This is a genomic window from Gordonia sp. C13 (genome assembly GCF_023218005.1).
Classification (GTDB): Bacteria; Actinomycetota; Actinomycetes; order Mycobacteriales; family Mycobacteriaceae; genus Gordonia; species Gordonia namibiensis.
Window position 1 is genome coordinate 1 of sequence record NZ_JALPSY010000010.1, and the last position, 57,321, is coordinate 57,321.

Here is a 57,321-nt window from a genome sequence, read left to right on the forward strand (position 1 = left end):
TCGCGGAGCAGGCCCCGACGTCAGCCGCCGATGACATCCCGGTTCATGTCCGGGATGTCATCGCGGTTCATGTCGGCGTCACGCGCTTGACGGGCATCCCAGCGCAACAGCATCGCGGCAAGTGCCGCCGAGATGACCGAACCGGCGAGGATGGCCGCCTTCGCGGCTGCGGCGTGGTCGTCGGAACCGCCCTCGAAGCTGAGCTCGGCGATGAGGAGGGCCACAGTGAATCCGACGCCGGTGAGCATGCCGATCGGCAACAGGTCCCGGATACCGATGGCATCGGGAAGCCGCAGCGGCGTGAACCTCGTCATCAGCCAGGTCGATCCGAGAACGCCGACGAGCTTGCCGACGACGAGTCCGAGGACGATACCGATCGACACGGGCTGCACGATCGATCCCTCGCCGCCGATCACGGTGACGCCGGCGGCAGCGAACGCGAAGACCGGGAGCGCGATCGCCGCCGAGTACGGGCGCACCGCCTCGTCGAGCCGTTCCGTGCGCGGCATCTCCTCCCCGCGGATCGCGACGGCGGGCACGACGAATCCGAGCAGGACGCCTGCGACGGTGGCGTGCACGCCTGATGCGTGCATCAGGGCCCAGGCGACGACGCCGACCGGGATGAACAGCGGCCAGAGCCGCCACGACCCGCGCACCAGGACGGCGAAGAGCGCGACCATGACGAGTGCGCCGCCGAGCATGACGAAGTCGATCTCGTCGGTATAGAAGGTCGCGATCACGACGATGCCGAGCAGATCGTCGACGACGGCCAGCGTGAGCAGGAACGTCCGCAACGGCATCGGGAGACCGCGACCGAAAATCGCAAGGACGGCGAGCGCGAAGGCGATGTCGGTGGCGGTCGGGATCGCCCAACCGCGGAGACCTTCGGGATCGCCGAGTGCGACCACGACCACGTAGAAGAGTGCAGGGGTGACCATGCCGCCCACTGCTGCTGCGATCGGCACCCCGGCGAGCTTGAGGTCGCGGAGGCTCCCGGCCACGAACTCATGTTTGAGTTCCACACCGACGACGAAGAAGAAGATCGCCAGCAGTCCGTCCGACGCCCAGTGCGCCAGCGACAGATCCAGATGCATGAAGTCGGGGCCGACCTCGGTGTGCAGCAGCGACGAATAGCTCTCTCGCCAGGGCGAATTGGCCCAGACGACGGCGATGGCTGCCGCGATGAGCAAGAGCACACCGCTGGTGGTGTCAAGTGCGGCCCACTGCCTGATCCGGTCGCGCCGTCCTGCGGCGTGCGATTCGGCGTGGCTCGTCGGTGACTGATCAGTCGGCTGATCGGTTGGTGGCAGGTCCGTCATGACGCTCCTCTGTTCGCAGGGCACACATGCCCACATCACGCCACCCGGGACCGGGCAACGGCCGACCAGACTTCCCGGCACACCACGATTCGTTCCTCGGTAACCCTATCCGAGGACCCTCACGGCGGCGGACTGTGGACAGGGCACACCCGATCGCCAGACGGTCCACAGCGCGACCTCGAATCGGCGTTCGGAGTGGTCAGCGCCCTACAGTCCACCCATGCCCCTCACTCGGATGTCGATGCCGCTCGACCGACTCGGCCCACGTCTCCGCGACCGGCTCGCCTCCGCAGTCCGACCCGGGTGGACGCGCACGATGGCGGTCCGGCGCATCGTCGCGGCTGCCCTGCTCGTCGCGGCCGCGGTGATCGCCCTGGCCGGGACCCGGGCGAACGGCGAGTTCGAAGTGCTCGTCGCGGCTCACGATCTGCTACCGGGGCAGGTGGTTGCCGCGGGTGATCTGACAACTCGGCTCGTCGCGGGAAGCACGGTCCCCACGGGAGCCATCTCCGACACCGCGCTCGCAACCGGGCGGACCGTCACCGGCCGGGTACGAACCGGCGAGATGCTGACCGACACCAGGCTGTTGTCCTCGCGACTGCCGGCCGACCTGACCGGGGTCGACGACGCGCGGCTCGTACCGGTCCGGTTGTCCGACGAGGCGGTCACGTCACTGCTTCGGCCCGGCGATGTGGTCGACGTTCTGACCGACTCCGCAGACGTCCTCGCTCGACGCGCCGTCGTGGCAATGCACACGGGCCAGAACTCGCCGACCGGGATCTCCGCCGGTCGCAGCACGGTGGCACCGGTTCTTCTCGCGATGGATGTCGCTGCGGCGCATCGAGTAGCGGCTGCCGGCTTGGACTCCTCGCTGGCGGTGGTCCTGCACTGAAGTCCTACACAGAAGTCCTGCACGTGAGGAATGCACCGAAGGAATGCCGAATCGGACATAACGGCAGCCCTCAGCCACGACACTCCGGACGATTCAAGGCAAATGGATCGGATCGTTCACGATCGTGGATAGGGTAGTACGAGTTCGCACAGCAAATGTCGGATTTGCACCGACTGAGACCGAATCACCGAAACAAGAGCGGAAGACCAAGGAGAGGCCGCACACCGTGCTCAAGGGATTCAAGGACTTCATACTCAAGGGCAATGTCGTCGAACTGGCTACCGCAGTCATCGTCGGTGCGGCCTTCACCGCGATCGTGACCGCGTTCACCGACGGCATCGTCCAGCCGATCATCAACGCGATCCCGGTCGGCTCGGATGCCGCTCAGGGACTCGGCTTCCAGATCACCGACAACAGCTCGACATTCGTCGACATCGGCAGCGTGATCACCGCGGTCATCAACTTCCTGATCATCGCGGCGGTCGTGTACTTCATCATCATCCTGCCGTACAACAAGCTCGCAGAGCTGGGCGGCTTCGGCAAGAAGGCCGAGGTCACCGAGGTCGCGCTGCTAACCGAGATCCGCGATCTGCTCGACCCCGAGGGGACATCGAAGGCCAAGGCCGAGGCGGAGAGCGATCTCCCGCCACACCTGTCCGAGCCGGCTGCGCCGGCCGGCGAGGCATACGCACCCCAGTCGGGTCCGCTCGCGCCGTACGAGTCGCCGTCGGGTGCCGGTACCACGCAGCGCATCTCGGCTCCCCCACAGTCGGGCCAGCCGTCCCAGCAGGGCTCGTCGCATCAGGGCCCCTCGCAGTCGGGACCGCAGGCGTCGCCGCTGTACGGCTCCCCGCAGGGCCAGCCCGGCGGCCCGGGAGGCCAGCCGTACCCGACACCGCAGCCGGCTCCGGGCAACTACCCGCCGCCCGGTAACTACCCGCCCCCGGGCAACTACCCTCCCCCCGGCTCCCAGTACCCGGGCGAGCAGTACCCGGGCGAGCAGTACCCGGGCGAGCAGTACCCGGGCGAGCAGTTCCCGGGTGACGGTCCGGACGCTCCCGGACGCCACTCTCGCTGAGTATCTCGATCACGGTTTCGGCCCTCGCCACATCGGCGGGGGCCGAAACCATTTTGTCGGGTCCGTCGACTCCCAGGAGGCTGACAGCGCGCACCATCCGTATCCCAAGATTGCGCTCCTACTTTGGGATTCGTCGCACAGAGAGGTTGCGGCCCGCCCGGGATGACACCCGGTGCGGAACTCGACACAAGGATGGACGAATGCCGAACAAGCCCCAGAACCGCAAGCCGCAGCAGCGCAACGGTCGGCCGGGTCCGCAGCAGCGCAAGCAGCCGCCGCGCCCCAAGGCCCGTCCCCAGAAGCTCCCCTGGTTCTTCGGTAGCTGACACATCGACGACGAGCCCCTGCCGCCTCACGCGGCAGGGGCTCGTGTCGTTGCCCAGGTAGCGCTGTCGGCGAAGCCTGGCTCAGGCGGACCTGTCGGCAGGCCGGCTCAGGCGGCCGGGGCCATGGTGTGAAATCGTCCGTCGCGCAACTCGATCCGCCGGTCCGCGATCGCCAGGACCCGAGGATCGTGGGTGATCATCACCGTCGTGCGGGACGACGCCAACCGCGCGAGCGGTTCCAGCACCTCGTCGACGGTTTCGGCGTCGAGTCCGGTGGTCGGCTCGTCGAGGATCAGCAGGGGTGCGTCCCGTAAGAACGCTCGGGCCAACGCGATTCGCTGTTGCTGTCCGCCGGAGAGGTTGTCCCCGCGTTCGACGACCGCGGCGTCGAACCCGCCGGGGAGGCTCAGGATGAACGACGACGCGCCCGCCAGGTCCGCGGCGGCGACGATCTGTTCACGCGTGACATCCGTGCGCCCGAACGCGATGTTCTCGGCGATCGAACCGCTCATCAGAGCGGGACGCTGGTGTAATACCGCCATGTGCGCACGTAGTGTCTGGGCGTCCATGGTCCGGATGTCGTTGCCGTTGAGGAGGATCACTCCCGAATCGGGGTCGTAGAAGCGCAGCAGCAGGTAGGTCAACGTGCTCTTGCCGGCCCCGCTGGGTCCGGTGATGGCCACGAGGTCGCCGGCGTCGATGTTCAGGTGCACGTCGTCGAGCACCGTCGAGTCCGCCTCCGGGTACGCGAACGACACGCCATCCAGGGTGAGGCTGACCGCCGGGGCGACGACTCCCGGCTGCACGTCATCGCCGTCGAGCGTCTCCGCGACCCCGACCGGCGCGTCGAGCACCTGGGCGACCCGCTCGGCGCTTGCAGTGGCCGCCGTGACGTCGACGACGAGTCCGCCCAGTGTCTGGATCTGCGGATACAGGTAGCCGAGATAACCGGTCAGCGCGATCAGCGTGCCCAGTTCTGCTGTGCCGGCCGATATCTGCCAGGCCCCGAGGACGACCACCGCGATCATGCACAGCACCTCGACGACGGTGACGGCCTCGGAGAATGCCGCGTCGGCACGGATCTCCGACATCCGGGCATCGCGCCATAGTCGACTCTGCCGCCCCACCCTGCGCCGGTCTCGATCGAGCTGACCGGCGGCCTGGATGGCGGGCGCATTGGCGACGCCCTCGGCGACCAGGGAACTGATCCGACCGGCCGCTGATCGTTCTCTGCGTGACGCTCGTTTGACGATGACGCCGAATCGTCGGGCGATGAGCCACAATACGGGCGCGAGGATCGCAGCGGTCAGCGCGAGTTGCCACTGCGTCACGAATGCCGCAACGGCGTAGACGATCAGGCTCACCACGGTGACGGCGGCGGTGACCACTCCGGAGGACAGCAGACTGTCGACCGCTTCCACGTCGGAGGTGTTGCGGGACACGAGATCTCCCGTGCCGAACCGGTGGCGCGCATGCGGCGCGAGTCGTTGCGTGTGCAGATACAAGCGGTCGCGCAGCCGGAGGAGGAGTTTCTCGGTGACCCCACCGGTCAGCACCGCTCCCCCGTACGAGGCCGCCGCACCGATGAGCGACGCGGCGATCCAGACGATCATCGGCTCGAGCAGGGCCGAGAGGTCGCCGGTGACGAGGACGTCGTCGACGATGTGCGCGAACACGGCGACGGTCACCACTGTCGTCGCGACGTGGACCAAGTAGCAGAGAATCGCGACGACGAGTCGCCACCTCAGCCCCGACAGCAACGGACCGAAGCGCCGCGTGGCCGCGCCCAGTGACAACGAGTCCGGTTGTTCCATCAACGCCTCTCCCAGCGACGGCATCCTCACCGCCGAGCCCGAGGCTAGCGCGCGTTACTTGGGAAACCCCTTGCGCGAGGGCCGATCACAGGACCCTCACAGAACATCGGCAGCCGCCGGACAGCGGAGGACGGCCCACACAAAACACCGCGGGGTGGGAATCCGAGTCGGATTCCCACCCCGCGGTGGTGATGCTGAGTGTCAGCTAGACGATCAGCCGATGCTGAACGGCTTGCCGTACAGAGTGATGACACCCTTCACGGCGTCGGTGCTGACGGTCACCTTGATCTTGGCCTTCGCCGAGGCGTAGCCCGCGCAGCCGTCCATGCCGAACTTCTCCTGGCTGTAGACGACGCCGCCGGACTTGCCCTTGAACGAGTACGAGTTGACCTTGTAGTCGCTGTACGCGGTGTCAGTGCCCGAGGTGGTCTCGATGATCGGGAAGTAGCTGGCCTGGCCCGGTCCGAGAGTGAAGCCTGCGCCCACCTCGGCGGAACTCAGCGCACCACCGGCCGAATCGGCAGTGACGCCGGCGCCGCCCTCGGCGCTGGCGCCGAAGTTGACCTGGCAGCCGACCAGGTAGCCGGCGTTGACCGAGCCGCCCTCGGCCTTGCCGCCGACGGTCACCTTGACCTTGCCCGAGACCCAGACCTCACGGCTGGTCTGGACGTTGGTGACGGCGCGCTGGACGTTGACGTACTCGTCGAAGAGCTGGACGGTGACGGGGGTGCCGTCGACCAGGGTCCGGGTGACGGTGCCGCCCGGCAGCGGACCTGCGGTGGCGCCACCAGCAGCCAAGCTGGTCAGCCCCATCGCGACGGCGCCGGTGAGACCGGCAGCCGCAACCACGCCACGCGTGATGTTCTTCTTCATGATTCCCCTTCGTGGAATATCAATCTGCGCTGGGCAGATAAGTCAGGAAGTGCTAGTTATCTGCGCCAGAGTCAGTTGAGGCTGAAGGGCTGGCCGTACAGGGTCGACTGGATGAGGGAGCCTTCACCGCTGACCTTGCCGTCGTCGGTGCTGTAGCCCTTGGCGCCGATCACCTTGGTGATGGTGCGCGCCGAGGCGAAGCCACCGCACTGCTGGATCGAGACCTCGAACTGCGACAGCTGGATCGCGGCCTGACCGTTGTCGGCGAGGTCCTTGTCGGTGATGTCGACGATTGCGACCTGGCCCGGGGACAGCGGGATGCTGATGGCGCCGGTTGCGTTCGCGAGGCCGCCGATGATGTCGATGCCGGCACCGAATCCACCCGAAAGTCCGGTGATGTCGACCTGGCAGCCGACGAGCAGCTTGACGGCGAGGTTGCCGGAGACACCCTTGCTGGCCTTGGCCTGGTACACACCGGAAACGACTGCGGAGCGGCCCGCACCGTTGTTGGCGACCGACGGGGCCGGGAGTGCGAACTCACCGGTGCGCCACGTCTGGATCGACTCGCCGTCGATGCCCGAGGCCTTCTTGTACCCGTTGGCCAGCTTTCCTGCTGCCGCATCACCGGCGCCCATGCCGGCCAGGCCCACGACCGCGGCCGAGGCGATCGCGACGGCGCCCGCGGCGCGGCGCAGCCCAAGCTTGCTGAACTTGCTCATTCGTTCCCTCTCACAGGATTCGGCTGTTACCCCGCGGAATGTATTCACACCCGCAAGTCATGACCCTCGACGTCGATGGGCTTCCACACAGTAACCACTAAGCATGCTTTAACGCATGTCTCAGCGGACGTTAAGAATCCATCGAATTCCTGGTCACTGCTGCGTTGTCAGTCGCGACAGATCGCAGGACTCCCCTCAGCCCCCGACACTGGGGCGCCGAGCGTTGTCGTCGCGAACGTTATCGGAGCGGTCTCAGAACGGGCAACAGCTGGACTCAGCCGTGTCACAAAGGAGACTCGCAGCATCACAAATGCCGAATACGCGATCTATCGCCGGAGCAAAGTTAACGACAGATAAACACCCTGATGTGGCCATGTGCGGGTTCTCGCATCTCACTCGTAATGAGGCGGTCGCTGGGCCTCGAACCAATCCTGAGAGTGGCCTTTGTGATCTTCGCCACACTCATCCTTGGTGATCTCCGGCAGGTCGTCCCCGAATACGGAATCGAGCTTCGCGCGCCGGGCAGCACGACGAGCAGCGGCGTCATCGCTGCTGCTCATCGAAGGTTTTCCGGCGTCGCCTCGGTCACCCGTCATCGAAGATGAACGTCCTATTTCCAGTCGGTCGATCGTCCTTGTCGGCGCCGAGATGTCCAGCGCTGCTCTCGTTTCCCGTCGGCGAAGCGGCAGGTTCTCAGAACTCGCTGATCGACTCGATCACGTACTTCGCGAGCGGGGCGGCCGTCGCCATTCCGTCGCGCACCGCGGCGCGGGAATTGGCCAGATTGACGACCAGGGTCTGCCCGGAGATTCCGGCCAGCCCGCGCGAAAGTCCACCGTCGGTCGCCCCGGCGGCGAGCCCGGAGCTACGGATCGCTTCCTCGATGCCGCGCAGCCGGCGGTCGAGCAGCGGCTCGGTGGCCTCCGGGGTCACGTCGCGGGCGCCGACGCCCACACCGCCCACCGACACCACCAGGTCGACGCCACCGATCACCGCGGTGTTCAGAGCGTTCCTAATCTCCACCTCGTCGCCGGATACGACGACGGCGGCGTCGACGTGGAATCCCGCCTCGGCGAGCAGTTCGCCGACGAGCGGCCCGAGCAGGCGCTGGTCTTCACCGTGCGCGGCCTCGTCGTCGACGACGACGACCAGTGCCCGGCCGATCTCCTCGCCCTGCGGGCGGTGCGCGGCCTGCTCGTGGCGCGCGACGAACTCGCGCGCCGCGGCGTCGGCGGCGACCACATCGGCCGGATCGACCTGACCCGGATCACCTGCGAGACGGACGTCCAGTGACTGCCCTTCCTCGACGGTGTCGCCGGAGATGGCGGTGCTTCCGGGAACGGTGGATCCGGCGTCAGACATGGCAGGCCCTTTCTCTCTCGTCTCGGACCGTCCGATGGACGGTCGTGCGGGGCTGTGTGGTTGTGCTTGGTCGCGGCGGTGGCGCCGCGTGTCACTTCACCTCGAGTGTGCCCAGCTTGACCTGTGCGGTCTTGCTGTTCCCGCCGTCGGTGTAGGTCACCGTGACCGTGTCCCCCGGTGCATGTGACCGGATGGCCGCCACCAGCGCGTCTCCCGACGCGATCGGACGGTCGTCGACCTTGGTGATGACCGCGTTCCTCGGGATACCCGCGCCCGCCGCAGGTCCGCCCGGCGTCACATCGGTGACGACGGCGCCGGGCGCGTCGGAGTCACCACTCGGGCGAACGGAGACACCGATGTTGGCGTGCCTGGCCTTGCCCGTGGACTCGAGCTCCTTGGCCACGCGGATCGCCTGGTCGATGGGAATCGCGAACCCGAGTCCGATGCTGCCACCGGCCTGTTGCTCGCCTCCACCGAGGGTGGCGATGGCGGTGTTGATGCCGATCAGCGCTCCCCTGGCGTTCACCAACGCACCGCCCGAGTTACCGGGGTTGATCGCGGCGTCGGTCTGGATGGCGTCGATCACCGAGGTGGTGTTGGTGCCGGGATCACGGGAGGTCAGGACCGGTCGGTTGAGGGCGCTGATGATGCCCGTGGTGACCGTTCCGGCGAGTCCGAGGGGCGAGCCGATGGCGATGACGTCCTGCCCGACCGCCAGGTTGTTCGAGTTGCCGACCGTGACCGGGGTCAGATCGTTCCGGTCGACCTTGATGACGGCGATGTCGGAGATCGGGTCGGCGCCCAGCACTCGAGCCGATGCGCGCGAACCGTCGGAGAAGTTGACCGCGACCTTGGCGGCGGGGCCGTTGCCGCCGGCGCTCACGACGTGGTTGTTGGTCATGATGACGCCGTCTTCGCTGAGGACGACACCCGATCCCGAGCCCATGGCGCCGGCCGAGGCGACCTCGATGGAGACGACCGACGGGAGCACCCGGGAGGCCACCTCCTGGACCGAACCGGCCGGGGCCTCGACGGGCTTGTTGTTGCCGTTCGCGTTGGGGTCGCCGCCGAGGGGACCACTGCTCGTGCTGATCGACGACCCGTCGGAACCGTCGGCCAGCGTGTAGCCGATCGCGCCACCCGCACCGCCGGCGACCAGAGCCACCACCAGGGCGCCCGCGCCGAGTGCGGCCAGACGTCCGCCGCCACCCTTCTTCGGGCTCTGCGGCGGCAGTTCGCCGCCGGGGCCGCCGAACGCGGGCCGCGCACCCGACTGCGGTCCGAACGCGGCCGGACCGGGCTGCGAGTAGGCGCCCGCGCCGGGACCGCCATAGGGGCCCTGCGACGGAAGAGGGCTGGTTCCCGGGTTGCCGTACACCGACGTGGGTGCGTTGTTGCCGCCGTAACCGGGCTGGCCGCCCTGCGCGGGGAACGCTCCCGAGGCCGGGCCCTGGTGGGCCTGCTGGCCCGCCTCGTGTTGCCCCGGCCGGCCACCTCCGTACGGACCGCCACCTTGCGAACCGCCAGTCGTCATCTGCGTCTCTTCCTCGTCGTCTGACCGGCACCGTGCCGGCACGCTTCGTTTCCGTGCAGCGCCTTCGGTCAACCCTAGGGGATCGATCAGCAGGTCACATCGGGTAACCACACAGCTGTCGGCGATGTGGCCGACGGCCGTCAGTGACCCGCCGATGTACGGCGCTTCACCCTTACTGACGAATCACTTGCGGAGATGGTTCCGCGGGAGTTGCCCGACCCGGCAAAGTCATCCGGATGAGTGCACCGCCACGCGGCGACGTGTCGGCGACGACCGTCCCGCCGTGACGTTCGACGACCTGCCGCACGATCGCGAGTCCGAGACCGGAACCCGGCATCGACCGCGACTGCGTCGAACGATAGAAGCGTTCGAAGACGAGACCGCGGTCCTCCTCGGGGATTCCGGGGCCGGAGTCGGCGACGGTCAGCTGCGCGGTGGACATCCCCGTCTGTGTCAGCGCGACGGCCACCGAGGTGCCCGGCGGACTCCACTTCGCCGCGTTGTCCAGCACATTCAGCACCGCGCGGGACAGTCCGTGCTGTTCGCCGAAGATGTACCAGGGCGCCACGTCGAGTTCGAACTCGACGTCGTTGCGGCGGCGTCGAACACGCTCGAGGGCCTGCTCGACGATCTCGGCGAGGTCGACCTCCTCGTAGACCACCTCGGGGGCGTCCTCCCGGGCCAGGTCGACGAGATCGCCCACCAACGTCGACAATTCCTCGATCTGGGCCATCACGTCGGCACGCAGGTCGACCATGTCCTGTTCGGGCACGGCCGGTGCGCCCGGCCGGCTCGCCGCGATCAGCAGTTCGAGGTTGGTACGCAAGGAGGTCAACGGGGTTCGCAGTTCGTGCCCGGCGTCGGCGACGAGCCGCGCCTGCCGGTCCCGGGATTCGGCGAGCGCCCTGAGCATCGCGTTGAAACTCGCGGTGAGGTTGGCCAATTCGTCGTTGCCGGTCACCGGGATGGGGGTCAGGTCGTTCGTTCGCGCGACCCGTTCGACGGCCCGGTTGAGCCGGGCCACCGGTCTCAGCCCCGCCCGTCCGACCGTCGTACCGGCCAGAGCCGCCAAAGCCACTCCGCCGCAACCGACCACGAGCAGCACCCAGGCCAGGCGTTTGAGCACGCGGTCGGTCTGGATCAGACTCTGCGCCAGGACGAGGGTGTTGCCGTCGTCGAGTTTGCGCGTCAGCACCCGTTGGTTGCGGGTGGTGCGCAAACTCTGCGGATTGGTTCCGGGAACCAGTGGCGCGCGGATGATCTCACGTTCAGGGTCCTCGAACGGGACCTGCCCGATGAGATATGTCTGGCCACTCGGGGTCACCAAGGCGACCGAGATGTTGGTGGAGAACACGGTTCCCGCGACCAGCTGCTCGGGCTGGCTGCGGAGAACACCCGCACGCGCAAGGGCGGCCATGCCGTCGGCACGACTCTCCAACTGCTGGTCGACCTCGTTGTACATCGCCCGGTACACGACGAAGTAGGCAGCTGCGGCCATCAGACTGACCGACACCAGCACGACCGTCGCCGACAAGATGGTGACGCGTGAACGCAGGGACACCGCCCGCGTCAGCGGCATCGGCGCCCGCATCTCCTTCTCCCCGGAAGCTCCGGAGCCGCCGGTGAGGACGCGCGTGAGCTGACCGCGCAAGCGCGAGAACGACGCCACTAGGGTGGGGTCTCCCGGAGCACGTATCCGACGCCGCGCACGGTGTGGATGAGTCGCGACTCCCCGTCGGCCTCGGTCTTCCGACGCAGGTAACCGACGTAGACCTCGAGGGCGTTGCCCGAGGTCGGGAAGTCGTATCCCCACACCTCTTCGAGGATGCGGCTGCGGGACAGCACGCGGCGCGGATTGGCCATCAGCATCTCGAGCAGCGCGAACTCGGTACGGGTGAGGCTGATCGACCGCTCGCCACGGGTGACGTCGCGCGTCACCGGATCGAGGGAGAGGTCGGCGAAGGTGAGCGTCTCCGAGTCCGCGTCGTCGTCGGGTGCGGCCCGCCGCAACAGCGCCCGCAGCCGTGCCAGCAACTCTTCGAGCGCGAACGGCTTGGGCAGGTAGTCGTCGGCGCCGGCGTCGAGTCCCGAGACCCGCTCGGAGACGGAGTCACGGGCGGTCAGGACCAGGATCGGCAGGTCGTCACCGGCGGAACGGAGTCGGCGGCACACCTCGAGACCGTCGAGGCGCGGCATCATCACGTCGAGGATGACGACGTCGGGACGATCGGCGAGGATCTTCTCGAGTGCCTCGATGCCGTCGCCCGCGGTCTCGACGCTGTATCCGTTGAAGGTGAGCGACCGTCGCAACGACTCCCGGACCGCCCGGTCGTCGTCTACCACGAGGATGCGCATGGCATACAGTCTTATCCACCTCGGCTGAGATCCGCCTGAGCAACGCCGCAAACGGAACCATCCGGTCTCGGAATTGCTTGCGACCTGCTGTTTTCTCTCCCTTCACACCACCGGCAATCGACTGTGAGATCAAGTTGATAGCCGCGTAACGCCGGCCTTCGGGTTGCGAAACATCCGACTTCGACGCTGGAGAACGTGACCGCCTCCCCCACCACGCACCCCGTCATGTCCCCATCGGCCATGTCGCGGTCGGTGATGTCGCTGTGCGCCTACTGCGGCGTCGGCTGTGGCATGGAGATGCGGCTCGACGAGTCCGGCGGCCTCACCAAGACCGTCGGGCGCGCCGATCACCCCACGAATTTCGGACGGCTGTGCACCAAGGGGTCGACCACCGCCGACATGCTCACCTCCGGCGGCCGGCTCGACGCCCCCCTCGTCCGTGACGACCGGGGCGGTCGGCTGCACCGCAGCGACCTCGACACCGTCATCACCGAAACCGCGCGAAGGCTGCGGGTCATCGTCGACGAACACGGCCCCGATGCCGTGGCGCTGTACGTCTCCGGCCAGATGTCCCTCGAGGCGCAGTACCTGTCGAACAAATTGGCCAAGGGTTTCATCGGCACCAACCAGATCGAGTCGAACTCGCGGTTGTGCATGGCCAGCGCCGGCACCGGATACAAGCTGTCGCTGGGTTCCGACGGTCCGCCGGGGTCGTACCAGGACTTCGACCACGCCGACGTCTTCCTGGTCATCGGATCGAACATGGCCGACTGCCACCCCATCCTCTTCCTGCGGATGATGGACCGGGTCAAGGCGGGCGCCAAGCTGATCGTCGTCGACCCGCGACGCACCGCGACCGCAGACAAGGCCGACCTGTTCCTGCAGATCGAGTCCGGCACCGACCTCGCCTTTCTGAACGGTCTGCTGCACCTGCTGATCACCGGCGGGCACACCGACGACGAGTTCGTCGCGTCGTTCACCGACGGTTTCGAGCAGATGCCGGAGTTCGCGGCACAGTATCCGCCGGAGGTCGTCGAATCCATCACCGGCATCGCCGCCGACGACCTGCGCGCCGCCGCGACGATGATCGGCGAGGCCGGCAACTGGATGAGCTGCTGGACAATGGGTCTCAACCAGTCGACGCACGGTACCTGGAACACCAACGCACTCGTGAACCTGCACCTCGCCACGGGTGCGATCTGCCGCCTCGGCAGCGGGCCGTTCTCCCTGACCGGTCAGCCGAATGCGATGGGCGGCCGCGAGATGGGTTACATGGGACCGGGATTGCCGGGTCAGCGGTCAGTGCTGTCCGAGGCGGACCGCACGTTCGTGGAGACCGCGTGGGGTATCCCGCCCGGCACGCTGCGCACCGACGTCGGCGGCGGCACCATCGACATGTTCCGCAAGATGGCCGACGGCGACATCAAGGCCTGCTGGATCATCTGCACCAATCCCGTTGCCTCGGTGGGCAATCGCAAGACTGTCATCGAGGGGCTCGAACGCGCCGATCTCGTCATCACCCAGGACGCCTTCGCCGAGACGGAGACCAACCAGTACGCCGACGTCGTGCTACCGGCCGCGCTGTGGTCGGAATCGACCGGCATCATGGTGAATTCGGAACGCAACCTCACCCTGTTCGAGCCCGCCCTCGGTGCCCCCGGACAGGCGATCCCGGATTGGGAGATCATCGCGCGCATCGCATCCGAGATGGGGTACGCGGACGCGTTCGCCTATTCGAGTGCCGAGGAGATCTTCGACGAGATCAAGCAGTTCGCCAATCCGAACACCGGCTACGACCTGCGGGGCATCACGTACGACGGACTGCGCCGAACCCCGATGCAGTGGCCGTGCCCGCCGTCGTCCGACGGGGCCGACCTTCTCGCCGACGGTGCTCGTAACCCGATCCGGTACCTGAACGACGGCCGGAGTCAGACGTTGCACCGCCTCGAGGACGGAACCGTGCCTCGGCTGGCGTTCCCCACACCCACGCGCCGCGCCCAGTTCTTCGCGCGGCCCCACCTCGACGCCGATGAGCTGCCGGATGACGACTATCCGTTCCTGCTCAACACCGGCCGGTTACCCCACCAGTGGCACACGATGACCAAGACCGGCCGGGTCGCCAAGCTGAACAAACTCAATCCCGAGCCGTTCGTCGAACTCCATCCCGAGGATGCCGAGCGGTTGGGCATCGGGACGAAGGACAAGGTCGAGGTGGCCTCGCGTCGCGGGCGAGCGGTGTTGCCCGCCAGGATCTCCGACCGGGTACGCCCCGGCAACTGCTTCGTGCCCTTCCACTGGAACGACGTCTTCGGCGAGCACCTCTCCATCAACGCCGTGACGTCGGACGCGGTGGACCCGCTCTCGCAGCAGCCCGAGCTGAAGGTGTGTGCCGTGACGCTGACCAAGGTCCCCGGGTCGACGTCGGCGAGCCCACCGGTCGATGGATCGACCGGGTTGGCTGCCGCACTGGGCGTTTCGGAGGTCCCCGTTCCGGAGTTGTCGCCGGCGGAACAGATGTACCTCGCCGGCCTGGCCGCGGGCGTTTCCGCTGGACCGTCAGGTGTTCCGACGGTGCCTGCCGACGCGCCGCTGCGAGCCAACGTCCGACTGTGGGCGTCAGGTCTGCTGGCCGGCATGTTCTCGCGCACCGATGCCGCAACGCCGTCGGTGTCTCCATCGGATACGAATGACTCGACCAGCACCATCACCGTGCTGTGGGCGTCGCAGACGGGCAACGCCGAGGAGCTGGCCACCGAGACCGCCGAGCGGATGAAGGCGAACGGTCTTCGGGTCGACGCGAAGTCGATGGACGAGGTCGAGGTCGGCGACCTGCGGGGTACCGCACTGTTCGTCACGTCCACCACCGGCGACGGCGATCCGCCGGACAACGGTTCGGCGTTCTGGGATGCCCTGAACGGTGCCGAGGCACCGGACCTCTCCGGCGTCGACTATGCGGTGCTCGCCCTCGGCGACTCGAACTACGACGACTTCTGCGGCCACGGACGCAAACTCGACGAACGGATCGGGGAGCTCGGCGGTCGGCGGATCGTCGACCGCGTCGACTGCGAACCCGACTTCGAGGAGACGGCCGGCGGTTGGCTCAACGACGTGATCCGGGCGATCAGCATCGGCAACCGAGCGCCGGTCTCGGGCGTGACCGACGATCGGGTCACCGTTGTCAGCGAACCCGCGGACTCCGCGGCTGCCCCGTCGGTGCGGACCGCGCCGGCCTACTCGCGGAAGAAGCCGCTCGTCACCTCGCTCGTGCGCAACGTGAAGTTGAACACCGAGGGGTCGCAGAAGGATGTGCGCAACTTCGGGTTCCGGCTGCCCGCGCACACGTTGACCTATCAGGCGGGCGACGCGCTCGGCGTGTGGCCGCTCAACAATCCGACCCTGATCGAGGAGTTCCTCGACCGGTCCGGCCTCGACGGCGGACACTCGGTGACGGTGGGGGGCGACGAGATGCCCTTGCACCAGGCACTGCGCGAACGACTCGAGTTCGCCCGAGTCACTCCCGATCTGGTCCGATTCGTCGGTGAGCGTTCGGGTTCCGACGACCTGAAATCCCTGGTGACGGCGGGCAACAAGTCTGCGTTCAACGACTGGTCCTGGGGTCGGCAATCGGTGGATGTCCTCGCCGAACACCCGATCCACGCCGACGTCGACGAATGGCTCCAGGTCCTCAAACCGCTGGCCCCGCGGTCGTATTCGATCTCATCGAGCCCGCTGGAGAGCCCCGACGAGGTGCAGCTGACCGTGAACGCGGTGCGCTACAACCGATGCGGCGTCCAGCGCGGCGGCGTGTGCTCGACCTTCCTCGCAGACCACGCCGAGGACACCGAGGTCGGGGTCTTCGTCACCTCGACCACGCACTTCCGCCCGCCCGCCGATCCCGACACCCCGATGATCATGATCGGCCCCGGCACCGGCATCGCCCCGTTCCGCGGTTTCCTCCGCGAACGGGAAGCGTTGGGCCACAACGGCAAGAACTGGCTGTTCTTCGGCGAACAGTATTCGGCCACCGACTTCTACTATCGCGACGAGCTGACGACGATGCTCGGTGACGGGCTCCTGACCCGCCTCGACGTCGCCTTCTCCCGCGACCAGGACCGCAAGATCTACGTCCAGGACCGCATGGTCGAACACGGCGAAGAGCTGTACCAGTGGCTGCACGACGGCGCCCACGTCTACGTCTGCGGCGACGCGACCCGGATGGCCAAGGACGTCGACGCGACACTGAAAGGCATTGTCGCGCAGTACGGTCGTCGCTCCCCCGCGAGCGCCGAGGCCTACGTCAAGGCACTCGCCGCCGACAAGCGGTACGTGCGGGACGTCTACTGAGACCATCGCCAACAGACCCCTCGCTCCCTGAGGCGCGAGGAGCGAAGCGACAGACCCCTCTGCTCCCTGAGGTGCGAGGAGCGAAGCGACGAGCCACGAAGGGCTGGCGAGACGACGTCGTCAGCAGCCAACGCTCGCAGTGGGTTGAAAGCACGCATTTCCCTCGCTCCCTGAGGTGCGAGGAACGTAAGCGACAGACCCCTCGCTCCCTGAGGTGCGAGGAGCGAAGCGACGAGCCACGAAGGGCTCGCAACCAAAGATGCACAGCGACATCACCGTCGCGACAACCATCCACAGCGTCCGGTTAGCGTGCCGATCGGAACAGTGCGGTACCGCATGATCGCCCTATGGCTTGGGTCTATCTCCTCGAGTGCTCCGACGGCTCGTACTACGTGGGCAGCACCCGCGATCTCGCGAAGCGACTCCGCGAACACAACATCACGCAGACCGGGTACACGTCGCAACGACGACCTTTTCGCCTGGCCTGGTCCGCGGAACTCGATCTCGCCGACGCCTACCGAATCGAGCGACGGATTCACGGCTGGTCCCGCGCGAAGAAAAGGGCGCTGATCGACGGCGAGATCGACCATCTGAAGGTGCTGGCGAAGCGACCGGGTGTGCAGAAACGTCGCGCCTCTGGTGGTGCCACCTTATCCTGGGGTGACGTCGCGGAGTCGAGGTCGCCACCCCTTCGTGGCTCGTCGCTAACGCTCCTCACACCTCAGGGAGCAAGGCCGGCTCGTCGCTTGCGCTCCTCGCACCTGAAGTACCCGCGGCCGGTGAACCGGCCGTCGTGAGGGTCGAAAGGGTCCGCTCCCTGAGAAGCGCCCGGATCCCGACTGCCGAACCTCAACTCGACCGGCAGACGTCGATCGAAGTCTGCCGGTCGGGTTGACGTCGACCGGTAGTCAGGTGAGCGACGGTGTCTCACCAGGCCTTCGTGGCTCGTCGACTTCGATACGCTCCTCCGTCGCTACTCAGCCCGGCGGCTTGCGCTCCTCGCACCTCAGGCATCGGACCTGGGTGCGTCACGCTCTTTCGGATCAGGGAGCAAGGTCGGCTCATCGCCCACGCTCCGCCCAAGCCGCCAAAAACTCAGAGCCAGACGACGATATCGCCGCCGCGTGCCTCGACGCGGTACACCGTCACCGACCCGATGCCCTCCGACGTGCACGCGCCGTCGGCGAAGTCGAAGGCGTACTGGTGGAGCGGGCAGACGATCTTGGAGGCGTCGAACTGACCGTCGGCCAACGGCCCTCCCCGATGCGGGCAGACGGCTCCCGTGGCACGCAACGTGCCGTCGGTCATGCGAAACACGGCGATCTGCCTGCCGTCGACGGCGTAGGCGCGGCTCTCGCCCAGCGCGAGGTCGGCGACGGCCCCGATGACAACTCCGGGTTCGGCGATGCTGGTCATCGCACCGGCACCTGCGGCAACGGGAGCAAGGGCAGAGCAGGAGTGAACTGCGCCGGCGACTTCGGTTCAGCGCGGTCGAGCCAGGGGTCGACGTAGGCGGCGACCGCCTCGTCGATGCGCTCCTGCAACCCCGCGACCAGACCGTCACGGTCGTCGACGATGATTGCGCGCAGTTCCTCGATCCCGACGCGCGGTACGAACGCGTACGTCCGCTCGAGCCATTTGCCCTGTTCGCGGTAGTACTGGATGAAGATGCCGCACAGCCGGATCACCTCGTCGGGCGAATCCACGGTCGCGAGCAGATCGCCCTTGCGGATGTGCGCTCCGGCGGCACCGCCGACGTAGATCTCCCACTTGCCGTCGCCGATCGCGACCACACCGAAATCCTTGCACAGCGCCTCGGCACAGTTGCGCGGGCAACCGGTCACGGCGAGTTTGAGTTTCGCCGGCGACTCCAAACCCTGGTAACGGGTCTCTATGTCGATGCCGAGCTGCGTCGAGTCGCCGAGACCGAAACGGCAGTAATCGGTTCCGACGCAGGTCTTCACGGTGCGGAAGGACTTGCCGTAGGCATACCCCGACGGCATGCCGAGGTCCTCCCACACCTTGGGAAGGTCTTCCTTCTTGACGCCGAGGAGGTCGAGTCGCTGGCCGCCGGTCGCCTTGATCATCGGGATCGAGTACTTCTCCGCGACGTCGGCGATCTTGCGCAACTGCTCCGGTGAGGTCACCCCGCCCTTCATCTGCGGCACCACCGAGAACGTGCCGTCGCGCTGGATGTTAGCGTGCACACGGTCGTTGACGAACAACGCACCGGGCTCACGCTTCCAGTCCGATCCCCAGATGATCCGCAACAGCGAGGCCAGCGGCATCTTCGCGGTCGCGTCCTCCCCTTCTGGGGCCAGCTTCTCGAAGACCTCGCTGACCGACCGCAGGTTCTGCCGGCGGATCGCGTCGATGAGTTCGGGTTTGGTGAGCGGTATCGCGGGGACATACCAGTCTGCCGAGGCGTCGGCGGTCAGGGCGTCGCCGGCCGCATACTCGACGATGTCGGCGACGAGCCCCTTGCACGACCCACATCCCTTGCCCGCCCGGGTCTTCGCGCACACCTCGCCGACGCTCGTGCAGCCCGACGCCACGCAACTCACGATGTCGCCCTTGGTGACCCCGTTGCAATTGCAGACCTGGACGTCGTCGGCGAGTTCGGCCGCACCGGTCTCCGCGCTCGGCGTACCCATGTCGAACAGCATCGAGATGCGTTCGTCGGGCAGCGGCACCTTCTCGTCGAAGGCCTGGGTGAGGAAGTTGGCCTTGGAAATGTCACCGAGCAGCATCGCGCCGATCAGCTTGTTGTCGCGGACCACCACGCTCTTGTAGACACCGCTGCGCGGCTCGTAGAACTGGACGAACTCGTCGTCGTCGCGCTCCGGGCCCTTGACGCCCATCGCCGCGACGTCGACCCCGGCGACCTTGAGCTTCGTGGTCAACCGCGAACCGTGGTACTCGGCTTGGGGATTCGCGCCGGTCAGCACATCGGCCAGCACGACGGCCTGCTCCCACAGCGGCGCGACGAGTCCGTACACCTCACTACGGTGCTGGGCGCACTCCCCCACCGCGTAGATGAACGCCTCGTCCTCGCAACGCATCTGATCGTCGACGACGATCCCGCGTTCGACGACCAGCCCGGCCCCGCGCGCGATCTCGACGTTCGGCCGGATACCGGCGGTGACCACGATCATGTCGGCCGGCAGCGAATCCCCGTCGGTGAAGCCGACGCCCGCGACCGTCCCGTCGTCGTTGCGCAGTACCGACGTCGTGCGTTTGCCGGTGTGCACGCCGACGCCGAGAGACTCGATCTTGTTGCGCAACACGCGACCACCGCGCTCGTCGAGCTGCTGGTTCATCAGATGCCCGGGTGAATGCACGACGTCGACGGCCACGCCCTGCGTCTGCAGTCCGTACGCGGCTTCGAGTCCGAGCAGGCCACCGCCGATCACGACGGCTCGCATATGGTCGCGCGAGGTCGCCATCTGCAGCATCCCGTTGGTGTCCTCGATGGTCCGAAAACCGAACACACCCCGGGCGAGCTTGCCGTCGGGTTCGCGGAGACCATCCATGTTCGGGAAGAACGTGTGGGAACCGGTCGCGATGATGAGGACGTCGAAGTCGATGGCCCGTCCCGACGCGCACGTCACCGTCTTGGCGAAACGGTCGATGGATTCGGCGCGGTCGCCGGCGTAGAGGGTGACACCGTGCTCGCGGTACCAGGCCATCGGGTTGAGCATCAGATCGTCGTCGTCGACGGTGGCCTCACCGGCCAGGACGTGGCTGAGCATGATGCGGTTGTAATTGCCGTACGGTTCGTCGCCGATCATCGTGATGTCGAACAGATCGCCGCCGCCGCGCGTGAGGATCTCCTCGACCGTGCGTGCCCCGGCCATACCGTTCCCGACGACCACCAGGCGTCGTCGTTGCTGCTGGGTGTCCGCCATCAGAAGACGACCATCCCGAAGTCGACCACGACCTCACCGCTCGTGCCCTCGGGGGCCGCGATCACGAGTTCGAGGGTCGCGTCGGGGTCGACGTCCTCGACCACCCGCAGCGGCACGTTGACCGACGACCGCGCCCCCATCGGGAACATGCGCATCGGTTGCCCGTCGCGCATCAACGTCACGACGATCAGCTCGTCGGAGCTGTTGCCGCCGCGAAAGTACAACGGCTGGGCCGTCATTCCCGACGGCACCACGAACGTCAACGCCGGGTCGATGGGCCCGGACTTGGCCAGGCCTGATCCCGCGAACGGAAAGACACCCTGCAGGAAGTGCGGAGTACTCGACATGCCGCCACTATCCGCGCGCCGCGTGAAATGCGACTTGCCCCGGTGTTACGGCAGCGTTGTCTGGTTCTCACGGCCGCTCCGCAACCCCGAGAGCAGCGACGATGTCCGATTCAGTGCCGCATCGCGCGTTCCCGGGCCAGGAAGAAGAACGGAATGGCCGTCGCGATGCCCACCCCGAACGTGAGGACCACCGACGCGAACCACCACGGCATGATCCGCAGCCGTTTGGCCTCGCCGAACGCCCACAGATGGAAGGCGATCACCACGAACAGCAGGTCGACCATCGCGAAACGGCCCGGCGTCGTCTTCATGATGTCGCCGACGAAGAAGTCCTTCACCGACTCCGGCCCGTTGCGCGCGACGTACGGGATCGCGATCGCGTTCTGTGTGACCAGTGCGGTCACGAACACGGCGAACAGCGAACGCTCGCGCCACTTCTGGTTCATACCCTCGTACGTCATCGCGCCTCCTCCGAGGATGGATCGTGTGTCCCGATGGTGGCACGACGAGGGAATGGCGCTCAGGCCTTTCGCCACCCCGCGGCACCGACCATCTCGGCGACCTGGGTGAACTTCACGCGGGGACGGCCCTGTTCGAGGCCGCGCCGGCGTTCGCGCCGGTCGATGGCGCGCATGCCGCGATAGCCGATGACGGTCCGCACCCGCTTGCGCACCAGGGCGGTGAACTCACCCTGGTCGCGCTGGGTACGCCGCAGACGGCCCGACGCGGCGTCGGCGATGAAGTCCTCAACGGTTTCGGTGGCGCACTTCTTGTTCGCGCCGATCCCGCCGCTCGGTCCGCGTTTGGCCCAACCCAGCACATAACCGCCGGGCACGATCTCACCCGACTCATCGACGAGCCTGCCGTCGACGTTGCGGAAGATGCCGCGCTCGTCGTCGAAGGCCAGCCCGGGGATCGGGGTCGAGCGGTATCCGATGGAACGCACGACGAGGTCGGCGGCGACGTGGTGCCGGCCCTCGCCGGTCCGGACGGTCACTGCCTGCACCTGCGGATCGCCGACGATCTCTTCCGGGGTGCTGTGGAACAGGAACACGATTCGACGCCGCGACGGGTCGGCGGGTGCGTTCAGCGACGGCACCTGCCCATCAGACCCGTCGAACACCTCGACCTCGACGCCCGGGATCTCCGCCAGCGCACGGTATTCCGCTGCCGTGTAGGCAGCCGACGCCTGATCGCGACGACCCAACAGGACCACTTCGTGGACGTTCTGTTCGCGGAGGATCTCGAGGGCACGGTCGGCGATGTCGGTGGTGGCCAACAACTCCGGCGGCGACACGAGGATGCGTGCGACGTCGAGCGCGACGTTGCCCGTGCCGACGACGACCGCGCGACCCGTCGCCGGATCGTCGGCGGTTCCCCGACGTAGCGGCGGCCCCGCCTCGACACCGGGCACGCCGTTGTACCAGGCAACCAGGTCGGTGGCCGACGTCGAACCCGGCAGGTCCTCGCCCGGAATACCCAGGCGCCGTGACTCGCTGGCGCCCACGGCGTAGAACACGGCGTCGAAATGCTCGGCGAGTTCGGCCGGGGTGATCTCGTCCGGACCGTCGCCGACCGACACGTTGGTCAGCATGGTGACGCGGGGGTCGCGGTAGAGCAGGTCGAAGCCGCGGAGCACACCCTTGGTGCCGGGATGATCGGGCGCCACACCAGCACGAACCAGTCCGCCCGGCGTCGGCAGCTTGTCGATGACGGTGACGGTTGCCTCGGTCCGGTCGAGTAGTGTTCGCAGCGTGTATCCGCCCGACGGCCCGGTCCCGACCAGCGCAACACGCAGGCCGGCAGGCAATTTCGGGATGTCCGGGTAGATGACGCCCGCCGACTCGTCGTCGGTCGGTGCGACCCAGCCGGACCGGACGTCGGGGTTGCGCTTGTAGTAATCGGCGTTGATGTCGATGAACACCTTGTCGCGCGTGCCGAGCTTGTCCGCGGGATAGATCGCGTCGACGGGGCATGCATCGGCGCAGGCACCGCAGTCGATGCAGGCCTCCGGATCGATGTGCAGGATGTCCGAGCTGCCGAAGCCGCGTTCCTCAGGGGTGGGGTGGATGCAGTTGACCGGGCACACGGACACGCACGCCGCGTCGCTGCAACATGATTGGGTGATGACGAACATCAGAGCATGTGCGCTTTCCGGTAGTACCGCATGGCGGGCTTGGTGAGCAGTCCGACCTCGTCGAGGAACTCCATGAGGTGGACGCAGCTCGAGCGGATCATCGAATGGAAGTGCGAGTTGTGCCGCATCTCGCGGACGGCACGGTCGGCGTCGAGGCCTGCATCGGCAAATGCCTTGCGCTGCACCAGACTCGTGACGATGTAGTACGCGCCGATGGACACCGCCAGAGCGCTGAACTGGCGTCGTGCCCAGCTCACGCCTTCCAGCGACTCACGCACCTCTTCACGCGCGAACTTCATGTGGCGCGATTCCTCGAGGACGTGGATCTCGTTGACCGTGCGGATGAAGTCGAGCACGCGGTCGTCACGCATGCATCCGCGTTGGAAGACGTCCAGAACTTCTTCGGCGACGAGAATCCCGGCGTAGGCGACCTCGTTCTTCGCGGTCTGCATGAAGATCTTGCCGAGGCGGGCGACCTTCTTCGAGGGCCGGTAGGAGGTGCCGACCATCTTCTCCGACGCCTTCGCGAACATCAGCGAGTGCCGGCACTCGTCGGCGACCTCGGTGAGCGCGAACTGGAACTCGGACCCGTGGTAGTCACCGAGGTACTGATCGCGGATGACCATCTCCTGCAGGATCATCTCGAACCAGATGCCGATGTTCATGATCGAGGCGAACTCGTGGCGGGTGACCGAGATCCGCTGCTCCTCGGTCAGTTCGTCCCAGTAGTCGGTGCCGTACAGCGACGACCACTCCGGGCTGCACCCGTACTTGGTCGGGTCCATCGGCTTCGACCAGTCGATCTCGGTCATCGCGTTCCGGGACAGGCGGGCGGCCGACGCCATGAGACGTGCGGAAACCTCCTCGGTGCCCTGGTCACGCATGCTGATGACGTTCTCGGTTCGTTCCATCGCGGCAGTCATGCGAACTCGCCTTCCGGTCGTCGTCGACCATGACAATGATCGATGTAATGACAATGTGTGTTGTCAAGATAGCACCGCAGTGTGACGCAGTAAACGGATCGATGAATATACTGACGAGTAAGTTCGATGCACGACGCGGTTGTCGCAGGTCAGCGCCGTCGATGCCGTCACCGATCAACCATGGGGGTTCGCATGTCATCCATCTTCATCACCGGCGGAGCAGCCGGGATCGGCCTCGCCACCGCCGAGCGGTTCGACCGCGAGGGATGGACGATCGGCGTCTACGACGTCGATGTCGACGCTCTCGCGAAGGTGAAGGCCGACCACCCCGACTGGATCACCGGCACCCTCGACGTCCGCGAACCGGAACAGTGGGCCGACGCCCTCGCCGAGTTCACCTCCCACACCGGCGGCACGCTCGACGTCCTCGACAACAACGCCGGCATCCTGCACGAGGGCAAGATCAACGACATCACACCCGAGCAGATCAAGCGCCAGATCGACATCGACGCACTCGGTGTCGCCCTGGGCGCGCAGGCCGCCTACCCGTATCTGAAGAAGACCCCGGGTGCGCATCTGGTGAACATCGCATCTGCGTCGGCGATCTACGGCCAGCCCGGTATCGCCGTCTACTCGGCCACCAAGTTCTTCGTCGGCGGGTTCACCGAGGCCCTCGAACTCGAGTGGGAGCACGACGACATCCGCGCCGTCAGCATCTGGCCGCTGTGGGCCAAGACCGCGCTGGCCACCGGCGGCGCCAAGTCCACCAAGACCCTGGGCATCCGCATCACCCCCGAGCAGGTCGCCGACAAGGTCTGGGAATCCGTGCACCCCACCCGCCAGGACAAGCTGCTGCACCGCACCAGCTACTCCGTCGGCGCCCAGACCCTCTTCCTCGGTAATGCCGCGAAGTTCGTACCGAACTTCCTGAACCGAACCGTCAACAAGTTCATCGCGCAGTAGCCCTCCGCAAACCCACCCCTTTTCGCCAAACCCAGCACCCCCATGGGTGGTGGGTTTGGCGATCTGTGGTGGGTTTGCGGGGTGTCAGGCAACGCCGGCCGCGCGAAGCGCCTTGAGCAGCGTCGCGTGGAATCGGGCCTCGTCGCGCAGGTCCTGCCACGTCCAGCGGACGACCGTATAACCCTGCGCCCGAAGCTTGTCCTCGCGGATCTTCTCGTCGACGACGGTTTGCCAGGCCGCCTTCCCGTCGAACGTTCCGTTGTACTTGACCAAGCCGTCGAACTCGCCGATCACCTTGTCCGCCAGCAGGAAGTCGACGCGTGCGATGAACTCGCCGCGATCGTCGACGATCCGCACTTGCTGTTGCGGAACGGGCAGATCCGAGAAGTCGAGCATCACTGCGCGACTGAGGGATTCGCCGACACTCTCGGACAGCGCATTTGCATGCGGCAACATCCGGCGCAGCATCTCGACGCCCTTGAAGCGCCGGCATGACTCGAGGATCGCCTGCATCCGTTCGGCGTCGGCCTTCATCCGGAGTGCGGCATCGAGCACGACGAGTGCTTGACGGCTGGTCCCGAGACGCGCGACATCGCAGGCTGTTCGTTCGATCGAGGTGACGGTCACGCCGTCGACGACCTCGACGTCCCCGGGGTCCACCACGCCCTGGTGTCGGATGACGCGCGCACTCAGTTTGCCGACCTTCGGCGACGTCACGTGGACGCGAGTCAGGTCGGGCCACAGCAGGGGCAAGCGATGCATCGCGGCCGCCGACACATGGCTGAAGATGCGATTCGGGTCGCCGGCCTTCGCCGCCGCAATGACCGTGAGCCGATGCTTCTCTACATCGTCCAGCTGCTCGACGGCGGCGAAGTCGGCCATTGCGCCCGGCCACAGCCGGTGCAGCTCTTTTGACGCGACCTTCCCGCGAAGCACCTTGTCCGAGGTGTGGGTGCCGACGATGCTCGCGCGGCGAGCCAGTCCGAACTGATCGGTGGGTATCTCCATACGTATTCAGACGCACGGCAAGTCCGTCTGGACCCATCGTCTGCAAACCCACCAGAGATGGACAAACCCAGCACCCCAGCGGGTGGTGGGTTTGGCGAAAAGGGGTGGGTTTGCGGCGGGTCAGTTCCGAGCGGTCGGGAGGCGCCAGCCGAACTTCAGGCCCAGAAGGCGCAACCCGGTGGCGAGGATCGATCCGACCGTCAGCCAGACCCACTGGGGCACCGGGGTGTGATACGAGCCGACCGCAACGATCGTGGCGCCGAGCAGGGCCGGGATCGCGTAGAGGTCGGCGGGCTGGAGGAGCAGTGGGATCTCGTTGGAGATCACGTCACGCAGGACACCTCCGCCGATCGCGGTCATGAGCCCGACGGCGGTCGCGGCGAAGGAACTCACGCCGACGTCGACCGCGATCGACGCACCGGTCGCGGCGAACAGACCCATGCCGAAGGCGTCGAGGACGAGAATCGACTTCCGGAGTTTGGTGAACGCGGGGTGGAAGGCGAAGACGAGCAGGCTGGCGATCGTGGCGGTCAGCGCATTGCCGTAGTTCTCGACCGAGGTGGGCGGGTTGATGCCGAGTAGCACGTCACGCAGGACGCCACCTCCGACACCGGTGAGCACTCCGACGGTGACGATGCCCCACATGTCGAAGTCCTTGCGGACGCCGACCATCGCACCCGAGGCCGCGAACACCGCGATACCCGCGAAGTTCAGGACGTCGAGAAGCACCTTCCACTCCTCTCACGACCCGGGCACCACGACGCCCGCTGACCACACACGAATGGCCGCCCCCGGGTTCCCGGGGACGGCCGTCCATGTGAAAATCGCGGTGCCGAGGCGGCAACCGGAAAAGGCTAGCGACGATCCAGATCGATGATGCCCGCGCGAGCGGCCTTCACGAGTCGACGCGGAATCCGCACGGGGACGCCGTTGACCTTTTCTTCCTGCAGTGCGGGGTTTTCCGCCTTCCACTGCGAACGACGGCTACGGGTGTTCGCCCGCGACATCCGGCGCTTCGGTACAGCCATGGTTGAGCCCTTCTCCTACGTGGTCTGCGTGGCCGTTGGCAACGCAGAGCGTCACCGATCGACCCGAGTCAGTGCGCCAATCGGCCCCCGCGGGCGCGGCACACAACCCGACCAGACTACCTGGCGAGACCGCCCAGCTCCAAAATGGCGGTCGACGGCCACGGTTCGCGGTCTGCGTCAGATGTACGACCAGGGACTTTCGACGCCGGTGAACAGTACGACCAGCCAGTACGCCACCCACACGACGACGATGAACAAGCCGATGACGATGGCGGTCAGCGCGAGGCCATCGCCGGTCTGCCTGCCGCCCGACGCCGCGATCTGTTTGCGCGCCACGACGCCCAGCACGAGCCCGATCAGACCACCGATGCCGATGCACACGAGACCGAGCAGCGAGGCGACCAGCGCCGCCACCGCGAGAGTGTTGGTCTTCGGGGTCCCGTCGGCCTGAGTCTCACCGTAGGGATTGTCGACGGCGTGCTGCTCCCCCGCCGGCGACTGGGCGTGTGGCTGCTGTCCGTATGACTGGTAGCCCGGCGGCGGACCGTACCCGGGCCGGCCCTGCGGTCCGGGCCCCGGCTGCCCGGGTCCCGGCTGCCCGTAGCCCGACGGTCCGGGCCCGCCGTACCCGGGCGGCGGCCCTGGCTGCCCGGGCCCTGGCTGCCCGAGACCCGGCTGTCCGTAACCCTGCTGCCCATATCCCGGCGGCGGGCCGTAACCCGGCTGCGGTGGGCCACCCGGTCCGGCAGGTCCACCGGGTCCGGCGGGCCCACCCGGCGGCCGCGTCGAGATGACGCGGGTCGAGTCGTACCCCGACGGCGCCGGACCAGGCGGTGCGGCGGACGCGGGCGGAGCGGGAGGTGTCTGACCGGATGCGCCCGCGGTGCTGATGACGCGGGTGACGCCATCGGCAGGGCTGTGCGACGGCGCGACCTCGGTGCCCTCCGGACCGGCGCCCGGCGTGGAGGTCAAAGGTGTGGTCATGCTCGGGGTCGGCTGCACCGGTTCGGTGGTCTCCTCCGAGCCGGTTTCGTCGGACTGGCCGAGGAGTTCCGCCCGGGACACCTTCTGCGTCGGCTCGTACGGGGACTGGTTCGAACCAGGTGCCGAACCCGGCGGCACCTGATCCGACTGGGACTGGGGAGTGGAGGACGGATCCTGTGGATCCCCGCCTCCGGTCGGGTTCGACATCAGATGCCTTTCACAAGCCGTGCGTCGTCGCGGCGCGAGGATCGTTCGTTCGCAGCCGCGATGGCTGCGCAGGTCACAGAATAGTGAGAAAACGCCTCGAACTGGGCAGAAGTCGACGAACGCAGGCTCGGATCGGTCCGAAATTCGTTCAGTAGTAGTAGACGGAGTCCATCGAGTTGCCGGCGGCGATCAGGATGACGAAGAGCACGATCCACACGATCGCACCCAGGATTCCCAACCCGCCGGTGATGATCCCGGCCAGTCCCATACCGGTGCCGGTCTGGGTTCCTGCCGACTGCTCGACCTCGCGCCGAGCCATGAACCCGAGGACGACGCCCGCGATGCCGAGCGGCAGCGCCAGCGGGAAGCAGGCGGCGAGCATCACCAGGGCGACGATGCCGCAGATCAGCGCGCCGATCGCCTTGCCGTTGGTGGACGTCTGCGGGGCCCCGTAGCCGTATCCGCCGTAAGGTGCAGCGCCATAGGGATTCTGGGCGCCGTACGACGCCGACCCGTAGGCGGGCGCCTGCCCCGCCTGGTACGGATCGCCGTACTGACCGTAGTTCGCACCCGGCGGCTGGCCGTACGGATTCGGGTTGTACGGGTCCTGGCCCTGAGGCTGACCGTACGGGTTCTGCTCATACGGGTTCTGCCCGTAGGGGTTCTGCCCATACGGATTCTGGCCGTAGGGATTCTGGCCCTGCGGATCCGACGAAGGGCCCGGCTGGTAGGTCTGCGCGAACTCGGTCGGGGCGTAGTCCGGGGAGCTCTGCCCCTGATCACCCTTGCTGAGGTTCGGACCCGATCCTCCGGGCTGCGATCCTCCCGAGGATCCGGAACCCGGCACCGTCCCCCAGTCGTCCTGGCCCTGGCCCGATCCCTGTCCTGGTGGATATGACACCCGCAACCCCCTCGTTCGATCCGATAAATCCGTTCCTCACCCTAATGAATAGACTCGAGCGGTGTCTGGCGTCATCTCCGGCTTCACGGTGATCTTCATAGTAGTCGGGGTCGGCTATCTGCTCGGTCGGACGCACGTGCTCGGCGACCACGCGCATGAGGTCCTGTCCCGCCTGGTGTTCTTCGTCTTCACTCCGGCACTGCTGTTCCATTCGCTGGTCACCTCGGACCTGTCGGTGATCTTCTCCTCGACGCTGGTCATCGCCGGTGGCAGCGCATTCCTCATCGCGGGCATCTATCTCGTCATCGCCAAGCTGTGGCTACGACGACCGGTGCCGGAACTCGTCATCGGATCGCTCGCGTCGTCGTATGTGAACAGCGTCAATCTCGGTCTGCCGATCGCGATCTTCGTCCTCGACGACGCGTCGTTCATCGCGCCGCTGCTGATGTTCCAGATCCTCATCCTGTCGCCGATCGCGTTGGTGACGCTCGATCTCACCGCCCTCGAGCCCACTGCCGGCCGTTCCCTCGTCCGCAATTCGCTGATCGCCCCGATGACCAACCCGATCGTGGTCGGCGGGATCGCCGGACTGATCGTGTCGGTGCTCGGGCTGATGCCGCCGGCGGCCGTGATGTCGCCGCTGAAGATGCTCGGCGACGCATCGGTGCCGGCGGCACTGCTGGCTTTCGGGATGTCGCTGACCGGCGTCCAGGTGTTCAAGAAGGGTGAGAGTCCGCGCCGCGACATCGCACTCGCCGCAGTTCTGAAGATGATCGTGATGCCGCTGACCGTGTACGCGATCGCGAGATGGGGTTTCGGACAGACGGGTGAGGCGCTGTTCGCCCAGGTCGTGATCGCCGCGCTGCCGACGGCCCAGAACGTCCTCGTCTACGCCACCCGCTACCGGCGGGGACAGATCATCGCCCGGGACACCGCGCTGATCACCACGCTCGCATCGATCCCGGCGATCGCCGTCATCGCTCTAGTGCTCGCCTGAGGTCCTGCTGCGCCGGACGGCACCTCACGCGTCAGGATGTTCGCGCGGCACGACCTTCACCTCGACACCACCCATCAGCGCGAACCCGGTCACGCGTACGACAGGTGCGCCCGGGCGCGGCGACTTCTGCGACTTACCGCCGAAACCGCCCATGATCCCCAGTCCGCCGACCTCGACGGTCACGCCTTCGGGAACCTTGACCTCGACGCCGCCCATGATGACGACGCATTCGATGGTGAGAACGGGTGCGGTGAACTCGACCTCGCGCAGGTCGATCTCGACGCCGCCCATGATCGCCGTGGCGGTGAGGGCGTCGGCGACCACCGCGGTCCCCGACAGCTCGCTGCCCGACATGATCGCCAGCCGATGGCGCACCGCGGCGTCGGAGCTCCCGCCGGTCACCCGCGGGCCCGGTGACATCGACGACGCCGGCATCGCCACGCCGAGCTGCGCGACCGGGAGGTCGTCGGTCAGCTCGTCGAGATCACCGAAGGTCTTGGCCATCACCGCTTTTCCCGCGCGCTCCTCGTACTCGACGAGCGAGAGGCTGCCGTGGGCCATGGCTGCGGACAGGATTTCGTGTACCAGTTCCCGATCGGCGTCGGCAGCACGCAGACGCGCCCGTCGTTCGTCGGGTACGGGTAGATCGCCGGAGGAGGTCACATCAGGAAACCCTAGTGGCCACACCGCGGTCCGACCACCCTGATTTCCACCCTGAGCCGACCCCGACGATCAGCCGCGGCGACGACCTTTCCGCGACTTCAGGTAGTCACCGACCACCGCGGCACCGAGGCCGTCGACGTCGGGGGCGACGACGCGACCACCGATTCGGCGAGCGATCTGATCCATGAAGTGGGCCAGGCCGGGGTCCTCGCCGAGGCGGAAGAACGTGACCTGTGCGCCGAGTCGGGCGACATGGTCGAGTTCGCGCACCGTCAACGCGATCGTCTGCGGGTGCGGCGGATAGAAGAAGAACGGTTCGCCGCTGGGGTCGAGGTGGGCGGTGGGTTCACCGTCGGTGACCACCAGGACCACCGGCTGTGCGTTCGGGAAGCGACGCAGGTGTCGCTGCGCGAGCAGCAGGGCGTGATGCAGGTTGGTGCCCTGCTCCATACGCGGTTGCAAGCCGGTCAGTTCGGCGATGTCGATGGAGCGCGCGTAGCGACCGAAAGCGATGAGATGTAGTTCGTCGCTGCGGAACCGAGTGGAGATCAGATGGTTCAACGCGATCGCGGTGCGCTTCATCGGCGTCCAGCGACCCTCCATCTCCATGGAGAACGAGGTGTCGACGAGGAGCACGACCGCCGCCTGCGTGCGGCTCTCCGTCTCGGCCACCTCGACGTCGCGCACATCGATCCGCACACCTGAGCGCGCCATCTCCGTGGTGGCGAGCGACGGCTCGGTGGTCTCGGAGACGGTGCGCAACACCGCATTCGACACCGTGCGGGTGACGTCCCACGGGTCGGTGTCGCCGAACTCCCACTCCCGGCTTGCCCCGGTGGGTTCACCGAGGAGCCCGGTCTGCCGCGTCTGGCGGTCGCCACGACGCCCCGACAACTGCTCGGCGATGTCGCGGAAGATTGACTGACCGAGCTGACGCATCGCCTTGGGGCTCAGGCGAAGCTGACCGTCGGCGGTCCGATCGAAGAAGCCCTGCTCCGACAACGCCTTCTCGAGCTCGGCGAGCATCCGTGCGTCGACGGCGGCCTCGTGGCCGAGCTGGCGGGCGAGAGCGTCGAGGTCGATGTCGTCCATCTGGGCGCCCGCGTATTGCTGGGACAGCTGCTCGGACAACGCTTCGAGTTCCGAGATGTCGCGCAGAGCCGCGGCACCTTCTCCGAGTCCCATCGGCTGGTCTCCGGAGAACGACTGCGCGTTGTCCCAGTCGAGCCCCGGTCGCGCCGCGCGCAGCTGCGAATCCATCTGCGCGAGTTGACTCATGAGGTCTGGCGACCCGAAGGCCTGCTGCGCCAGCTGATCCAGCTCGGCCTGTTGCTCCGGGGTCAGCGAGTTGTAGAACTGCTGGGCCGCCGCAGCCCGTTGCGCCAGCGAGTCGATGAGTTCCTCGGTGTTGCGCGGGTTCTCGGGGAAGAAGTCGCCGTGTTGATCCATGAACTCGTCGAACTTCTCCGACGTGTCCTCGCCGCGGTTGTGCGCCTCGAGCAGCTCGTTGAGATCCTTGAGCATGTCCGTAACACGTTGCCGGTCGGCCTCGGTGGCACCCTCGAGGGCCTCCTTCATCCCGGCGAACCGCTGGTCGAGCAGTTCGCGGCCGAGGAGGTCCTTGATCTTCTCGTAGTCCTCTCGGGCCTGCGGGCTGCGCCAGTTGTACTCCGCCAGTTCTTCGACGGCCTGCGCGGTCGACGGCGGGAGGCTGCCGATCTGCATCTCTGCGAAACGTGCATCGTCGTCGAGGTCGCGGGCGAGTTGCTTGCGCTCCTCGAGGACGGCGCGGTCGAGCAGTTCGCGGATCTCGGCGAACGTGCCGTCGAGGTTGCGTTTCTTCAGCAGTTCCTGCCGACGTCGGTTGACCTGTTCCCGCAGCTTGTCGAGGCCGCGCATGTTCGGTGTGCCGCGACGCAGCAACTCCCGGAGGGCACGCTGCGGTGACGCACCGGCCATGACGTCGTCACCGATCGTCTCCAGCGCCTCGCGCAGATCCACCGGCGGGGCGAGCGGATCGGGCCCGCCGGTGTACCGCTGGTAGCGCGAACGGTGGAAGCTCTTGCGCGCCAATGTGTTCTCCCTCAGCCGTAGATGGTCTGGCCGGCCTCGTCGGCTTCCTTGCCGATCCGACGTGCCAGGAACAGACCCTCGAGCGCCAATTCGACGGCACTCGCCCGCTCGCCCTCGATGTCGGCGTCGAGACGCTCGGCGATCGCGTCGAGCACGGTGCCGGTGGTCTCGGGTGACGGGATCGAACCCAGGAAATCGCCGGCCCGGACACGGTCGCCGGTCACCACCGGTTCACCGTTCTCCAGCGCGTCGACGAGCGCTGCCATGTCGATCCCGCCGAGATGCGCCCGGACGGTGTCGGCGACGGACTTGCGCATGAGGTGCTCGAGGATCTCCAGTTCGCGCCCCTCCTCGCCGGACTCGAACTCGATCTTGCCGCGCAACACCTCGACCACCGACTCGAGGTCGACGACGCGCGCGACAGCCTGCTCCTCGCCGGTGACCGCCGCGCGGTGAAGTGCCGCTGCGGCAACGGTTTCGGCGGCCGCGATCGAGAACCGCGCGGAAACACCCGACCGCTGGTCGATGGACGGATGGTCGCGGGCGTATCGGGTGAAGCGTGCCAGGATCTCGGTGATGAAGGTCGGGACGCTCGCGGTGAGGTCGGCCTCCTGCTCGATGACGGCGACCTCGTCGTCGAGTTCGAGCGGGTAGTGCGTACGGATCTCGGCGCCGAAGCGGTCCTTCAGCGGAGTGATGATGCGTCCGCGGTTGGTGTAGTCTTCCGGGTTCGCGCTCGCCATCACGAGCACGTCGAGCGGCAGCCGCAGCGTGTAGCCGCGGACCTGGATGTCGCGCTCCTCCATCACGTTGAGCATCGACACCTGGATGCGCTCGGCGAGGTCCGGGAGCTCGTTGATCGCGACGATGCCGCGATGCGCGCGCGGGATGAGGCCGAAGTGGATGGTCTCCGGATCACCCAGACTGCGACCCTCGGCCACCTTCATGGGGTCGATGTCGCCGACGAGGTCGGCCACCGAGGTGTCCGGGGTGGCCAGCTTCTCGCTGTACCGCTGCGAACGGTGTCGCCACTCGATGGGCAGATCGTCGAGCAGGTTGGCGGCCTTGCGGATCGACGCCGGGGTGATCGGCTCGTACGGGTGCTCGCCGAGCTCAGAGCCGGCGATCACCGGCGTCCACTCGTCGAGGAGTCCGACGAGGGTGCGCAGGATGCGGGTCTTGCCCTGGCCGCGCTCGCCGAGCATCACGACGTCGTGGCCGGCGATGAGCGCACGTTCGAGCTGCGGGATGACGGTGGCCTCGAAGCCGACGATCCCCGGCCAGGGGTCGCGGCCCTCGCGGAGAGCGGTCAGCAGATTGTTGCGGATCTCGTCGCGCACGCTGCGCTGCACATGGCCGCTGGCACGCAGTTCACCCAGGGTGCGGGGTGACGGGTGGCGGGTTTCGGTCGACTGAGAACCATGGGTGGTGAAATTGTCCTCTGGCACGTGATCCACGCTACTCCGAGTTGTGATGTGCGTGCGTGGCGTACGGGGGTCAGCCGAGAGAAAGCGACCACCCCGGGTCTCGGCCGATGAACCCCATCAGACGGCTGACGGCGTCGGCGTCGGCCGGCACCTCGACCCGGGGTCCGTACTGGCCCGAGTTCCGCAGCAACTCGTCGATGGGGATCATCCCGTCGAGCAGCATCCTGGCGTAGCCGGGGTCGAGGTCCGGGGTGATGCCCTGCGACCGGGCGAGATCCCAGGAGTGCATGTACACGTCCGCGGTGTAGAACCGGTCGATCGCGTCGGCGAGGCGGTGCTCCCCCGCCATCGGGTGGGTGAACGTCTCCTGCGCCGACGGGCCGTCGAGGAGATCCTGCACGGCTGCGGCATGCGCCGACCATGCGCCCGCGGCATCGTCCGCGACCGCAGGCCCTCCCGGCAACCGCACACCGCCGGCGTCGAGGAACCCGGTGGACCAGTCGACGAGGTGTGCCACGACATCACGTGCCGCCCACCCGTCGACCGGTGCCGGGGCATCCCAGTCGGAGACGCCGACGATCACGTCGGCGAAACCGGCCGCGACTTCTCGATGCCGGTCGGCGGGGTCCAGTTCGGTCAGCGACATGGTTCAGATCTCGCCGGACTCGAGCAACTTGTCGAGGGCGGCGTACCCCTCGTTGACGCCGACCTCCATCCCCGACGACAACCAGGCGTCGCGGTCGGCGAAACTGTCGCACAGGGATTGGGCATGCAGGCGGGTCGTTCCGTCGCCGAGATCCTCGAACCACACCGTCTCCAGCGACACCTGATCCGGCATCCCCATCCACGTGAAGGTCTGCACGATCTTGTCCTCGCCGATGGTGTGGAAGCAGCCACGGAACTCGTGGTCCTGCCCCTCGTGGGTCGACACATATCGCCAGGCGCCACCGTCGCGGGCATCCCATTCGACGATCCGGCTGGAGACCGAATCCGGACCGTTCCAGCGGACGAACAGCTCGGGGTCGGTGTGCAGCTTGACGAGTTGGGCCGGGGTGCCGCGGAAGTCGCGGGTGATCCGGATGATCGGCACCTCCTTGTCGGCTTCGATCGCGGCCTCGGGGTAGCGGGTTGCGGTGGTGCTCATGACGCCTTTCCTTTCCTGGTTGTGTTCTCGTCCTCGACCTCGGGACGTTCCGCCTCGGGGCCGTCGTTCATCTCCGCGAGCAGTGCGTCGAGGCGCTGGTAGCGCTCCTCCGCCCGCTGCCGGTATCGCTCGATCCACTTGGTCATGAGGTCGAACACCTCAGCTTCCAGATGGACCGGACGTTTCTGGGCCTCCCGGGTTCGGGTGACCAGGCCGGCGTCCTCGAGCACTTTCAGATGCTTGGAGACCGCCTGGATGCTGACGTCGTACGGTTCGGCGAGCTGGGAGACCGTCGCGTCGGACACCGCCAGTCGCGCAACCATGTCGCGTCGGGTGGGGTCCGCGAGTGCGGCGAACACCTTGGACAGCTCGTCTGTCATTCCACGTCCTCCTCAACCGATTGGTTGAATACAACGATGCGCCCGCCCGGAACCATTGTCAACCCTTTGGTTGAATACGAGGCAAGAAAAAATCCCGCTGCCGGTTCGGCCCGTTCAGCGGGCAGAACAGCTGTCCGATCTCGTTGAACACTGCATTCAGGCCACTGCGGTTGCTGGGCTTTGCGAGGTTTATTGGGACATCCTGCTGCGGTTCGTTCGGACAAATCTTGCATTTTCGGTGGGTTGACGACCTATTCCCGTGGGCCGATGCCGCTGCAATATCGCTGCCGCCGGCCACGGCGTAGCCATGGACTTTGGCCCGACGGTAGGTTTCGCCGAGCGCCATAGCGAGAAAAAGTGGTCGGTGTTGGCTTTCATGGCGCGGAAATCCTTGACGGGGTCTCACACCGCGCCTTGATGGTCCTCACCACCTTCGGCGTACAGCTTCAGGTCATACCCGGCGCAGAATGCGCGGCCTTCGCCTTGCACGACGATCACCCGTACGGCGTCGTCGGCGTTTGGTTGTAGCGACTGCGGCGCTGATCTCCTGTGCCATCTGTGCGGTGATCGCGTTGAGCCGGTCGGGACGATCGAGTGTGAGGTAGGCGCGATGGTCGCGCGCCTCGTAGCGGACGGTGCTGCCGGTGAACGTCATTGTTCTGGTTCCTGGTCAGGTGGCGGGGTTTGGGCGGAATGTGACAGTTCCTGTGGTTTGTCACACCTGTTTGCGGGCGCCTGCATCCAGGCACGTCAGCTCGATGTCTGGATACCGGCGACCGTCGATGTAGCGGTTAGCTCTTCTTGGCCAGGGCGACGAGATCGGCGTGACGGAAGATTTGGCCGCCCACGGACCAAGTGCCGTCGCTCTGTTCGTTGATGAGCACCCACACTCGCAGCGCGTGTTCCGGTCCGAGACCGGCGGCGGCGAGAACCAGGCCAGTGACTTCCTTGGACAGCCCGGCTTTGCGTTCGTCGTTGAGCGCGAACTGGGGAACGGTCACATCGACCCGGAACCGGGGCTCGGTGTCGGCGGCGGTCACCTGGGCGCCTTCGGGGAGTTCGTGCAGGTAGGACCACCCGAGGGCCTTGAAGAAGTCGTTGTCGGGGGCGCCTTCCCACTTGAGCAGGGCGCGGGCTAGGTCCTGCTGGATGGTGGTGCGGCCTTGGTCGGTGAGGGCGCCGGCCGGGACGGTCAACTGAATTTGCGGCATTTCTTTCTTTTCCTTTGTTGTGGTGGTGCTAGTTGAGGTCGAGCGGGGGGCGGTGCAGTACGACTTTGGTGGTGCGTTCGGTGTAGGCGGTGGGGGCGTCGTTCCAGTCGGCGAGCAGGGTGGTGACACGTTCGGCTTGGAAACCCGTTTGGGCGATGAAGTCGAGTAACTCAGGCAGAACCGGCCGGACGTGGGAGACGCCGACCTGCAGGGTGGCGGAGGTGGCGTACATGTTCATGGCGGGAAGTTTTGTGGTGGTGCGGACGTAGTAGCCGGTGCCGACACACAGCCCACCGGGGGACAGGGCCCGGAGCCCTTCACGCAGACCCCTGCCGGTCGACGCCGCTTCGATGACGACGTCGTAACCCGAAAGTCCGGCTGCGCCAACGCGTTTGGCGACGTGGTGGGCGCGGGCGCCGAAACTGGCGGCGGTGGTGAGGCGGTCGTGGTCGTCGTCGGTGTAGTCGACGTCGGCACCGCGGGCTGCCGCGAGTCCGGCGGCGTAGAGGCCGATGCTCTTGCCGCCGCCACCGAGCACGAGCACCCGAGCGCCGGGCCGCTGCCGCAGACCGGGCACGACGGCACGCCAGGCGTCGGAGAGGTTGTCGCTGGCGGCGGCAACCCGCAGTGGGTTGACACCGGCGGGCACTTTGACGAGCACGTGGTCGGCGTTCGGGATGCGCAGAGTGTCGGCGACCATGCCACCCCACGGCCCGCACTGGGGGCCAAAGCCGAATGCGGCCAACGTCTTACCGGGGCTTTTCGCGCTCATGGTGGAGCATTTGGCGGTCAAGCCGCGCTGGCATTGTGGGCAGGTGCCGCAGGACAGCGCTCATGGCACGACCACCACGTCGCCCACCGTGAGGTTCGTGATGCCACTTCCTGTGGCGGTGACTTGTGCGATGCACTCGTGCCCAATCCCGAACGGACCTATGAATGGTCGGGTCCGGCGATGTGACCGATGACGGGATCGAGGAGTCCGAGTTTGAGTCCGGCCTGCATCGGGCGGGATACCGGCCGATGCAGCGGCAGCGTGTCACCGTCGCATCTGGCGGCGACGAACGGCCGAACCAGGACGTCGGTGTCGGCCTGCAGGGTCGGCGTGGGCTGCTCGAACCATTGCAGCCGGCCGGTGCGCAAGAAGGTCAGTTCACGCATCCGGCAGGGTGAAAATCGGTTTGTGGCCTGGGTTTTCGCCGGTGAGGATCTCTGGGATCTGTTCCCAGTCGTAGACGCCGCTGGTGACGAGCTCGGGTTTGATCGTTCCGGTGGCGACGGCTTCGACGATCGGGTCCATGCAGGGGCGCGCGTGGCCTTTGCCATTGTGGAAGTTCACGCCGCGCTGGTACAGCGAGAGCATTGGGATTTCGACGTCGGCGAAGTAGATGCCGACCGAGTTGACCCACCCTTCGGGGCGCACCGATACCAGGGCTTTGCGCAGCTTCTCGGGGTCGCAGGTGGCATCGACCGCGATGTCGTAGTGGTTGTCGATGGGGCCGTTGATGTCACGGACTTCGGCGCCGACCTTTTCGGCCACGGCCAGGCGCACTAGGTCGTCGTCGTAGAACACGACGCGCCCACCGGCGAGGGCGGCTGCGACCTGGGCGACGTAGAGGCCGATCGAGCCGGTGCCACCGAACACGGCGATCTCTGGGTTGGTGAGGCCTTCCTTGTGGCAGGTCGCGATAGTCGTTTCCCAGCCAAGAGCCAGGTTGTCTGACAGTGAGGCAAGGTGGATGGGGTCGACGGTGCCGGGAAGAGTGAGGCAGTTGTACGAGGCGTAGGGGACGCGAATCAGTTCGGAGAAGGTGGAACCCCACAGGCCGCGCAGCGGGAGGCCGTATTGGGAACCGGAGTGCTTCTTGCAGTTCGCTGGCAGTCCAGCCTTGCAGCGTTCGCAGGTGCCGCAGGCGATGTGCCAGGCCACCGACACCACGTCGCCGACGTTGAGGGTGCATTCGGAACCGACTTCGATGACGCGGGCGACGCATTCGTGACCGATCTGGAACGGGGCCATCATCGACAGGGGCACCTTCTCCTGGATGGTCCACTGATCCAGGTCACACGTGGTCGCCGAGATGGGGCGCACCAGGGCGTCAGTCGGGTCGACGATGCTGGGGTCCTCGACGTCGTCGAACCGCAGTTCGCGGGGGCCAACAAAGGTCACGGTACGCATGCGGATTGCTCCTGGTGTCGGGGACGTATCTGGCGCCCAGTTTCGCCGACTCAGACATAGCGGTTTGGCTTTGTGCGACAAATCTTTGTCTTTATGCGACATTCTTGGGGTGACTGTTGTGCGTTCGGCGACCCTGCGCGGTTTCCGCGAGGTCGTTACCGGCCTGGGTGGTGACCCGGTCGATGTGGTGTTGCGGTTTGGCCTGCCCCCCCGAATGCTTGGGCCAGGACGACATTCTCATTGATGCGCCCGCCACGACGGCCATGCTCGACGATGCCGCGGCCCAGCTGCGCTGTCCAGACCTTGGCCTGAAACTTGCTGCGGCGCAGTCTTTATCGGTGCTCGGGCCGTTGGCTGTCGCGGTCACGAACTCGCCGACGATCGGGGATGCGATCGAATGTCTGACCCGCTACATCTCGGTGCACAGCCGGATGGTCACCCTGTCCACCGAACCGGACCCGCTGGGCAAGCCCGACACCGTCGCGCTGGTGTACCGGCCGGCGGGCCGCTGCGGCCCGGTGCAGGCCGGCGACCTGGGTATCGGATCGGCGCACCGCGTCATCAGTTACCTCAATCGCGGCCCGTACAAGTTGCGCAGCGTGGAACTCCCGTACCAGCCCGCGGCCCCGGTGGCGGTGCACCGCGAGTTCTTCGGCGCACCAGTGCACAGTCGCCGGGTGCAGGGCGGCGTCATGCTCAGACTGGCCACTGGTGTGCTCGCGACGCCGCTGCGCGGGGTGGATGAGACCATCGGCCAACTCGCGCTGGCCTACCTCGCCCGCCGCAGCGCCACCGGTGGCCAGGACCACGTGTCCCGGGTGCGTACCGCCGTCCAAGAATCGCTGGGCACCGGCGCCGCGGACCTGAACGCGGTCGCCCGGCTCCTGCTTCTGCACCCGCGGACGCTGCAACGGCAGCTCGCGGCCGCGGGGTCCTCGTTCGAGCAGATCGTCGATGACGAACGTCGCGACAAGTCGCTGCGGTTGCTGGTCGGCACGGCGCTTCCGGTCGGGCAGATCGCGTCGATGATCGGCATGAACGAACACGCGTCGTTCACCCGTGCCGCGCGCCGCTGGTGGCAGACCACCCCGTCTCAGATGCGGCGGCGCTACGCTGAGGCCAGCGCGAAGTAGGCCAGGAATCGATATCTGTCACCGGCCCGGTGGTGGGACGTCGCTAGATACAAGCCGTCAGCCACCTCGACCAGTTCGTCGTGGAACCGGCGGACCCAGGCAGGGTTGCCATCCTGGTCGTGATCGAGGAGCACCACCGCGCGATCGGCGAAGGAGGATTGGCCGACCCGAGCGGTGAAGCGGAACCGGCGAAATTCCATCGGCCCAACGCCGAGTCTGTTCACCCCTGACACTGTCTTCGAAGCGCCTGTCGGCGGATCGAACGCCTTGCCCCGCCACGCGCGCAAGGCCTTGACCCCGGGCGCAGCCAGCTGCCCGGTGAGGACTGCGCCGTCAAGGACCCCGCGCAGCTGCCCAGGGTCGGGCACGACCCGGACGCGTGCAGGGCACGCAGATCTGCCCCGCGGAGGTCGGACAACTTCTTGCGCGCGGTATCCATGACGCAACTGTCTCAGTACGGCGATAGTCGTCCACAGCCGCCTCGATCCTCGCAGGTCTCGAGCTCGATAGATTGTCGCGCATAGACAATCAAATGTCGTATAAAGACAAATATCCTGGGACTGATGGGCGATCGTCGACGGATGACCATTCGCGAAACCGTGTCCGGGCCGCCGCTTCCGGCGCACGTCGACGTCCTCGTTGTCGGCGCCGGCCTATCGGGCATTGGGGCCGGCTATCGGCTGCAGACTGAATGTCCCGACCGGTCGTACGTCATCCTTGAAGCTCGCGACAGCCTCGGCGGCACTTGGGATCTGTTCCGCTACCCGGGTATTCGTTCTGACTCGGATATGTTCACTCTCGGCTACCCGTTCAAGCCGTGGAAGGACGCCAAGGCCATCGCCGACGGCGCCTCCATCTTGAGCTATATCCGCGAGACCGCCGAAGAGTTCGGCATTGACCGCCACATTCGGTACGGCGCCAAGGTCACCTCGATCGACTGGTCGGGCCGCGACCGACGTTGGAACGTCACCGTCGAGCGGGACGGACAGAGTGTCTCGCTGACGGCCGGATTTGTGTACGCGTGCGCCGGTTACTACAACTACGACGCCGGTCATGCGCCGGTGTTCCCGGGCCAGAACAACTTTCGGGGCCGGATCGTGCATCCGCAGTTCTGGCCCGAAGACCTCGATTACGACGGCAAGAAGGTCGTAGTTATCGGGTCCGGCGCCACGGCCGTCACGCTGATTCCCGCGATGGCCTCGGAGACGACTCATATGACGATGCTGCAGCGCAGCCCCACCTGGATCAGCGCGGTCGCCAGCCGAGACAAGAAAGCTGACTGGCTGCGCGAGCACCTTCCGGAGCGGCTCGCTCATCGCGCGGCGCGGGCTAAGAACGTCGCGTTCAACATCGGCTTCCACCAGTACTGCGAACGGTTTCCGAAACGGGCTCGCACCCTGCTGCAAGCGCAGACCACTCGCATCCTGGGCACCGACGCCGTCCAGGAACATTTCACGCCGACCTACCGCCCTTGGGAACAACGCCTGTGCGCAGCCCCTGGCGCCGACATCTTCAAAGCGATGAAGGCAGGTCACGCCGAGGTTGTCACCGACACCATCGAGGAGTTCGTGCATGAGGGCATCCGGCTGACCTCCGGACGCGTACTGCAGGCCGACATCATCGTGTCTGCCACCGGGCTGCAGATGTCGACGTTTGGTGGCATCGAACCCTGCATTGATGGGGAGCCCGTCGACTTCTCCGACGAGTACGTATGGAAGGGCGCGATGGTCTCGGGGCTCCCGAACTTCGCGTTCTGCATTGGCTATACCCGCCTGTCGTGGACGCTGCGCGCCGACCTGTCGTCGCGGTTGGTGTGCAAGGTGTTGAACTGGATGAAGTCGAAGAATTTCGACGCGGTCGCCCCGGTCGCTGACGATTCGATGGAAGCGCTGCCATTGTTCGGACTCACCTCCGGCTACGTGCAGCGATCGGTCGGAGCATTCCCGAAACAGTCCACGAGCGCGCCTTGGAAGATGGGACAGAACTACGTGTTGGACGCCATTTCCACACTGCGTAATGACTTCGCCCGCACCCTCAAACCCGTGGCGAGGGCAGACCGCAATGCCGCTTGATGCCGCTCTTGCGGCGTTCCTCCGCCGGATCGCGGCGGCCGCGTATCCGCCGTTCTCACAATCGAGCCCTGAGGTCGCGCGCGCTGCCATGCGCGCCTTCACCGTCGGCGCAGTGCCCAGCGCGCTGCGTCACCAGGTCGGCGCGGTCGAAGCCATCGACGCGGGCGGCCGGCCGGCTCGCGTCTACCGGCCCGACGGGCAGGGACTGCTTCCGACCCTTGTGTTCTTTCACGGGGGCGGGTTCGTGCTCGGCGACCTGGATACCCACGACCAGCTGTGCCGGCGCTTTTGTTCCGGCGCCGACGCTGTGGTGGTATCGGTCGATTATCGTCTTGCACTCGAGAACCCATTCCCTGTCGCGGTCGACGACGCATCCGATGCCCTGACCTGGGTGTGCGACCACGTTGAGGACTTCGGTGGTCTGCCGGTTGTCGCCGTGGCCGGTGACTCCGCGGGCGCCACTCTTGCCGCGGTCCTCGCCCAAAATGAGGCGCGCGTCGCGGCCCAGATCCTGATCTACCCCGCCGTCGACCCGTTCGGTCACTACGTTTCCCGAGACCTGTTCGCCGAGGGCTACTTCCTCCTGGCCGCCGTACGTTTCGGGGATTTCGAGTCCGAGGAAGCCGTGCTCGCCTGCGCTGAGCCAAAACTCGCGCGGCAGCACCTTCTGATTAATGTAGGTCTCGGCGTGCGGGAGCACGTCACGGCGAACCCAGGCGGGACGTCGTGGCGCTGATGCCGGTAGCCCGACAGCCAGCGCAGATTGCCTTGCAGCACCGGGTCCAGCCCGGCGACCAGCCGATACTCCCAACCCAACCGCTCGCACACCCGCTCCGTGACGGCGAACTTGGCCAGGTCCCGTGGCTTTCGCCGCTCGACCGGACGGCAGTCGATCACTATCGCGCCGCCATCGATACGGCGGGCGAAAAGGTCTGGCGCATGCGACACCGGCTTGCCCCCTGGGTCGGTCCAATGCAGCCAGAACGGTTGCGCCCCAATGCCGACCACCCGCTGGTCGAAATTCAGCAGCATCACATGATCGCGCTCCAGCCACGACTCGAACCCGACATGGCCGCCGGTCGTCGCGGACCACCACAGGCCACTCAAATGCCGCTGCCCTTTACGCGGCCGGAAACGCCGCACCGGCAGCCCCTCCTCGAACCCCACACCCGCGGCCGCATCGAGAGTGCACCGCTGCCACTCACCGCCGGCGGCCACCCACTCGACCTCAAAGCACCCGGGCACGGCCGCCGCAGCGGCCGCCCCGGCCAGAATCGCCGTCACGACCAGAATGCTCCCCGATCAAACCACCGCAGCTACGCAGCGACTCGCACCCAACTGCAATCTCAACGCGGACACTGCAACATCCACTGCAAACTTCATCGGGACACTGCAGCCTTCACCCGTACGGGACAACAGCAGCGGGATCTCGAGTCGGCGTTCGGCTCGGGCAGCCGGCTCAGGCAGGTCCGACGGGCGCATCCCCGCGCAGCGTGATGCGGTGCATCACCCGGCGGTTGTCGCCGTAGTCGCGGTTGGCGTAGTGCAGGGTGTTGCGGTTGTCCCACAGCACCAGGTCACCGAGACGCCAGCGGTGGCGAACGATGTGCTCGGGCTTGGTGATGTGCGCGTAGAGCAGGTCGAGGATGCCACGGCTCTCGGCCTCCGAGACGCCCTCGATGTGCGAGGTGAAACCCGGGTTGACGAACAGCGACTTGCGGCCGGTCTCCGGATGCACCCGCACCACCGGATGACTCACCGGCACGAGCTCGGTGACTTCCTTGCCGTCCCAGGTGTTTCCGCGTCCGTCCCGGCGCTGCTTGAGGTAGTAACCGAATTCGCGGCTGCCGTCGTGCACGGCGGTCAGCCCGTCGACGAGGCGCCGGATCGGCTCGGACAGAGACAGATACGCGAGTTCGGCATCGGCCCAGTTGGTGTCACCGCCGTTGCGCGGCAGCACGACCGGACGCAGGATCGAACCCATCGGCGGACGCGGCATGAACGTCACGTCGGTGTGCCAGACGTCGGCGAAACCGTTGTCGGCACTGTCGAGTTCGTAGACCTCGTCGGGCACGTCCCCGCTGTCCCACACCGGATGACCAAACGTCAGGTCGCCCATACGATTACCGAACTCGATGTGCGACGCGTCGTCGAGCTGCTGGTTGCGCAGCACGACGACCTTGTAGTCGATCAGGGCCTGGCGGATGGCCCGGACCTCGTCGTCCGACGCCGTGGCGATGTCGAGGCCGCGGATCTCGGCACCGAAACTGGGGCCGAACTCGTCGATGTCGAGTTCGACCCCCGAGGAGACGATGCCGCCGGTCGGAGCGGACGTGCGGATGTCAGAGACGGGATGGGAAACGGTCATGATGATTCCTTCTCGAGGATGACTGGGAGTGGCGAGGAGCGACAGCCGCCGGCGGGGATCCGTGGTGGGATCCGTCGGACCAGTTCATCGAGTGGACCGTCATCAGACGCATCGATTCCGTTCCGTCCGCCGGCCCGATACACGACATGCTCGACGAGCAGTCGTGATGCGGGGCGGACGGCGCGAAAACGGACACCCGTACTTTCTAATCCCCCGTCACCCGCTCGGACAGGGTTCGGCCCAGGGTGAGAAAAACAACTCCTAGACCGCCGCCCTCTTGACCGCGGCGCTCACCTCGGCGCGCAGCGCGGCGTACTCGGGCGAGACCCGGAGCTCCTCCGGCGTCGCCCCGGTCCGCGGGAGCGGCGAGGTCAGGTCGAGGGCCACCTGCCCCGGCCGCCGGCTGAGCACGACGATCCGGCTGCCGAGAAAGGCTGCCTCGTCGGCACTGTGGGTGACGAACACGTTGGTCCGTCCCGAATCCGTGCTCACCGCACGCAGATCCTCCTGCAGCCGTTCGCGAGTGAGCGCGTCGAGTGCCGCGAACGGTTCGTCCAGCAGCAGCAGCGACGTCTCGGCGGCGAGTGCCCGCGCGATGGCGACGCGTTGCTGCTGACCGCCCGATATCTCCCAGATCCGCCGGTCTGCGGTGTCGTCGAGCCCTACGCGGTGCAGCAACTCGTCACGGCGAGCCGCCCGCTGCGCCTTGGGAACCCGCGCGTACTTGAGGGCGAGGTCGACGTTGCCGCCGACGGTCCGCCACGGGAACAGCCGGGGTTGCTGGAAGACGACGCCCGCGGTGACACCCGGGACGGGCGCTCCCCCGGACACCTCGACCTGCCCGGAGGTCGAGGACTCGAAGCCCGCGATCAACCGGAGCAGCGTCGACTTCCCGCATCCCGAAGCCCCGACCAGGACGAGGAACTCGCCCGGCGGCACCTCGAGGTCGACCGGACCGACGGCGGTGACCGCGTCGGCCCCGGAGCCGTAGGTCTGCGTGACGTCGCGCAGACTGATCGATCCGGTCAGGTCGGTGTCCGACGCCCCGAGACGGCCGGCCTCGACGACCTGGCTACTGCTGTTCGACGACACCCGGCAGGCCCTTGGTGTAGATGGCGTCCTGGAAGGTCTTCAGCGGCGGCGCCGATGGGATCTGCTGCTGCTCGGCGAGGAACTCGGCGGCACTGTGCAGGTTCTCGGCGAGGTTGCCCGGGTTGCCCTCGGTGCCGAGCCAGGTCGGCGAGGTGAGTTCGGCGACCGTCAGGTAGGTGCCCTGCTTCAGCTGGTCGGCCGCATCCTCGGGTGTCGTGTTGAGCTGCGCGGCAACCGCTTCGGCGGCGGCCTTCGGGTCGTCCTTGATCAGGGTGAGGGCGCGCGCCTGGACCTTGCGCCAGGTGTCGACGACCTCCGGATGGGCGTCGGCGAACTCCGTCGAGACGACGCCGAGGTCGAGCGTCGGCTTGCCCGCGGTGGCGAGCTGGCGGCTGGCGATGATCGTCGTGCCGTCCTTGCGCAGTTCGTCGAGCGTGGGCAGCCAGGTGTAGACCGCGTCGACGTCGCCGCGCTGCCAGGCAGCCAGCGAGGCCTGCGGTTGCAGGTCGATCAGGTCGACGTCCTTGGGGTTCACGCCGGCCTGGTTCAACGCGGCGAGCAGGCTGTAGTGCGCAGTCGACGCGAAGGCTGTGGCGACGCGCTTGCCCTTCAGCTCGGCGACGGTGTTGATGCCGGTGCCGTTGCGAGCCACGAGCGCCTCGTTGTCGCCGGCGACGTCGAGCACGAAGACGACCTGGTACGGGATGTTCAGCGGCGCGGACAGGCCGCGGGCCACCGGGCTCGAACCGATCGCGCCGAAGTCGAGCTCCTTGGCGACGAAGGCGGTGTTGATGTCGGCGCCGGAGTCGAACTTGGTCCACTTGATGTTGTAGTCGGGCAGTGCTTCTTCGAGCCAGCCGTTGTTCTTGACGATCAGGTCGCCGCTCGGAAACGACTGGTAGGCGAGACGGATCGTCGGCTTGCTGCTGTCCTCGGAGTTGTCCACCGAGCACCCGGCGAGCACGAGCATCACTGCTGCCAGCACGCCGAGGAGGGCGCTCACCGAACGGGCTCCCCTACGGTTGCGCGCCCTCGTTGAGTTGATTGTCATTGCGTGTCAGACCTTTCCGCGCCACGGCACCACTCGGTGCTCGATTGTTCGAAGGAGCCCGTCGATGATCAGTCCGGACAGACCGATGGCGATGATGCCGACCAGGACGACGGGGGTGTTGTTGTAGTTGCTGGCGTCTTTGACCACGCCACCGATTCCGGGAATGCCGTTGAACAGTTCGGCGGCCACCACCGACGAATAGGCGATGCCGACCGAAAGCCTTATGCCGGTGAAGGTCTCGGGAAGTGCCGACGGAACGACGACGTCACAGATCACCTCGGCCCGGGAGGCCCCGAGCGCACGTGCGGCCTCGATCAGGGCCACGGGTGCTGCGGAGACCGCGGCGGTCGTGGCGACGGCCGCGGGCGGCAGCGCGGCGAGGGCGAGCAGGGTGATCTTGGGCGCCTCGTCGATGCCGAGCCAGATGACGAGCAGGAAGAAGTAGGCCAGCGGCGGCAACGCCCGCAGGAACGTCAACCACGGTTCGAGGAGACGGCGCAACCAGCCGACTGTCCCCATCGCCAGCCCGAGCAGGACACCGAGGACGACTCCGATCACCACACCCGCGAGGACGCGGCGCAGCGTCATGTACAGGTGTTCCCACCAGTAGTAGTCGGCGTATCCGCGAATCCCGTTGTGCGTCGTCGACATGTCGACGAACGCCTGCCACACGGTCCCCAGACGCGGGACGAATGTCTCGCTCCAGATGCCGCTGACGGCCACGAGCTGCCAGACGATCCCGAACACGAGCACCGACAGCAACGGCAGCCCGACGCGGGTGCCGATCGAGCGCAGACGCGACGATCCACCAGCTGATTTCGGTTCCGAACGGCCCCCCGGCGCGTCGTCGGGAACGATGTCCACGAACAAAGTCACCGTGCATGTCTAGACGTCCGGCATGTCCGGAACCAGAGTTATCCTCGCGGCGAGGAAAAAGGCTTCCGCATTGCCGAATTCCGGTCTCGGTGTGCTTTCATGCCGCGAACCGGGGCCGGCCCGAGCTGATGCTCAGCGGACCGCGAGCCACACCGCGAGGCCGAGGCCGCACAGTCCGACGACGATCCGCAGCGGGCCGGCGGGCAGGCGTTTGACGACCGGTGGTCCGCACCAGCCGCCGAGCAGACAGCCGATGGCCATCGCGAGAGCCGCCCACCAGTCGACGGGCCCGAAGATCATGAAGCCGACCGCGGCGACCGCATTGGCGACGCCGAGGAACAACGACTTCGACAGTGCCGCACGCCAGAGCGGCTCGCTGGTGACCACCAGCATCAGGGCCAGGATCATGATGCCCGCGCCGGCGCCGAAATAGCCGCCGTAGATGCAGATCAGCGTCAGCCCGACGATGAACACCCACGGACGTTCGGCGTGCGAGGTCGCCCACCGCCGCAGGACCGGTTGCACGAGTAGGGCTGTGGCGGCGATGGCCACCAGGAACGGGACCATCGCCTCGAAGGCCTCGGCGGGCGTGAGGAGCAGCAGGACCGCACCGATGGTCCCGCCGATCAGGGCTGCGATCAGCCCGATGACGAGGCGGCGCCGGTCGCCGTCGAGCAGGGCCCTCCCCGACTGGGCGGTGCTGCCCACCCCGACCGCGACGAGTGCGACGGTGTTGGTCACGTTCGCCGCGATCGGGGTGAGACCGACTGCGAGGAGTGCGGGGTAGCTGACGATGGACGCCAGCCCGGTGATGTATCCGATCAGGCCCGCGCCGAAGCCGGCGACGACCAGTAGTGCGAGATCAGTGAGCGAAATGGCGTGCCCCGGTGAGGTAGAGCGTCACGCCCGCCTCGTTGGCCGCCTCGATGACCTCGTTGTCACGGATCGACCCGCCCGGCTGCACGACCGCCTTGACACCCGCCGACAGCAGCACCTGCAGACCGTCCGGGAACGGGAAGAAGGCATCCGACGCACCGACGGACCCGGCCGCGCGATCGCCGGCCCGCTGGACGGCGAGGTGAGCGGAGTCGACACGGTTGACCTGACCCATGCCGACGCCGACCGAGGCGCCGTCGGAGGCCAGGAGGATGGCGTTCGACTTCACCGAACGGCAGGCGCGCCAGGCGAATTCGAGATCCGCGAGGGTCTGGGCGTCGGCCGGCGGGCCGGCGACGAGGTTCCAGTTCTCCGGGTTGTCGCCCTCGGCGTCGATGACGTCGCGCTGCTGGATCAGCAGACCACCCGAGACCGGCTTGGTCTCGACCCCGGTCGCCGACGGCGGCGTCGCGACGAGCACGCGGATGTTCTTCTTACGGGTGAGGACCGAGAGGGCGCCGTCGGCGAATCCCGGCGCGACGATGACCTCGGTGAAGATCTCGGCGACCTGCTCGGCCATCTCGACGGTGATCTCGCGGTTCGCCGCGATTACGCCGCCGTAGGCGCTGACCGGATCGCAGGCGTGGGCCTTGCGGTGCGCATCGGCGATGTCGGCGCCGACCGCGATGCCACACGGGTTGGCGTGCTTGATGATCGCGACCGCCGGGGCCTCGAAGTCGTAGGCGGCGCGCCACGCGGCGTCGGCGTCGGTGTAGTTGTTGTAGCTCATCTCCTTGCCGTGCAACTGCTCGGCGGTGGCGAGGCCACCTTCCCCGGCGTTGCCGACATAGAGAGCGGCTGCCTGGTGCGGGTTCTCGCCGTAACGCAGGACGGCCGAACGGTTCCAAGTGGCACCGGCCCAGATCGGGAACTGCGAATCGTCCTCGGGTGCGACGACACTCGACATCCACGAGGCGACGGCCACGTCGTAGTCGGCGGTGTGGCGGAACGCCTTGGCGGCCAGCTTCTTCCGGTCGGCGAGGGTGAACCCTCCGGCCGAGATCGCCTCGGTCACCTGTCCGTAGTCAGCGGGGCTGGTCACGACGGCCACCGACGGGTGGTTCTTCGCCGCGCCGCGCACCATCGACGGGCCGCCGATGTCGATCTGCTCGATGCACTCGTCAGGGGTCGCGCCCGAGGCGACGGTCGCGGTGAACGGGTAGAGGTTCACGACGACGAGATCGAAAGCCGCGACGCCCAATTCGGCGAGCTGCGCGACGTGGTCGTCCTTACGGGTGTCGGCGAGGATGCCGGCGTGCACCTTGGGGTGCAGGGTCTTCACGCGGCCGTCGAGGCACTCGGGGAAGCCGGTCAGCGTCGAGACCTCCACGACGGGGACACCGGCGTCGGCGATGGTCTTGGCGGTCGATCCCGTCGAGACGATCTCCACACCGGCGGCCTGGAGTGCGGTCGCGAGATCGGCCAGGCCGCTCTTGTCGTAGACACTCACCAGCGCGCGCCGAATGGGTCGGCGGGCGCTGTCAGCGGGCTGTGCGTTCACGGGATGCGGGCCTTTCGTCCATCGATGACTACTCCACGGGCGACCAGTGCGGTCACCACTTCGGCGAGCAACACGCGCTCGACCGTCTTGATGCGTTCGTGCAAGGTGTCGACGGTGTCGTCGTCGTCGACCGTGACCACCTGCTGCGCCAGGATCGGGCCGGTGTCGACGCCTTCGTCCACGAGATGGACGGTCGCACCGGTGACCTTGACGCCGTAGTCGAGTGCCTCGGGCACACCATGTGCCCCGGGGAATGCCGGCAGCAGGGCCGGATGGCTGTTGACGATCCGTCCACCGAAGCGTTCGAGGAACGCGGGACCCAGGATCTTCATGAAGCCCGCGGTGACCACCCAGCCGGGATCGACGGCGGCGACCGCCTCGGTGAGCGCGGCGTCCCACGCGGCACGGTCGGCGTGGTCGGCGACGCGGCAGGTGATCAGCGGGATCTCGCTGCGTTGCGCGATCTCCTGGGCCCGGCAGACGCGGTCGACCACGATGGCCGCGACAGTGAACGGGGCGTCGTCGGCGGCGGCGCGGGCGAGCAGCGACTCGAGCAGAGAACCGGTACCCGACGCCATCACCACGACGGGTGTTCGTACGGGCGCGGTCTCAGATGTCACGCCTGCGAGCCTAATAGCAGCACGTCGAGCGGGAATCGGCGGGTCTCAGCGCCGACGGCCGGCACCGGGCGTTCCCGGGTAGAGGTCGTAGTCGGCGTCGTCGACGAGGTCGCTGTCATCGAGATCCTCGGCCGGGATCCGGTTGGCCGACGGCGCGGCGTCGTCGGCTGCGGCGGGCTCGAACCCGTCGTCCTCGTACTCCGCTTCCTCATAGACGGCTTCCTCGTATACGTCGTACTCGCCGTCCTCGCCGTCACCCTCGTCGTACTCGCCGTCGGCGTCGGTGTACTCGACGTAGTCGTCGTCCTCGTCGAGATCGGCGACGATGACGTATTCGTCTTCGAAGCCGAGGTCACCCGGGTCGTCGAAGTACTCATCCCCCACCGCGGCGCGGGCGGCCCGAGTCGACGGCAGGACGGCATAGACGATCGCGAGGAGGATGCCGATGACCGCGATCCAGCCGAGCGTGAACACGCCGGCGGCGGATACGGTGACCGCGACGTCGCCGAACTCGCCCAGCGTGCCGCCGGCGGCCGCGGTCAGGATCGCCATGGCCGAGGCGGCGACGGCGGCGGCAACGCCGATCGAGCGCACGTGCGCGACCGGATTCAGGTCGCGACAGCGCCAGCCCACGAAGGCCGCGACGGCGGCGGGGGCGATCAGGCCGAGGAAGCCCCAGCTGCCCGCACCGGTTCCCTCGGGCAGGACCGCGAGGGCGGGTACGGGCGGGACCGCTCCACCGCGGACGGTGAACAGGTCGACGGTCATCGCACCGATCTGGACATCGGACCCGACGAGGATCGCGGTCGCGCCGATCATCAGGTTCGGCAGATACATCAGGGACAGCAGGCTGAGCCCGAGGAAGCCGTCGAAGTCGTAACCGGTGTCGATCAGCTCACCGATCTCGGTGTGCCGCATCAGCATGCGCAGGCACACCAGGACCGCGCCGGCGACCACCAGGGCCAGCACGGCGACGAGGCCGTAGCGGAAGCCGCGGCGGTCGGCGTAGGACATCCCCCACCGGGCCGCGAAGTCGTGTCGTCGGACCCACGTGACACCGGCCAGCGCGGCACCGCCGTGGATGCCGATCGTGTAGGCGAAGGCGATCAGCGCATTGGGTGTCTGCACCGGCAGCACCGATCCGCCGTCCATCACGATGGCCAGCGACATCGCGGTGATCAGGAGTGAGCCCACGATCGCCGAGCACACCACCGCCCCGACGTCGAACAGATCGTGCGCGGATCGTTGCGTGGGACCGCTGCCGCCGATCGCGCGGGCCGTGAGGCGGGCGGTGCCGATCGCGACGACCAGGGTCGGCAGCAGCGGCAGGACACCGATCGTGACCCCGCTGATGGTGACCGGCACCTGGTGGATCGCCAGCCAGCTCGAGGCGATCGCACTGGGCAGGCCGGTGAGTCCGCTGCCCGCGAGCAGCAGCACCGTCAGCATCATGACGATGAGCGTGACCAGGGCGAGAGCGGGGACGGTGAACGCGACCACGGCCAGCTGCCGGGCCGACCCCTCGACGTCGTTGCGCTGGGCACGACGGGATCGTCGCAGTGCACGCAGCTGCGACGCCAGGTTCTCCGCGGTCGAGTCGGGCCTGAAGGTGGGCATCGTCATGAGCGTGGCATGGTCGGCCGCCGGGCCGTCGGAGACGCGCCGCGATGAGACGGAAAGCGTCTCACGTCACCGGGGACACGCATTGCCCCAGAGACGACAGGGCCCCGCCGACGCGTGTCGACGGGGCCCTGTCGGTGTCTGGATCAGCTTCCGCTGCTGGTGGGCGGTTCGGGCTTCTGGAAGACCGTGGTCGAGTGATCGGCGGCCGGGCCGGCCTCGGACTCACTCGCGGAGGCGCCACCCGACTGCGCAGCACCGGACGACGCACCGGAGGCGCCTGCCGAGTACTGCCCCGGGGTGTAACCGCCGTATCCGGACTCACCCGGTGCCGATGCCTGGCCGGACTGGGCGCTCGAGTAGCTCTGGCCGGTGCCGGGAGCCTGCGAGTACGCCGACGGGTCGTAGTTCGCCGAGGACTGCTGCCCGTACTGCGACTGGCCGCTGCCTGCGCCGTACGCGGAGGCCTGCGCGTCGCCGTGACCGGCGCCCTGCTGGCCTGCCGAGGCGTCGGTGCCCGACGTCGCGGCCGTGATCGGTCCCGTGGCCGACGAGGGGGCCGCGAGCGCAGGAGCCACCTTGACGACGTCGGCTTCGACGAGCAGCCACACGATCGCGAGGAGCGCCGACAGCAGCGAGAAGATCAGCAGGACGATGGCGCCGGAGGCGTTGTTGTCCACGCTGAGGAACAGGAACAGCGTGATCAGGAAGGCCGGAATGGTCAGCGCTGCGACGATCGGAGCCGCCGCGACCTTGACGCCCGGGATCAACGAGATGAGCGCCAGGACACCGGCGACGGCGACGAGCGCGTACGGGGCGTTGAACGGCGTCTGGAACAGCTCCACCGAGAAGTCATAGGCCCGTGCGGCGGCGAGGAAGCCGGAGAACAGCACGACGAGACCGAACAGACCGATGACACCGGCCAGGATCGTCGGGGTGATCGCGGGCAGACCCTGGCTCGGCGGTTTCACCGGCTGCTGCTGGCCGTAGCCGTACTGTCCGTAGCCCTGCTGCGGATTCTGGCCGTACTGCTGCTGGCCGTAGCCCTGCTGCTGTCCGTACTGCTGGCCGTAACCCTGCTGCGGGTTCTGACCGTACTGCTGTCCGTAGCCCTGCTGGGGGCTCTGCCCGTAACTCTGCTGACCGCTCTGCGGGTACTGCTGGCCGTACTGGCCGTGGGACTGTCCGGACTCGGGTTGCTGCCCGTAGCCCCCCGTTGGATACGTCATTGGCGATCTCCTGGTCGGCTCGTCTGGGTTATCTGGCTCAGGTCGCGCGCCGGTGATGACGGCATCGGCCGTCACCGCCCCGACGGGCACAACACCCGGCCCACGGTAGTACATGTGACCGGCGGGTCACATGGACCGTTCGACGCCTGCCGTCGACGCCACCGCCCACGCTACCGATGTCCGACGATGTCACGTCGCGATCGTGCACAGCCGTCACCAGCGATGAGCCCGACCCTTTTCGGCGTACCAGTCGACGAGTGAGTAGTCGTCCACCGACTTGGGATCGATGTTGACCTCGGACCGACCGGCCAGAATCGCCGTGACCGGAACCTCGAGTTTCTTCCCGGTGCGCGTGTGCGGGATGCCCGGGGCCTCGATCACCTCATCCGGCACATGGCGTTTCGACAGTCGGTCGCGGACCGCGGCGGCAATCCGCGCTATGAGGGCGTCGTCGAGGACGGCACCGGGGACGAGGGTGACGAACAGGGGCATCCAGTAGGCGCCGTCGGGGCCGTCCACGCCGAGGACGAAGGCCTCCGCGATCTCGTCGAGCGATTCCACGACCTCGTAGATGTCGGCCGATCCCATGCGGATTCCGTGCCGGTTCAACGTCGCATCGCTGCGGCCGTGGATGACCAGGGAGCCGCGTTCGGTCACGGTGACCCAGTCGCCGTGCCGCCAGACCGGCCCGTGGGGATGGGCGGTCGGTCCTTCCCACTCGTGGCCGAAATAGGCGGCGCGGTACCGCGCGCCGTCCGGGTCGTCCCAGAAGTGCACCGGCATCGACGGCATCGGTGCGGTGACGACCAGCTCGCCGACCTCACCGACGAGCGGTGTACCGTCCGGCGCCCAGCTCTCCAACGCGACACCGAGGTAGCGCACGGACAGCTCGCCGGGTACCACCGGCACCCCGACCGATCCGCCGGCGAAGGCCGACACGATGTCGGTGCCGCCGCTGATCGACGAGATCGGTAGCCCCCGCTTCACGTGGTCGTCGACCCAGGTGAAGAGGTCGGCGGCGAGCGAGGATCCCGTGCTGCCCAGGGCCCGAAGCGCCGACAGGTCGTGGTCGCGGCCCGGTTCGAGTCCGGCCTTGCGCGAGGCCTGGAGCTGCCCGGGCGAGGTACCGAAGTAGGTGACCTTCTCGTCGGCGACGATCTGCCAGAGCTTGTCGGCATCCGGATGGAGCGGGGAACCGCTGTAACAGACGATCTGCGCGCCGCAGAGGAGTCCGGCGACCTGGTAGTTCCACATCATCCAGCTGAGTGCGGTCTGCCAGAAGAAGACATCGTCCGACGACAGATCACCGTGCAGCGCACCGGCTTTGAGGTGTTCGACGACGACGCCTCCGTGCCCGTGGACGATACCTTTCGGGCGGCCGGTGGTGCCGGAGCTGAACAACACCCAGAGGGGATGGTCGAAGTCCACGAGCACCGGGCCGGCGTCGCCGGCCTCCGCGGTGAGCGCGTCGGCGTAGTCGATCCGCGTCGTGCCCTCCCCCGTCGATTCGCCTGCGTCGCCGCCGATCGTGATGTGTGCGACGAGTTCCGGCAGCAGGCTCGCGAGTTCGGCGCTGTCCGCACGCTTGTCGATGTCCTTGCCGCCGTACCGGTATCCCGCGGCACTGAACAGGACCTTCGGTCGGAGCTGACCGAGCCGGCTCGCGGCACCCTGCGGCGCATAGTCCTGGCCGCACCCCGACCAGATGGCGCCGAGGCCGGCGGTGGCGAGGAAGGCGACGACCGCCTCGGGGATGTCGGGCAGGTAGGCCGCCACGACGTCGCCGGTACCGATTCCCTGTGCCCGCAGCGTCGCGGCCAGGGAGGCGACCATGCCGGGGAGATCCGACCAGGCGATCTCGGTGCGTTCCCCGGCCTCGTCGAGTCCGACGATGGCGGCGCCCGGCAGGTCGGCGTGCCGCAGGATCTGGCTGACGTAATTCAGCCGGACACCCGGGAACCATTGTGCGCCGGGCATGGTCGGGTCGGCGAGCACGGCGGCGTCGCCCTCGGCGAGAGGTTCGGCGGCCAGGGCGTCGAGGTCGAAGAACTCCCACAGGGCTCGCCAGAACTGTGCCGGCTGCTCCACCGACCAGGACCACAGCCGGTCGTAATCCGCGGCGTCCACGCCGAACCGGTTCTCCACGTGCCGGCTGAACCGCTCGATCGCGGCACCGGTCATCGCAGGTCCTCCAGGATGTGCGTGGCCTCTTCGCGCATCGCGACCTTGCGGACCTTGCCGGTGACGGTCATCGGGAATTCCTTGACCACGTGGACGTATCGGGGGATCTTGTGCCGCGCGATCTTGCCGTCGGCGAAAGCTCGCACGTCCTCGGCCGTGAGATCGGTGGCGTGGTCGCGGAGGCGGATCCACGCCATGAGTTCTTCGCCGTACTTCTCGTCGGGGACGCCGATGACCTGGGCATCGAGGATGTCGGGATGGGTGTAGAGGAATTCCTCGATCTCGCGCGGGTAGATGTTCTCGCCGCCCCGGATCACCATGTCCTTGATCCGGCCGGTGATGCGGACGTAGCCGGCGTCGTCCATCTCGGCGAGGTCGCCGGTGTGCATCCACCCCTCGGAATCGATGGCCTCGGCGGTCTTCTCCGGATCGTTCCAGTAGCCGGTCATCACCGAGTAACCGCGCGTGCACAGCTCGCCGGTCTCGTTGCGGCCGAGCGTCTCCCCCGTGCCGGGAGCGACGATCTTGATCTCGAGGTGCGGGCCGACCTGGCCCACGGTGGTGACCCGGAGTTCGAGCGGGTCGTCGACCCTGGTCTGGGTGGACACCGGCGACGTCTCGGTCATGCCGTAGCAGATGGAGACCTCGCTCATGTGCATCCGACCGACCACCTGACGCATCACCTGTTCGGGGCACGGCGAGCCGGCCATGATGCCGGTGCGCAGCGAGGACAGGTCGGGAGCGTAACCCTCCGGAGCGGCATCGAGCAGTGCGAGTTCGGCGATGAACATCGTCGGCACGCCGTAGAGACTGGTGCAGCGATGTTCGGCGACCGCGTCGAGCGTGGCCTTCGGATCGAAGGCGGGACCCGGGATCACCATGGCCGCACCGTGACTGGTGGCGGCGAGATTGCCCATCACCATGCCGAAGCAGTGGTAGAACGGCACCGGCAGGCAGATGCGGTCGTCGGCGGTGTAATCGAGAAGCTCACCGACGAGGTAGCCGTTGTTGCCGATGTTGCGATGCGACAGCGTCGCCCCCTTGGGGAAACCCGTTGTACCCGAGGTGTACTGGATGTTGATCGGATCGTCGGCGGACAGCGACGCCGAGATCTCGGCGACCCGCGCCAGTTCCTCGTCGGAGGGGGCCGCGGTCAGCTCGGTCCACGCCGCGGACTCGAATGTCACCACCTCCCGCAGATCCGGGCAGTGCGGACGCGCCTCCGCCAGCATCGACTCATAGCCGGAGTCCTTGAACCGTTCGGCCGCGAGGACGACGCTCGTGCCGGACTGCTTGAGGGCGTACTCGACCTCGTTCTGCCGGTAAGCGGGGTTGAGGTTGACCAGGATCGCGCCGATCTCGGCGGTGGCGTACTGGACGAGCACCCACTCGAAGCGGTTGGGCGCCCACAGTCCGACCCGATCCCCCTTGACCACGCCCAGTCGCAGCAGACCCGCGGCCAGCGCCCGCACGTCGCGGTGGAACTCCGCGTAGGTCCACTGCCTGCCGACGGCGGCGTCGATGAGCGCGACGTGATCGGCGTACTTCT

At 67.1% G+C, this 57,321-nt stretch carries 54 protein-coding genes and 2 pseudogenes (1 of these 56 only partly in view); 10 read left to right on the forward strand and 46 right to left on the reverse strand.

All coding sequences use genetic code 11. The annotated features are described in order from the left end of the window. Positions 1-20: 20 nt before the first annotated feature. Entirely contained in the window at positions 21-1,319 is a 1,299-nt protein-coding gene (gene nhaA / locus M1L58_RS10320) for a Na+/H+ antiporter NhaA (RefSeq protein WP_006867737.1), read from the reverse strand. 241 nt (positions 1,320-1,560) lie between these two features. Between nhaA and M1L58_RS10325 the strand changes: the two genes are divergently transcribed. The 3 genes from M1L58_RS10325 (at position 1,561) to M1L58_RS23330 (ending at position 3,615) form a co-directional block, all read left to right on the forward strand. Beyond that, positions 1,561-2,211 carry an SAF domain-containing protein gene (locus tag M1L58_RS10325; protein ID WP_248658913.1) on the forward strand — a complete coding sequence of 217 codons (651 nt, stop codon included), beginning with the start codon at positions 1,561-1,563 and terminating at the stop codon, positions 2,209-2,211. A 226-nt stretch (positions 2,212-2,437) separates the two neighbouring features. Continuing rightward, a complete protein-coding gene (gene mscL / locus M1L58_RS10330; RefSeq protein ID WP_248658834.1) occupies positions 2,438-3,289 on the forward strand; it encodes a large conductance mechanosensitive channel protein MscL in 852 nt (283 codons plus the stop codon). A gap of 200 nt (positions 3,290-3,489) precedes the next feature. Beyond that, entirely contained in the window at positions 3,490-3,615 is a 126-nt protein-coding gene (locus M1L58_RS23330) for a hypothetical protein (protein ID WP_260681754.1), read from the forward strand. A gap of 107 nt (positions 3,616-3,722) precedes the next feature. On the opposite strand, the gene M1L58_RS10335 is transcribed toward M1L58_RS23330, so the two are convergent. The 8 genes from M1L58_RS10335 to M1L58_RS10370 form a co-directional block, all read right to left on the reverse strand. After that, positions 3,723-5,453, reverse strand: coding sequence for an ABC transporter ATP-binding protein (locus M1L58_RS10335; RefSeq protein ID WP_248658835.1), 1,731 nt, complete (start codon positions 5,451-5,453; stop codon positions 3,723-3,725). Between the two features lie 189 nt (positions 5,454-5,642). Further along, on the reverse strand, positions 5,643-6,302 hold the full coding sequence (locus M1L58_RS10340) for an MspA family porin (RefSeq protein WP_248658836.1): 660 nt from the start codon (positions 6,300-6,302) through the stop codon (positions 5,643-5,645). A 71-nt stretch (positions 6,303-6,373) separates the two neighbouring features. Continuing rightward, positions 6,374-7,021 (reverse strand): MspA family porin, encoded by a 648-nt coding sequence (locus tag M1L58_RS10345; RefSeq protein ID WP_248658837.1) that lies wholly within the window; start codon positions 7,019-7,021, stop codon positions 6,374-6,376. Positions 7,022-7,413: 392 nt separating this feature from the next. Continuing rightward, the gene (locus M1L58_RS10350; protein WP_174310941.1) at positions 7,414-7,581 is read right to left on the reverse strand and encodes a hypothetical protein; all 168 of its coding nucleotides are present in this window, start codon (positions 7,579-7,581) and stop codon (positions 7,414-7,416) included. 133 nt (positions 7,582-7,714) lie between these two features. Then, the gene (locus tag M1L58_RS10355; protein ID WP_006867743.1) at positions 7,715-8,383 is read right to left on the reverse strand and encodes a MogA/MoaB family molybdenum cofactor biosynthesis protein; all 669 of its coding nucleotides are present in this window, start codon (positions 8,381-8,383) and stop codon (positions 7,715-7,717) included. Positions 8,384-8,474: 91 nt separating this feature from the next. Then, positions 8,475-9,917 (reverse strand): S1C family serine protease, encoded by a 1,443-nt coding sequence (locus M1L58_RS10360; RefSeq protein ID WP_154883097.1) that lies wholly within the window; start codon positions 9,915-9,917, stop codon positions 8,475-8,477. Between the two features lie 172 nt (positions 9,918-10,089). Next, complete coding sequence (locus M1L58_RS10365; RefSeq protein WP_006867745.1) at positions 10,090-11,586, reverse strand: HAMP domain-containing sensor histidine kinase; 1,497 nt, start codon at positions 11,584-11,586, stop codon at positions 10,090-10,092. After that, complete coding sequence (locus M1L58_RS10370) at positions 11,586-12,272, reverse strand: response regulator transcription factor (protein ID WP_006867746.1); 687 nt, start codon at positions 12,270-12,272, stop codon at positions 11,586-11,588. Before M1L58_RS10370 ends, M1L58_RS10365 begins: the two co-directional genes overlap by 1 nt. A gap of 255 nt (positions 12,273-12,527) precedes the next feature. On the opposite strand from M1L58_RS10370, the gene M1L58_RS10375 reads away from it, so the two are divergent. Together M1L58_RS10375 and M1L58_RS23500 are read left to right on the forward strand one after the other, a co-directional pair. Beyond that, on the forward strand, positions 12,528-16,616 hold the full coding sequence (locus tag M1L58_RS10375) for a bifunctional nitrate reductase/sulfite reductase flavoprotein subunit alpha (protein WP_248658914.1): 4,089 nt from the start codon (positions 12,528-12,530) through the stop codon (positions 16,614-16,616). Between the two features lie 347 nt (positions 16,617-16,963). Continuing rightward, on the forward strand, positions 16,964-17,413 hold the full coding sequence (locus tag M1L58_RS23500) for a GIY-YIG nuclease family protein (protein WP_308221805.1): 450 nt from the start codon (positions 16,964-16,966) through the stop codon (positions 17,411-17,413). 298 nt (positions 17,414-17,711) lie between these two features. Here the strand turns inward: M1L58_RS23500 and M1L58_RS10385 are convergent, their stop codons facing one another. From M1L58_RS10385 to M1L58_RS10410, 6 genes are all read right to left on the reverse strand, one after another. After that, positions 17,712-18,032, reverse strand: a complete 321-nt coding sequence (locus M1L58_RS10385; protein WP_154883100.1) for a Rieske (2Fe-2S) protein — start codon at positions 18,030-18,032, stop codon at positions 17,712-17,714. Next, complete coding sequence (gene nirB / locus M1L58_RS10390; protein WP_248658838.1) at positions 18,029-20,524, reverse strand: nitrite reductase large subunit NirB; 2,496 nt, start codon at positions 20,522-20,524, stop codon at positions 18,029-18,031. Before nirB ends, M1L58_RS10385 begins: the two co-directional genes overlap by 4 nt. Further along, the gene (locus M1L58_RS10395; protein WP_006867751.1) at positions 20,524-20,871 is read right to left on the reverse strand and encodes a hypothetical protein; all 348 of its coding nucleotides are present in this window, start codon (positions 20,869-20,871) and stop codon (positions 20,524-20,526) included. The genes nirB and M1L58_RS10395 overlap by 1 nt, the downstream gene beginning before the upstream one ends. Positions 20,872-20,981: 110 nt before the next feature. Beyond that, a complete protein-coding gene (locus M1L58_RS10400; protein WP_248658839.1) occupies positions 20,982-21,332 on the reverse strand; it encodes a DUF2834 domain-containing protein in 351 nt (116 codons plus the stop codon). A gap of 59 nt (positions 21,333-21,391) precedes the next feature. Next, positions 21,392-23,008, reverse strand: coding sequence for a 4Fe-4S binding protein (locus tag M1L58_RS10405; protein WP_248658840.1), 1,617 nt, complete (start codon positions 23,006-23,008; stop codon positions 21,392-21,394). Beyond that, on the reverse strand, positions 23,008-23,931 hold the full coding sequence (locus M1L58_RS10410; protein WP_154883103.1) for an AurF N-oxygenase family protein: 924 nt from the start codon (positions 23,929-23,931) through the stop codon (positions 23,008-23,010). Before M1L58_RS10410 ends, M1L58_RS10405 begins: the two co-directional genes overlap by 1 nt. Before the next feature lie 192 nt (positions 23,932-24,123). On the opposite strand from M1L58_RS10410, the gene M1L58_RS10415 reads away from it, so the two are divergent. Continuing rightward, positions 24,124-24,894: an SDR family oxidoreductase gene (locus M1L58_RS10415; RefSeq protein WP_248658841.1), complete on the forward strand. Its 771-nt coding sequence runs from the start codon at positions 24,124-24,126 to the stop codon at positions 24,892-24,894. Positions 24,895-24,978: 84 nt separating this feature from the next. Here M1L58_RS10415 and M1L58_RS10420 read toward each other — a convergent pair whose 3' ends face one another. The 5 genes from M1L58_RS10420 to M1L58_RS10445 all read right to left on the reverse strand — a co-directional run bounded on the left by M1L58_RS10420 (position 24,979) and on the right by M1L58_RS10445 (position 29,022). Continuing rightward, positions 24,979-25,902 carry a hypothetical protein gene (locus M1L58_RS10420; RefSeq protein ID WP_248658842.1) on the reverse strand — a complete coding sequence of 308 codons (924 nt, stop codon included), beginning with the start codon at positions 25,900-25,902 and terminating at the stop codon, positions 24,979-24,981. Between the two features lie 120 nt (positions 25,903-26,022). Further along, positions 26,023-26,631: a trimeric intracellular cation channel family protein gene (locus M1L58_RS10425; protein ID WP_006867757.1), complete on the reverse strand. Its 609-nt coding sequence runs from the start codon at positions 26,629-26,631 to the stop codon at positions 26,023-26,025. A gap of 125 nt (positions 26,632-26,756) precedes the next feature. After that, positions 26,757-26,930 (reverse strand): 50S ribosomal protein L32, encoded by a 174-nt coding sequence (rpmF, locus tag M1L58_RS10430; RefSeq protein WP_005193867.1) that lies wholly within the window; start codon positions 26,928-26,930, stop codon positions 26,757-26,759. Positions 26,931-27,107: 177 nt separating this feature from the next. Then, a complete protein-coding gene (locus tag M1L58_RS23335) occupies positions 27,108-28,121 on the reverse strand; it encodes a DUF4190 domain-containing protein (RefSeq protein ID WP_282578568.1) in 1,014 nt (337 codons plus the stop codon). Between the two features lie 148 nt (positions 28,122-28,269). Beyond that, positions 28,270-29,022: a DUF4190 domain-containing protein gene (locus tag M1L58_RS10445; RefSeq protein ID WP_154883106.1), complete on the reverse strand. Its 753-nt coding sequence runs from the start codon at positions 29,020-29,022 to the stop codon at positions 28,270-28,272. 61 nt (positions 29,023-29,083) lie between these two features. Between M1L58_RS10445 and M1L58_RS10450 the strand changes: the two genes are divergently transcribed. Beyond that, entirely contained in the window at positions 29,084-30,019 is a 936-nt protein-coding gene (locus M1L58_RS10450; RefSeq protein ID WP_248658843.1) for an AEC family transporter, read from the forward strand. 24 nt (positions 30,020-30,043) lie between these two features. Here M1L58_RS10450 and M1L58_RS10455 read toward each other — a convergent pair whose 3' ends face one another. The 12 genes from M1L58_RS10455 to M1L58_RS10510 form a co-directional block, all read right to left on the reverse strand. Then, complete coding sequence (locus tag M1L58_RS10455; protein WP_248658844.1) at positions 30,044-30,682, reverse strand: DUF1707 SHOCT-like domain-containing protein; 639 nt, start codon at positions 30,680-30,682, stop codon at positions 30,044-30,046. Positions 30,683-30,751: 69 nt separating this feature from the next. After that, entirely contained in the window at positions 30,752-32,755 is a 2,004-nt protein-coding gene (locus M1L58_RS10460) for a vWA domain-containing protein (RefSeq protein WP_248658845.1), read from the reverse strand. Positions 32,756-32,766: 11 nt separating this feature from the next. Then, positions 32,767-34,212 (reverse strand): sigma 54-interacting transcriptional regulator, encoded by a 1,446-nt coding sequence (locus tag M1L58_RS10465; protein ID WP_248658846.1) that lies wholly within the window; start codon positions 34,210-34,212, stop codon positions 32,767-32,769. 40 nt (positions 34,213-34,252) lie between these two features. Further along, positions 34,253-34,828 carry a TIGR03086 family protein gene (locus tag M1L58_RS10470; protein ID WP_248658847.1) on the reverse strand — a complete coding sequence of 192 codons (576 nt, stop codon included), beginning with the start codon at positions 34,826-34,828 and terminating at the stop codon, positions 34,253-34,255. A gap of 3 nt (positions 34,829-34,831) precedes the next feature. Next, entirely contained in the window at positions 34,832-35,326 is a 495-nt protein-coding gene (locus M1L58_RS10475) for an SRPBCC domain-containing protein (RefSeq protein WP_248658848.1), read from the reverse strand. After that, on the reverse strand, positions 35,323-35,706 hold the full coding sequence (locus M1L58_RS10480; RefSeq protein ID WP_248658849.1) for an ArsR/SmtB family transcription factor: 384 nt from the start codon (positions 35,704-35,706) through the stop codon (positions 35,323-35,325). Before M1L58_RS10480 ends, M1L58_RS10475 begins: the two co-directional genes overlap by 4 nt. 58 nt (positions 35,707-35,764) lie before the next feature. Next, positions 35,765-36,052, reverse strand: coding sequence for a hypothetical protein (locus tag M1L58_RS10485; protein WP_248658850.1), 288 nt, complete (start codon positions 36,050-36,052; stop codon positions 35,765-35,767). Positions 36,053-36,157: 105 nt separating this feature from the next. Further along, positions 36,158-36,361 (reverse strand): hypothetical protein, encoded by a 204-nt coding sequence (locus M1L58_RS10490; RefSeq protein ID WP_196775876.1) that lies wholly within the window; start codon positions 36,359-36,361, stop codon positions 36,158-36,160. 136 nt (positions 36,362-36,497) lie between these two features. After that, positions 36,498-36,917: a tautomerase family protein gene (locus tag M1L58_RS10495; RefSeq protein ID WP_248658851.1), complete on the reverse strand. Its 420-nt coding sequence runs from the start codon at positions 36,915-36,917 to the stop codon at positions 36,498-36,500. A gap of 28 nt (positions 36,918-36,945) precedes the next feature. Then, positions 36,946-37,617 (reverse strand): zinc-binding dehydrogenase, encoded by a 672-nt coding sequence (locus tag M1L58_RS10500; RefSeq protein WP_248658852.1) that lies wholly within the window; start codon positions 37,615-37,617, stop codon positions 36,946-36,948. Positions 37,618-37,847: 230 nt separating this feature from the next. Continuing rightward, positions 37,848-38,075, reverse strand: coding sequence for a hypothetical protein (locus M1L58_RS10505; protein ID WP_248658853.1), 228 nt, complete (start codon positions 38,073-38,075; stop codon positions 37,848-37,850). Further along, positions 38,068-39,093: a zinc-dependent alcohol dehydrogenase gene (locus M1L58_RS10510; protein ID WP_248658854.1), complete on the reverse strand. Its 1,026-nt coding sequence runs from the start codon at positions 39,091-39,093 to the stop codon at positions 38,068-38,070. Before M1L58_RS10510 ends, M1L58_RS10505 begins: the two co-directional genes overlap by 8 nt. Before the next feature lie 218 nt (positions 39,094-39,311). Here M1L58_RS10510 and M1L58_RS10515 point away from each other — a divergent pair, with 218 nt between their 5' ends. After that, positions 39,312-40,226 carry an AraC family transcriptional regulator gene (locus tag M1L58_RS10515; RefSeq protein ID WP_248658855.1) on the forward strand — a complete coding sequence of 305 codons (915 nt, stop codon included), beginning with the start codon at positions 39,312-39,314 and terminating at the stop codon, positions 40,224-40,226. Here M1L58_RS10515 and M1L58_RS10520 read toward each other — a convergent pair. Then, positions 40,202-40,450 (reverse strand): hypothetical protein, encoded by a 249-nt coding sequence (locus M1L58_RS10520; RefSeq protein ID WP_248658856.1) that lies wholly within the window; start codon positions 40,448-40,450, stop codon positions 40,202-40,204. The two genes, M1L58_RS10515 and M1L58_RS10520, sit on opposite strands and share 25 nt — an antisense overlap. A 339-nt stretch (positions 40,451-40,789) precedes the next feature. Between M1L58_RS10520 and M1L58_RS10525 the strand changes: the two genes are divergently transcribed. Then, complete coding sequence (locus tag M1L58_RS10525; protein WP_248658857.1) at positions 40,790-42,298, forward strand: flavin-containing monooxygenase; 1,509 nt, start codon at positions 40,790-40,792, stop codon at positions 42,296-42,298. Between the two features lie 88 nt (positions 42,299-42,386). After that, a complete protein-coding gene (locus tag M1L58_RS10530; protein WP_374112697.1) occupies positions 42,387-43,034 on the forward strand; it encodes an alpha/beta hydrolase fold domain-containing protein in 648 nt (215 codons plus the stop codon). Here the strand turns inward: M1L58_RS10530 and M1L58_RS23340 are convergent. From M1L58_RS23340 to M1L58_RS10595, 13 genes and pseudogenes are all read right to left on the reverse strand, one after another. Further along, a pseudogene (locus tag M1L58_RS23340) lies at positions 42,939-43,187 on the reverse strand (hypothetical protein); the annotation flags it as partial. The gene M1L58_RS10530 and the pseudogene M1L58_RS23340 sit on opposite strands and share 96 nt — an antisense overlap. Next, a pseudogene (locus tag M1L58_RS23605) lies at positions 43,076-43,582 on the reverse strand (TnsA-like heteromeric transposase endonuclease subunit); the annotation flags it as partial. The pseudogenes M1L58_RS23605 and M1L58_RS23340, both read right to left, overlap by 112 nt. A 175-nt stretch (positions 43,583-43,757) precedes the next feature. Next, on the reverse strand, positions 43,758-44,666 hold the full coding sequence (locus tag M1L58_RS10545) for a TauD/TfdA dioxygenase family protein (protein WP_248658859.1): 909 nt from the start codon (positions 44,664-44,666) through the stop codon (positions 43,758-43,760). A gap of 261 nt (positions 44,667-44,927) precedes the next feature. Then, complete coding sequence (locus tag M1L58_RS10550) at positions 44,928-45,758, reverse strand: ABC transporter ATP-binding protein (RefSeq protein WP_248658860.1); 831 nt, start codon at positions 45,756-45,758, stop codon at positions 44,928-44,930. Continuing rightward, positions 45,739-46,809, reverse strand: coding sequence for a taurine ABC transporter substrate-binding protein (locus M1L58_RS10555; protein ID WP_248658861.1), 1,071 nt, complete (start codon positions 46,807-46,809; stop codon positions 45,739-45,741). Before M1L58_RS10555 ends, M1L58_RS10550 begins: the two co-directional genes overlap by 20 nt. A gap of 6 nt (positions 46,810-46,815) precedes the next feature. Then, the gene (locus tag M1L58_RS10560) at positions 46,816-47,685 is read right to left on the reverse strand and encodes an ABC transporter permease (protein WP_248658862.1); all 870 of its coding nucleotides are present in this window, start codon (positions 47,683-47,685) and stop codon (positions 46,816-46,818) included. Positions 47,686-47,817: 132 nt separating this feature from the next. Further along, positions 47,818-48,561, reverse strand: a complete 744-nt coding sequence (locus tag M1L58_RS10565; protein ID WP_083876435.1) for a sulfite exporter TauE/SafE family protein — start codon at positions 48,559-48,561, stop codon at positions 47,818-47,820. Next, positions 48,548-50,122: a bifunctional phosphoribosylaminoimidazolecarboxamide formyltransferase/IMP cyclohydrolase gene (gene purH / locus M1L58_RS10570; RefSeq protein ID WP_248658863.1), complete on the reverse strand. Its 1,575-nt coding sequence runs from the start codon at positions 50,120-50,122 to the stop codon at positions 48,548-48,550. Before purH ends, M1L58_RS10565 begins: the two co-directional genes overlap by 14 nt. Further along, positions 50,119-50,742: a phosphoribosylglycinamide formyltransferase gene (gene purN, locus M1L58_RS10575; protein WP_248658864.1), complete on the reverse strand. Its 624-nt coding sequence runs from the start codon at positions 50,740-50,742 to the stop codon at positions 50,119-50,121. Before purN ends, purH begins: the two co-directional genes overlap by 4 nt. A 45-nt stretch (positions 50,743-50,787) precedes the next feature. After that, positions 50,788-52,359 carry a cell division protein PerM gene (locus M1L58_RS10580; protein ID WP_248658865.1) on the reverse strand — a complete coding sequence of 524 codons (1,572 nt, stop codon included), beginning with the start codon at positions 52,357-52,359 and terminating at the stop codon, positions 50,788-50,790. Positions 52,360-52,508: 149 nt separating this feature from the next. Then, positions 52,509-53,591, reverse strand: a complete 1,083-nt coding sequence (locus M1L58_RS10585; protein WP_248658866.1) for a DUF5336 domain-containing protein — start codon at positions 53,589-53,591, stop codon at positions 52,509-52,511. Positions 53,592-53,804: 213 nt separating this feature from the next. Further along, positions 53,805-55,772 carry an acetoacetate--CoA ligase gene (locus M1L58_RS10590; protein WP_248658867.1) on the reverse strand — a complete coding sequence of 656 codons (1,968 nt, stop codon included), beginning with the start codon at positions 55,770-55,772 and terminating at the stop codon, positions 53,805-53,807. Beyond that, positions 55,769-57,321 carry the 3' portion of an AMP-binding protein gene (locus M1L58_RS10595; protein WP_248658868.1) on the reverse strand. 103 nt of this gene lie beyond the right edge of the window, so 1,553 of the gene's 1,656 nt are visible here — the last part of the coding sequence; its start codon lies off the right edge, out of view; it ends in the stop codon at positions 55,769-55,771. Before M1L58_RS10595 ends, M1L58_RS10590 begins: the two co-directional genes overlap by 4 nt.

Coding starts and splice junctions, on each gene's coding strand:
- nhaA (WP_006867737.1), bottom strand. CDS start 1,319: ATGACGGACCTGCCACCAACCGATCAGCCGACTGATCAGTCACCGACG.
- M1L58_RS10325 (WP_248658913.1), top strand. CDS start 1,561: ATGCCGCTCGACCGACTCGGCCCACGTCTCCGCGACCGGCTCGCCTCC.
- M1L58_RS23330 (WP_260681754.1), top strand. CDS start 3,490: ATGCCGAACAAGCCCCAGAACCGCAAGCCGCAGCAGCGCAACGGTCGG.
- M1L58_RS10335 (WP_248658835.1), bottom strand. CDS start 5,453: ATGCCGTCGCTGGGAGAGGCGTTGATGGAACAACCGGACTCGTTGTCA.
- M1L58_RS10340 (WP_248658836.1), bottom strand. CDS start 6,302: ATGAAGAAGAACATCACGCGTGGCGTGGTTGCGGCTGCCGGTCTCACC.
- M1L58_RS10345 (WP_248658837.1), bottom strand. CDS start 7,021: ATGAGCAAGTTCAGCAAGCTTGGGCTGCGCCGCGCCGCGGGCGCCGTC.
- M1L58_RS10350 (WP_174310941.1), bottom strand. CDS start 7,581: ATGAGCAGCAGCGATGACGCCGCTGCTCGTCGTGCTGCCCGGCGCGCG.
- M1L58_RS10355 (WP_006867743.1), bottom strand. CDS start 8,383: ATGTCTGACGCCGGATCCACCGTTCCCGGAAGCACCGCCATCTCCGGC.
- M1L58_RS10360 (WP_154883097.1), bottom strand. CDS start 9,917: ATGACGACTGGCGGTTCGCAAGGTGGCGGTCCGTACGGAGGTGGCCGG.
- M1L58_RS10370 (WP_006867746.1), bottom strand. CDS start 12,272: ATGCGCATCCTCGTGGTAGACGACGACCGGGCGGTCCGGGAGTCGTTG.
- M1L58_RS10375 (WP_248658914.1), top strand. CDS start 12,528: ATGTCGCTGTGCGCCTACTGCGGCGTCGGCTGTGGCATGGAGATGCGG.
- M1L58_RS23500 (WP_308221805.1), top strand. CDS start 16,964: ATGGCTTGGGTCTATCTCCTCGAGTGCTCCGACGGCTCGTACTACGTG.
- M1L58_RS10385 (WP_154883100.1), bottom strand. CDS start 18,032: ATGACCAGCATCGCCGAACCCGGAGTTGTCATCGGGGCCGTCGCCGAC.
- nirB (WP_248658838.1), bottom strand. CDS start 20,524: ATGGCGGACACCCAGCAGCAACGACGACGCCTGGTGGTCGTCGGGAAC.
- M1L58_RS10395 (WP_006867751.1), bottom strand. CDS start 20,871: ATGTCGAGTACTCCGCACTTCCTGCAGGGTGTCTTTCCGTTCGCGGGA.
- M1L58_RS10400 (WP_248658839.1), bottom strand. CDS start 21,332: ATGACGTACGAGGGTATGAACCAGAAGTGGCGCGAGCGTTCGCTGTTC.
- M1L58_RS10405 (WP_248658840.1), bottom strand. CDS start 23,008: ATGTTCGTCATCACCCAATCATGTTGCAGCGACGCGGCGTGCGTGTCC.
- M1L58_RS10410 (WP_154883103.1), bottom strand. CDS start 23,931: ATGACTGCCGCGATGGAACGAACCGAGAACGTCATCAGCATGCGTGAC.
- M1L58_RS10415 (WP_248658841.1), top strand. CDS start 24,124: ATGTCATCCATCTTCATCACCGGCGGAGCAGCCGGGATCGGCCTCGCC.
- M1L58_RS10420 (WP_248658842.1), bottom strand. CDS start 25,902: ATGGAGATACCCACCGATCAGTTCGGACTGGCTCGCCGCGCGAGCATC.
- rpmF (WP_005193867.1), bottom strand. CDS start 26,930: ATGGCTGTACCGAAGCGCCGGATGTCGCGGGCGAACACCCGTAGCCGT.
- M1L58_RS23335 (WP_282578568.1), bottom strand. CDS start 28,121: ATGTCGAACCCGACCGGAGGCGGGGATCCACAGGATCCGTCCTCCACT.
- M1L58_RS10470 (WP_248658847.1), bottom strand. CDS start 34,828: ATGTCGCTGACCGAACTGGACCCCGCCGACCGGCATCGAGAAGTCGCG.
- M1L58_RS10475 (WP_248658848.1), bottom strand. CDS start 35,326: ATGAGCACCACCGCAACCCGCTACCCCGAGGCCGCGATCGAAGCCGAC.
- M1L58_RS10480 (WP_248658849.1), bottom strand. CDS start 35,706: ATGACAGACGAGCTGTCCAAGGTGTTCGCCGCACTCGCGGACCCCACC.
- M1L58_RS10485 (WP_248658850.1), bottom strand. CDS start 36,052: ATGGCGCTCGGCGAAACCTACCGTCGGGCCAAAGTCCATGGCTACGCC.
- M1L58_RS10490 (WP_196775876.1), bottom strand. CDS start 36,361: ATGACGTTCACCGGCAGCACCGTCCGCTACGAGGCGCGCGACCATCGC.
- M1L58_RS10495 (WP_248658851.1), bottom strand. CDS start 36,917: ATGCCGCAAATTCAGTTGACCGTCCCGGCCGGCGCCCTCACCGACCAA.
- M1L58_RS10500 (WP_248658852.1), bottom strand. CDS start 37,617: ATGGTCGCCGACACTCTGCGCATCCCGAACGCCGACCACGTGCTCGTC.
- M1L58_RS10505 (WP_248658853.1), bottom strand. CDS start 38,075: ATGCGTGAACTGACCTTCTTGCGCACCGGCCGGCTGCAATGGTTCGAG.
- M1L58_RS10510 (WP_248658854.1), bottom strand. CDS start 39,093: ATGCGTACCGTGACCTTTGTTGGCCCCCGCGAACTGCGGTTCGACGAC.
- M1L58_RS10525 (WP_248658857.1), top strand. CDS start 40,790: ATGGGCGATCGTCGACGGATGACCATTCGCGAAACCGTGTCCGGGCCG.
- M1L58_RS10530 (WP_374112697.1), top strand. CDS start 42,387: ATGCGCGCCTTCACCGTCGGCGCAGTGCCCAGCGCGCTGCGTCACCAG.
- M1L58_RS10545 (WP_248658859.1), bottom strand. CDS start 44,666: ATGACCGTTTCCCATCCCGTCTCTGACATCCGCACGTCCGCTCCGACC.
- M1L58_RS10555 (WP_248658861.1), bottom strand. CDS start 46,809: ATGACAATCAACTCAACGAGGGCGCGCAACCGTAGGGGAGCCCGTTCG.
- M1L58_RS10580 (WP_248658865.1), bottom strand. CDS start 52,359: ATGCCCACCTTCAGGCCCGACTCGACCGCGGAGAACCTGGCGTCGCAG.
- M1L58_RS10585 (WP_248658866.1), bottom strand. CDS start 53,591: ATGACGTATCCAACGGGGGGCTACGGGCAGCAACCCGAGTCCGGACAG.
- M1L58_RS10590 (WP_248658867.1), bottom strand. CDS start 55,772: ATGACCGGTGCCGCGATCGAGCGGTTCAGCCGGCACGTGGAGAACCGG.